The sequence below is a fragment of the Exiguobacterium profundum genome, from assembly GCF_001909285.1.
Classification (GTDB): Bacteria; Bacillota; Bacilli; order Exiguobacteriales; family Exiguobacteriaceae; genus Exiguobacterium; species Exiguobacterium profundum.
In genome coordinates this window covers 2,509,096-2,566,766 of record NZ_MRSV01000001.1, presented here as the reverse complement: position 1 = coordinate 2,566,766, position 57,671 = coordinate 2,509,096, and the positions used below count along the sequence as shown (strand labels likewise).

General features: G+C 48.7%; 53 protein-coding genes (1 of these 53 running past the window's edge). 37 read left to right on the top strand and 16 right to left on the bottom strand.

Annotated features, from left to right (window positions below; all coding sequences use genetic code 11):
• Positions 1-196, bottom strand: partial view of a truncated hemoglobin gene (locus tag BBB58_RS13195; RefSeq protein WP_015880960.1) — the 5' portion only. It extends 185 nt beyond the left edge of the window; 196 of the gene's 381 nt are visible here — the first part of the coding sequence; it begins with the start codon at positions 194-196; the stop codon falls past the left edge of the window.
• Between the two features lie 158 nt (positions 197-354).
• Here BBB58_RS13195 and addB point away from each other — a divergent pair, with 158 nt between their 5' ends.
• The 12 genes from addB (at position 355) to BBB58_RS13135 (ending at position 20,150) form a co-directional block, all read left to right on the top strand.
• Positions 355-3,792 carry a helicase-exonuclease AddAB subunit AddB gene (gene addB / locus BBB58_RS13190; protein WP_074037658.1) on the top strand — a complete coding sequence of 1,146 codons (3,438 nt, stop codon included), beginning with the start codon at positions 355-357 and terminating at the stop codon, positions 3,790-3,792.
• The gene (addA, locus tag BBB58_RS13185; RefSeq protein WP_074037657.1) at positions 3,770-7,387 is read left to right on the top strand and encodes a helicase-exonuclease AddAB subunit AddA; all 3,618 of its coding nucleotides are present in this window, start codon (positions 3,770-3,772) and stop codon (positions 7,385-7,387) included. Before addB ends, addA begins: the two co-directional genes overlap by 23 nt.
• A 169-nt stretch (positions 7,388-7,556) precedes the next feature.
• Positions 7,557-8,039: a MarR family winged helix-turn-helix transcriptional regulator gene (locus BBB58_RS13180; protein ID WP_074037656.1), complete on the top strand. Its 483-nt coding sequence runs from the start codon at positions 7,557-7,559 to the stop codon at positions 8,037-8,039.
• On the top strand, positions 8,032-9,756 hold the full coding sequence (locus tag BBB58_RS13175; protein WP_074037655.1) for an ABC transporter ATP-binding protein: 1,725 nt from the start codon (positions 8,032-8,034) through the stop codon (positions 9,754-9,756). Before BBB58_RS13180 ends, BBB58_RS13175 begins: the two co-directional genes overlap by 8 nt.
• A complete protein-coding gene (locus BBB58_RS13170; RefSeq protein ID WP_074037654.1) occupies positions 9,753-11,624 on the top strand; it encodes an ABC transporter ATP-binding protein in 1,872 nt (623 codons plus the stop codon). Before BBB58_RS13175 ends, BBB58_RS13170 begins: the two co-directional genes overlap by 4 nt.
• Before the next feature lie 133 nt (positions 11,625-11,757).
• Entirely contained in the window at positions 11,758-12,120 is a 363-nt protein-coding gene (locus BBB58_RS13165) for a response regulator (protein ID WP_015880966.1), read from the top strand.
• Entirely contained in the window at positions 12,117-14,675 is a 2,559-nt protein-coding gene (locus BBB58_RS13160) for a sensor histidine kinase (RefSeq protein ID WP_084543107.1), read from the top strand. The genes BBB58_RS13165 and BBB58_RS13160 overlap by 4 nt, the downstream gene beginning before the upstream one ends.
• A gap of 113 nt (positions 14,676-14,788) precedes the next feature.
• On the top strand, positions 14,789-15,172 hold the full coding sequence (locus BBB58_RS13155; protein WP_015880968.1) for a YisL family protein: 384 nt from the start codon (positions 14,789-14,791) through the stop codon (positions 15,170-15,172).
• A 100-nt stretch (positions 15,173-15,272) separates the two neighbouring features.
• Positions 15,273-16,304: a class I SAM-dependent methyltransferase gene (locus BBB58_RS13150; RefSeq protein WP_074037653.1), complete on the top strand. Its 1,032-nt coding sequence runs from the start codon at positions 15,273-15,275 to the stop codon at positions 16,302-16,304.
• A gap of 69 nt (positions 16,305-16,373) precedes the next feature.
• Entirely contained in the window at positions 16,374-17,867 is a 1,494-nt protein-coding gene (locus BBB58_RS13145; protein ID WP_074037652.1) for a phytoene desaturase family protein, read from the top strand.
• On the top strand, positions 17,864-19,342 hold the full coding sequence (locus BBB58_RS13140; RefSeq protein ID WP_074037651.1) for a phytoene desaturase family protein: 1,479 nt from the start codon (positions 17,864-17,866) through the stop codon (positions 19,340-19,342). The genes BBB58_RS13145 and BBB58_RS13140 overlap by 4 nt, the downstream gene beginning before the upstream one ends.
• On the top strand, positions 19,311-20,150 hold the full coding sequence (locus BBB58_RS13135) for a phytoene/squalene synthase family protein (protein ID WP_084543106.1): 840 nt from the start codon (positions 19,311-19,313) through the stop codon (positions 20,148-20,150). Before BBB58_RS13140 ends, BBB58_RS13135 begins: the two co-directional genes overlap by 32 nt.
• Positions 20,151-20,592: 442 nt before the next feature.
• Here the strand turns inward: BBB58_RS13135 and BBB58_RS13130 are convergent, their stop codons facing one another.
• The 6 genes from BBB58_RS13130 to ybaK all read right to left on the bottom strand — a co-directional run bounded on the left by BBB58_RS13130 (position 20,593) and on the right by ybaK (position 25,835).
• Positions 20,593-22,059 (bottom strand): phytoene desaturase family protein, encoded by a 1,467-nt coding sequence (locus BBB58_RS13130; protein ID WP_074037650.1) that lies wholly within the window; start codon positions 22,057-22,059, stop codon positions 20,593-20,595.
• A gap of 26 nt (positions 22,060-22,085) precedes the next feature.
• Positions 22,086-23,153 (bottom strand): glycosyltransferase family 2 protein, encoded by a 1,068-nt coding sequence (locus tag BBB58_RS13125; RefSeq protein WP_074037649.1) that lies wholly within the window; start codon positions 23,151-23,153, stop codon positions 22,086-22,088.
• A complete protein-coding gene (locus BBB58_RS13120) occupies positions 23,150-23,848 on the bottom strand; it encodes a lysophospholipid acyltransferase family protein (protein ID WP_074037648.1) in 699 nt (232 codons plus the stop codon). Before BBB58_RS13120 ends, BBB58_RS13125 begins: the two co-directional genes overlap by 4 nt.
• Entirely contained in the window at positions 23,814-24,563 is a 750-nt protein-coding gene (locus BBB58_RS13115) for a carotenoid biosynthesis protein (protein WP_074037647.1), read from the bottom strand. The genes BBB58_RS13120 and BBB58_RS13115 overlap by 35 nt, the downstream gene beginning before the upstream one ends.
• Positions 24,564-24,652: 89 nt before the next feature.
• Positions 24,653-25,351 (bottom strand): CDP-diacylglycerol--serine O-phosphatidyltransferase, encoded by a 699-nt coding sequence (pssA, locus tag BBB58_RS13110; protein WP_074037646.1) that lies wholly within the window; start codon positions 25,349-25,351, stop codon positions 24,653-24,655.
• A gap of 19 nt (positions 25,352-25,370) precedes the next feature.
• Positions 25,371-25,835 (bottom strand): Cys-tRNA(Pro) deacylase, encoded by a 465-nt coding sequence (gene ybaK / locus BBB58_RS13105; protein ID WP_084543105.1) that lies wholly within the window; start codon positions 25,833-25,835, stop codon positions 25,371-25,373.
• A gap of 150 nt (positions 25,836-25,985) precedes the next feature.
• On the opposite strand from ybaK, the gene BBB58_RS13100 reads away from it, so the two are divergent.
• Positions 25,986-26,720 (top strand): enoyl-CoA hydratase/isomerase family protein, encoded by a 735-nt coding sequence (locus tag BBB58_RS13100; RefSeq protein WP_074037644.1) that lies wholly within the window; start codon positions 25,986-25,988, stop codon positions 26,718-26,720.
• Positions 26,721-26,743: 23 nt separating this feature from the next.
• Here the strand turns inward: BBB58_RS13100 and BBB58_RS13095 are convergent, their stop codons facing one another.
• Both BBB58_RS13095 and BBB58_RS13090 read right to left on the bottom strand, forming a co-directional pair.
• A complete protein-coding gene (locus BBB58_RS13095; RefSeq protein WP_074037643.1) occupies positions 26,744-28,102 on the bottom strand; it encodes an MATE family efflux transporter in 1,359 nt (452 codons plus the stop codon).
• A gap of 159 nt (positions 28,103-28,261) precedes the next feature.
• Positions 28,262-30,046 (bottom strand): glycoside hydrolase family 13 protein, encoded by a 1,785-nt coding sequence (locus BBB58_RS13090; protein WP_074037642.1) that lies wholly within the window; start codon positions 30,044-30,046, stop codon positions 28,262-28,264.
• 370 nt (positions 30,047-30,416) lie between these two features.
• Between BBB58_RS13090 and BBB58_RS13080 the strand changes: the two genes are divergently transcribed.
• From BBB58_RS13080 to BBB58_RS13045, 8 genes are all read left to right on the top strand, one after another.
• Complete coding sequence (locus BBB58_RS13080) at positions 30,417-31,682, top strand: extracellular solute-binding protein (RefSeq protein ID WP_074037640.1); 1,266 nt, start codon at positions 30,417-30,419, stop codon at positions 31,680-31,682.
• Between the two features lie 105 nt (positions 31,683-31,787).
• Entirely contained in the window at positions 31,788-33,140 is a 1,353-nt protein-coding gene (locus BBB58_RS13075; RefSeq protein WP_015880983.1) for a sugar ABC transporter permease, read from the top strand.
• 1 nt (position 33,141) lies between these two features.
• Positions 33,142-33,975, top strand: a complete 834-nt coding sequence (locus BBB58_RS13070) for a sugar ABC transporter permease (protein ID WP_074037639.1) — start codon at positions 33,142-33,144, stop codon at positions 33,973-33,975.
• 23 nt (positions 33,976-33,998) lie between these two features.
• Positions 33,999-35,501, top strand: coding sequence for an alpha-amylase family glycosyl hydrolase (locus BBB58_RS13065; RefSeq protein ID WP_074037638.1), 1,503 nt, complete (start codon positions 33,999-34,001; stop codon positions 35,499-35,501).
• A gap of 55 nt (positions 35,502-35,556) precedes the next feature.
• Positions 35,557-36,615 (top strand): LacI family DNA-binding transcriptional regulator, encoded by a 1,059-nt coding sequence (locus BBB58_RS13060; protein WP_015880986.1) that lies wholly within the window; start codon positions 35,557-35,559, stop codon positions 36,613-36,615.
• A 115-nt stretch (positions 36,616-36,730) separates the two neighbouring features.
• Positions 36,731-37,150, top strand: coding sequence for a YflT domain-containing protein (locus tag BBB58_RS13055; RefSeq protein WP_074037637.1), 420 nt, complete (start codon positions 36,731-36,733; stop codon positions 37,148-37,150).
• Between the two features lie 208 nt (positions 37,151-37,358).
• Complete coding sequence (locus BBB58_RS13050) at positions 37,359-39,656, top strand: glycoside hydrolase family 65 protein (RefSeq protein WP_074037636.1); 2,298 nt, start codon at positions 37,359-37,361, stop codon at positions 39,654-39,656.
• Positions 39,657-39,802: 146 nt separating this feature from the next.
• Positions 39,803-40,651 carry a YitT family protein gene (locus BBB58_RS13045; protein ID WP_031421243.1) on the top strand — a complete coding sequence of 283 codons (849 nt, stop codon included), beginning with the start codon at positions 39,803-39,805 and terminating at the stop codon, positions 40,649-40,651.
• A 49-nt stretch (positions 40,652-40,700) separates the two neighbouring features.
• On the opposite strand, the gene BBB58_RS13040 is transcribed toward BBB58_RS13045, so the two are convergent.
• Complete coding sequence (locus tag BBB58_RS13040; protein ID WP_074037635.1) at positions 40,701-41,513, bottom strand: Cof-type HAD-IIB family hydrolase; 813 nt, start codon at positions 41,511-41,513, stop codon at positions 40,701-40,703.
• Positions 41,514-41,675: 162 nt separating this feature from the next.
• Between BBB58_RS13040 and BBB58_RS13035 the strand changes: the two genes are divergently transcribed.
• The 11 genes from BBB58_RS13035 to BBB58_RS12985 all read left to right on the top strand — a co-directional run bounded on the left by BBB58_RS13035 (position 41,676) and on the right by BBB58_RS12985 (position 48,422).
• Complete coding sequence (locus tag BBB58_RS13035) at positions 41,676-41,870, top strand: YjzD family protein (protein ID WP_015880991.1); 195 nt, start codon at positions 41,676-41,678, stop codon at positions 41,868-41,870.
• A gap of 74 nt (positions 41,871-41,944) precedes the next feature.
• Entirely contained in the window at positions 41,945-42,367 is a 423-nt protein-coding gene (locus BBB58_RS13030) for a thioredoxin family protein (protein WP_031421245.1), read from the top strand.
• Positions 42,364-43,143 (top strand): phosphatidylserine decarboxylase, encoded by a 780-nt coding sequence (locus BBB58_RS13025; protein ID WP_074037634.1) that lies wholly within the window; start codon positions 42,364-42,366, stop codon positions 43,141-43,143. The genes BBB58_RS13030 and BBB58_RS13025 overlap by 4 nt, the downstream gene beginning before the upstream one ends.
• A 125-nt stretch (positions 43,144-43,268) precedes the next feature.
• A complete protein-coding gene (locus BBB58_RS13020; RefSeq protein ID WP_074037633.1) occupies positions 43,269-43,895 on the top strand; it encodes a YqeG family HAD IIIA-type phosphatase in 627 nt (208 codons plus the stop codon).
• Positions 43,896-44,028: 133 nt separating this feature from the next.
• Positions 44,029-45,141: a ribosome biogenesis GTPase YqeH gene (gene yqeH, locus BBB58_RS13015; RefSeq protein ID WP_015880995.1), complete on the top strand. Its 1,113-nt coding sequence runs from the start codon at positions 44,029-44,031 to the stop codon at positions 45,139-45,141.
• The gene (gene aroE / locus BBB58_RS13010) at positions 45,138-45,923 is read left to right on the top strand and encodes a shikimate dehydrogenase (protein WP_074037632.1); all 786 of its coding nucleotides are present in this window, start codon (positions 45,138-45,140) and stop codon (positions 45,921-45,923) included. Before yqeH ends, aroE begins: the two co-directional genes overlap by 4 nt.
• A 6-nt stretch (positions 45,924-45,929) precedes the next feature.
• Positions 45,930-46,226: a ribosome assembly RNA-binding protein YhbY gene (gene yhbY, locus BBB58_RS13005; RefSeq protein WP_015880997.1), complete on the top strand. Its 297-nt coding sequence runs from the start codon at positions 45,930-45,932 to the stop codon at positions 46,224-46,226.
• Positions 46,223-46,792 (top strand): nicotinate-nucleotide adenylyltransferase, encoded by a 570-nt coding sequence (locus BBB58_RS13000; protein WP_074037631.1) that lies wholly within the window; start codon positions 46,223-46,225, stop codon positions 46,790-46,792. Before yhbY ends, BBB58_RS13000 begins: the two co-directional genes overlap by 4 nt.
• Positions 46,782-47,339 (top strand): bis(5'-nucleosyl)-tetraphosphatase (symmetrical) YqeK, encoded by a 558-nt coding sequence (yqeK, locus tag BBB58_RS12995; RefSeq protein ID WP_074037630.1) that lies wholly within the window; start codon positions 46,782-46,784, stop codon positions 47,337-47,339. Before BBB58_RS13000 ends, yqeK begins: the two co-directional genes overlap by 11 nt.
• A gap of 10 nt (positions 47,340-47,349) precedes the next feature.
• A complete protein-coding gene (gene rsfS, locus BBB58_RS12990; RefSeq protein WP_015881000.1) occupies positions 47,350-47,697 on the top strand; it encodes a ribosome silencing factor in 348 nt (115 codons plus the stop codon).
• On the top strand, positions 47,697-48,422 hold the full coding sequence (locus BBB58_RS12985) for a class I SAM-dependent DNA methyltransferase (RefSeq protein WP_074037629.1): 726 nt from the start codon (positions 47,697-47,699) through the stop codon (positions 48,420-48,422). Before rsfS ends, BBB58_RS12985 begins: the two co-directional genes overlap by 1 nt.
• A gap of 38 nt (positions 48,423-48,460) precedes the next feature.
• On the opposite strand, the gene BBB58_RS12980 is transcribed toward BBB58_RS12985, so the two are convergent.
• On the bottom strand, positions 48,461-48,874 hold the full coding sequence (locus BBB58_RS12980; protein WP_074037628.1) for a VOC family protein: 414 nt from the start codon (positions 48,872-48,874) through the stop codon (positions 48,461-48,463).
• A 155-nt stretch (positions 48,875-49,029) separates the two neighbouring features.
• On the opposite strand from BBB58_RS12980, the gene BBB58_RS12975 reads away from it, so the two are divergent.
• Together BBB58_RS12975 and BBB58_RS12970 are read left to right on the top strand one after the other, a co-directional pair.
• Positions 49,030-49,626 (top strand): DUF2238 domain-containing protein, encoded by a 597-nt coding sequence (locus tag BBB58_RS12975; protein ID WP_074037627.1) that lies wholly within the window; start codon positions 49,030-49,032, stop codon positions 49,624-49,626.
• A gap of 83 nt (positions 49,627-49,709) precedes the next feature.
• Complete coding sequence (locus tag BBB58_RS12970; protein WP_031421259.1) at positions 49,710-51,179, top strand: catalase; 1,470 nt, start codon at positions 49,710-49,712, stop codon at positions 51,177-51,179.
• An 83-nt stretch (positions 51,180-51,262) separates the two neighbouring features.
• On the opposite strand, the gene BBB58_RS12965 is transcribed toward BBB58_RS12970, so the two are convergent.
• On the bottom strand, positions 51,263-52,156 hold the full coding sequence (locus tag BBB58_RS12965; RefSeq protein ID WP_074037626.1) for a DNA/RNA non-specific endonuclease: 894 nt from the start codon (positions 52,154-52,156) through the stop codon (positions 51,263-51,265).
• A 170-nt stretch (positions 52,157-52,326) separates the two neighbouring features.
• On the opposite strand from BBB58_RS12965, the gene nfsA reads away from it, so the two are divergent.
• Positions 52,327-53,076 (top strand): oxygen-insensitive NADPH nitroreductase, encoded by a 750-nt coding sequence (nfsA, locus tag BBB58_RS12960; protein ID WP_015881006.1) that lies wholly within the window; start codon positions 52,327-52,329, stop codon positions 53,074-53,076.
• A gap of 41 nt (positions 53,077-53,117) precedes the next feature.
• On the opposite strand, the gene BBB58_RS12955 is transcribed toward nfsA, so the two are convergent.
• From BBB58_RS12955 to BBB58_RS12945, 3 genes are all read right to left on the bottom strand, one after another.
• Positions 53,118-54,239, bottom strand: coding sequence for a TlpA family protein disulfide reductase (locus tag BBB58_RS12955; protein WP_074037625.1), 1,122 nt, complete (start codon positions 54,237-54,239; stop codon positions 53,118-53,120).
• Positions 54,240-54,305: 66 nt separating this feature from the next.
• Positions 54,306-55,706 (bottom strand): MBL fold metallo-hydrolase, encoded by a 1,401-nt coding sequence (locus tag BBB58_RS12950; protein ID WP_074037624.1) that lies wholly within the window; start codon positions 55,704-55,706, stop codon positions 54,306-54,308.
• Between the two features lie 31 nt (positions 55,707-55,737).
• A complete protein-coding gene (locus BBB58_RS12945) occupies positions 55,738-56,034 on the bottom strand; it encodes a rhodanese-like domain-containing protein (protein ID WP_015881009.1) in 297 nt (98 codons plus the stop codon).
• 115 nt (positions 56,035-56,149) lie between these two features.
• On the opposite strand from BBB58_RS12945, the gene BBB58_RS12940 reads away from it, so the two are divergent.
• Both BBB58_RS12940 and BBB58_RS12935 read left to right on the top strand, forming a co-directional pair.
• Positions 56,150-56,524, top strand: a complete 375-nt coding sequence (locus tag BBB58_RS12940) for a rhodanese-like domain-containing protein (protein ID WP_074037623.1) — start codon at positions 56,150-56,152, stop codon at positions 56,522-56,524.
• Between the two features lie 33 nt (positions 56,525-56,557).
• Positions 56,558-57,337, top strand: coding sequence for a sulfite exporter TauE/SafE family protein (locus tag BBB58_RS12935; protein WP_074037622.1), 780 nt, complete (start codon positions 56,558-56,560; stop codon positions 57,335-57,337).
• A 41-nt stretch (positions 57,338-57,378) separates the two neighbouring features.
• Here the strand turns inward: BBB58_RS12935 and BBB58_RS12930 are convergent, their stop codons facing one another.
• Complete coding sequence (locus BBB58_RS12930) at positions 57,379-57,579, bottom strand: hypothetical protein (protein ID WP_074037621.1); 201 nt, start codon at positions 57,577-57,579, stop codon at positions 57,379-57,381.
• Positions 57,580-57,671: the final 92 nt, after the last annotated feature.

Here is a 57,671-nt window from a genome sequence, read left to right as displayed (position 1 = left end):
CACCGCCACGACGTTCCGAATACAACTTTGGACCGCCGAGCAACTGTGTTAAAAATTCAAATTGGTGCTGTTTGACTCGATCTTGATCTTCCGGAAATAGTGGAAGTAAAATTGGATCGGCATAGACGAGGTCATAGAACGCGTCAACGAGTTGTTGTACACCACGTTCGCCTCCAAATTGTTCATAGGCACTCACATATATTCCCCCTCATACGTTCAGTCTAATCGATTTCAATCGAAAAAGGGAATGATGTAGGCTGTTACTTTTTTGGACAAGGTGTAGAAGAGGTTTCCCTCTACAAATGCTTGGGGATGGTTCATAATGAAGAAAAAAGGGAAGGAGTGTTCGCTAAAATGACAGTGACCTTTCACGTTGGTCGATCGGGGACGGGAAAAAGTGAACAAATGATCCATGAGGTCATTCAAGAACTGAAACAAAACCCGAGCGGGCCGACGATTTATGTGATCGTACCGGACCAGATGTCGTTTGAGATGGAAAAGAAAATGGCGACAGTCGATGGTTTGCATGGTTCGACGCGCATTCAAGTCCTTTCGATGCGTCGTCTCGCTTTTTTGATGATGCGAGATGCCGGTGTAGCGACAGATCAATTCTTAGACCAGACGGGGACCCATTTGTTGTTACGAAGGGTCGTCGAGATGAGCGAAGAACGATTGACCTTGTTCCGCCGTACGATGAATCAGTTCGGATTTTATGAAGAATTGAACCAATTAATCTCGATGCTGAAGCGAGGGCTTGTTGAACCGGAGCACTTGTTGCGGTTAAGCGAACAGGCGCAGCACCGTGCTTTGAAGTTACAAGACCTTTCCATCATCTATGAAGGATTTTTAAAGATGACGGAAGGTAAGTCACTTCATGCAGAAGACTATTTCAACGTCATGTTGCAAATCCTTCCGGAAACAGATTTGACGGATGTGCGTGTCTATGTGGACGGATTCAACGAGTTTTCAGAGCAGGAGTTGGCGGTGCTCGTTGCACTTGCAGAGAAGGTCGATGTCGATGTATTGCTGACAATCGATCCTATCTCCTTGTATCGTCTAAATCCATTGTTTGGACCGACGCAGCGGACACTCATGCGTTTCAAAGAACTGTTGACAGAACGGCAGATTCCTTCTCGAGACGAGCTGTATGATACCGTCTATCGTTATACGCATCCGAGTCTCCGTTATCTAGAGGCTACATTCGACCAATTGACGGCGGAACCTTACACTGGTTCAGAGAACCGAATCGATTTACATGCCGCAGTCGACCGAACCGTCGAGGTGGAGGCGGCCGTTCGAGAAGTCATTCGTCTGACACGTGAAGAAGGATATCGTTATCGGGATATCGCACTCGTATCGCGTTCACTCGACGAATATGGTGATTTGGCATCTCAGGCGCTACAAAAGATGGGACTGCCCTATTTCCTTGATGAACGGCAACCAATGCTCGACCACCCGCTTGTCGAACTGTTGAAAGCGACGATTGACATCGCTCTACGTGGATATCGAGAAGAGTCCGTATTCCGTGCCCTTAAAACAGAACTCGTCGTCCTCGATCCGGTACATCGTCGTACGTCCGTTGACCGGCTTGAAGCGTTCGTTATCGAACGGGGGATCAAACATTATCATTGGCACGACGAATGGCAGTTGCGTCGTCGTTCCGGGGAAGAAGCACGCCTCACGAGCGAAGAACTCGATATTGAGGCTGAGCTGAATCGGTCTCGGGAACGTGTTATCGAAACTTTTGATCCATTTCTATCAGATTTAAAACAGGCAAAGACGATGCAGGCTTATACGCACGCCATGTATGCCTTTCTAGAGCGTGTCGGTGTATCAGACTGTCTGACGCACTGGCGCGATGAGGCGATTGAAGAGGCGGAACTACTCGAAGCGCGTGAGCATACTCAAGTATGGGACGCGGTTTTGCACTTGCTCGAGCAGCTAGAAGCCGCAGCTCCGGAAGAGACGTTGTCGACGGACTTATTCCTCCAGATGATGGACACCGGACTAGATAGTCTTCGCTATGCCTTGATCCCACCTTCGCTTGATCAATTGACGATAACGGATTATGTGCGTGGTCGATTGATAGATAAGAAAGTCGTCTTCTTGCTCGGAGCGAATGAAGATCAAATTCCTCTTGTCACGACACAGTCGAAACTGTTGACCGATCAAGATTTGGATTTCATGCATGAGAATGGACTTCGTGCCGGTAAGGCGACAGAGCACTTGTTCGATGATGAAACGTATTACCTATACAAAGCTGTGACGGCACCGAGCGAGCGTTTATACATTAGCTACGCACTAGTCGACAGAACGGGGAAAGCCGTTCAGCCGGCGCGGTTTATCGCTGACTTGAAGGCGCGACTTCACCAAAACGTCATCAAGACTCATTTTGCTGAAGCAGGTGAGCACCGACCACGTGATCAATTCGCCTTCTTGACGAATGTGAATCAGACGGCGGCGGTGACGGCACTTGAACTTCAGCGGTTGAGTCGTCATTATCCGATTCAAGATATGTGGTTTGCTGTCTATAATGAACTGTTGAAGCATCCGGATGGACGGGAACGTCTCCAGTTGTTGACGAGCGCGCTCTTCTATCAAAACATCCCGGAATCGTTGGATGATCGTGTCGCAAAATCCTTATATACTCCGTCGATTCGGGCGAGTGTCTCACGTCTCGAGACATTCCAAGCCTGTCCGTTCAAACATTTCGCAAGTTATGGCTTGCGTCTGAAGGAACGACGGTTGTATCGACTCGAGGCCCCGGATATCGGGAATCTGTATCACCGGACCATCGAACATATGTCGCAGACGGTGAAGATGGACGGAAAGGAATGGCGAGATGTCACTCCTGACGAGTGCTCCCATTTAGCGGAGCAGGCGGTCGAGCTCGTGACCCCAGAGATTCAGCATGCCATCTTGATGAGTTCGAATCGTTACGCCTACTTAAAGAAAAAATTGACGGACGTCGTCAGTAAGACGGCAGAAGTGTTGATTGAACAATCAAAACGAGACGGCTTTGACCCGGAAGCGTTTGAACTCGCGTTCGGCAGCGGACAATTTCCACCCGTTTCGTTCACATTATCGAACGGGGCGACATGTGAACTAGTCGGTCGAATCGACCGTGTGGACACTGCGATGGTCCACGACCAACTATACGTCCGAATCGTCGACTATAAGTCGAGTAAACGTGAAGTCGACTTTGCAGAAATTTATTACGGTCTGGCGATGCAGATGCTCATCTATTTGAAGGTATTGATTGAGCAGGCAGAGGTGTGGACAAAAGAGAACGTCGCACCTGCTGCGGCGCTCTATTTCCACGTGCACCGACCACTCGTTCCACCTGCTAGTTCTGAAGAAGAAACGCGTCAAAAAGTATTGGAGTCGTATCAGATGCAAGGGCTATTAGTAGATGACCCGGAAATTTTAGAGATGATGGACCGCTCGGCGAAAGGCTCATCCAAAAAATCAATTGTCATTCCGGTCAAATATAAAAAAGATGGTACGCCTGACGCCAACACCTTGAAGAAAATTGTGACGCCCCCTCAACTTGAGCAGTTGATGGACCATGCGTTCGACGTCGTCAAAGCGAGTGCCGAGGAGATGTACAAAGGAAAAATTGACGTAGAACCTTATGAATATAAAGAACGGCGCCCGTGTCAGACGTGTCCGTATCAGAGTGTCTGTCATTTTGACGAAGCGCTCTCGAATGTGCCTCGTAAATTGAAGAAGCTCGAGAAAGAAGAGGTATTTCAGGAGTTAGGAGGCGATGACCGTGAAATGGACGAATGATCAGTTCGCCGCGATTGAAGCAAGAGGGAGTCACGTGCTCGTCTCGGCTGCGGCAGGGTCCGGAAAGACGGCAGTTCTTGTCGAGCGGTTGTCTAGTCGATTGCTTGACGAAACGGATGAACTCACGGCAGACCGGATGCTCGTTGTCACCTTTACGAACGCGGCAGCGGCAGAGATGAAACGACGAATCGCAAAGGCACTTGAAGAGGCGTTGCGCGACGACCCGACAAATGAATATGTCCGAAAACAGCGACAAATGTTGAACCGGGCGCTCATCACGACCATCCATTCATTTTGTCTAGAGGTGATTCGTGAGAACTACTACCTGTTAGATTTGGATCCGGCGTTCAAGATTGCGGAAGAACGAGACCTCGTCCTCTTGCAGGATGACGTCTTAGAAGAAGTGCTTGAGGAAGAGTACGGGAAACAAGATACCGATTTCTTCGCTCTTGTCGATGCGTATACGTCAGACCGGGGTTACAGCGAAATCGAGGATTTGATTCTTGGCTTATATCACTATGCGCGTACTCTCCCAAACCCTGATGCTTATTTAGATCATCTCGTATCCATGTACACGTTCGGAGAAGATCCTGATGAGGAAGCAATCCTGATTGAGTTTGGACAGATGCTGTGGCATGACATCAAAAAAGCCGTACGAGATCTTCGGAAACTTGAAGCGGAGCTTCGGGTCGCTGGGTATGAGCCACAGTCTGAAAACATCCGGCAAGCAATTTTTCCGTTCGAACAACTTGAAGGGGAGACCATTGTCTGGAGTGAACTCGAGACGGCGGCTCGTGCGATGAAGTTTGGCACGATGAAGGCTGTTCCGAAGAAAGAAGAGCACCAGATTTACCACGAGATCCTCAAACCGGCTTACGACCAAGCGAAGAAAAAATTGACAGCAGCGGTCGAACAGGCTCGGGTCAGTGGGGCGGACTTATTAGAGAGCGTCTCGATGCAACAACCGCTCGTTGAAACACTCGTTCGAACCGTCCGTGCGTTCGCCCAAGCCTATGAGCAGGCGAAGCGCGACCGTGCCTTTGTCGACTTCAGTGACTTGGAACATTATGCGCTCGCCATTTTACGACAAGATGGGGGACCGTCCGATGTTGCAGCGCTCTATAAGGAACGTTTCGCTGAGGTACTCGTTGATGAATACCAAGATACGAACGAGATTCAAGAAACAATCATCAACCTGGTCGCAAATGAACGAGAGGAAATCGGGAATTTATTTATGGTGGGCGACATCAAACAATCGATTTATCGATTCCGCCATGCAGAACCGGGTCTTTTCATCGATAAGGCGACACGCTTTAGACAGGCGAACACAGGGAAACGGATCGACCTTTCTCAAAATTTCCGAAGTCGTTCCGAAGTCCTCTACGGGATCAATGATTTGTTCGTCCAGCTCATGGACGAAGAGGTCGGCGAAATCGCATATGATGAGGCGGCACAACTTGTTCCTGGACGTGAGTATGAACCGATTCCAGCGGACCCTGAGTTTATTTTAGTCGATGGCGCGAGTCGTGAGTTATCGAAGCAAGAAGTAGAAGGGCGGGCGATCGCTACTCGCATCTTAGAACTCGTATCGGGAGACGAACCGTTTAAAGTGACGGATGAATCAACTGGTCAACTCCGAAACTGTGAATATCGGGATATCGTGATTCTCGTTCGTTCGAAAAAAGAACGTGTGGAGCAATTGATGGATATTTTGACACAGTACAATATTCCGGCCTACACCGACTCGGATGGCGGGTATTTTCAAGCGACCGAGATTCGGATGATCCTGGCACTTTTGAAAGTGATTGATAATCCACTTCAAGACATCCCACTTGCCGGTGCGCTGCGCTCCCCGATGTTCCGTTTTGATGATAGTGAATTGGCACGGATTCGACTTGAATCAGAAGATTCTTTCTATGAGGCGCTCAAGGCGAAAGCGGATGACGATGATGAGCTTGGCGTAAAATGTGGCGAGATGCTTGACCGCCTCTCCCGTTGGCGTACTTATGCACGAAATCATAGCCTGTCGGAATTGATTCAACAGTTATTCAATGACACCGGGTTTTATGACTTCTCAGGGGGATTACCTGGAGGAAAAGGGCGGCAGGAAAACTTGAAGGCACTTTATGACCGGGCCCTAGCCTATGAGCGTAGTGGCTATCGAGGTCTTTATCGCTTCTTACGTGTGATGGACCGACTACAGGATACTGGTGAAGATTTGTCAGAGGCGCGGTCGCTCGGGGACGAGGAAAACGTCGTTCGTATCATGACCGTGCACAAGTCGAAAGGACTTGAGTTTCCGGTCACGATTGTTGCCCAACTCGGAAAACAATTTAATAAACGCGATCAAATGCAACGTGTCATTTTCCACAAACAGTACGGCATCTCACTCGATGCGATTGACGTTGTGACACGTACGAAATCGGAGACGTTCGTGAAGGAGATGATTCGACGAGATTTAGATGCGACGATGAAAGCGGAAGAGATGCGCGTGCTTTACGTGGCCTTGACACGTGCGAAAGAAAAATTGATTCTCGTGGGAACGGTAGGCGAACCACTCAAACACCTTCAGCAGTGGCTTCAGGTCGGTCAATCTGGAGATCTATTGGCGAGTGAGGCGAGGCGAGAGGCAAAAACGTATCTCGATTGGATTGCACCGGCGCTTTTACGCCTTCCAAGTGCCACTTCGTTTATCGAATCATTCGGCTTCACGGTTCCCTCTACTTTCCAAGAATCGACTTCATGGATTTATCGTGTCATCGGAGAAGCGGACCTTGCGGAGATTGCGACTCTACAAGAGATGATGGCACAGTTGCACCACGTCCAACGATTTGAAGCAATCGATTTTCCGATTCAAAATGAAGAAGAGACGATTTGTGCCGTACAACAAGCTTTGACCTACGAATACCCTGCACAGGATGCGGTACGTACGGCGGCGAAACAGACGGTGACCGAACTGAAGCGGGCGATGCAACTCGAACAGGCCGCTTTCGAAGATCCGGTACGTCCGGTCGATACCCCTTATCGGGAACCGAAATGGCGTCAAGTCAAACAGACCGGTGCGGAACGTGGGACGACGTTACACTTGATTTTCCAACTGGCTGACCCGAACCAACCGATTGTCGACCAAATCAATCAATGGGAAATGCAAGGGATGCTCAGTCCGATCGAGGCAGAGACGGCACGCCTCGCCATCCCGGATATCGAGATGTTTTTCCAAACAGAAGTCGGTCAAGCGCTCGCTGGTGCACTAGAGCGAGGGACGGCATGGCGAGAGCTACCTTTCACCTACACGGTGCCGGCCGAACGCGTCAATCCGGATGGACACTTTACGGATGAGCATGTCTTGATCCAAGGGATTATCGATTGTCTGTATTTCGATGGGGATTCGTATGTGCTTCTCGATTATAAATCGGATGCTGTCACGCATCTATCCGATTCCCGGGAAGAGGCACATGAGCGATTGCGAGATCGATATGCGATTCAACTACAATTATATCGAGAGGCGATTGAGACGATCTGGAATATTCGGGTCGAGCGAACTTTGATTTATTCGCTTGATCTGCAGGAAATCGTGACCGTGTCGACTAAATAAATGTGAATAAATGAAGAGCGATGTCAGCTATAGGACATCGCTCTTTTCCTATGTGCAAATTCACATTCGATTTCGTTGACAATCGAGTTGGAGAGGAGTAATTTATTTTATATAAAGAATTGTTCCGTTTAGAACAATTCGATTCGGAACGATAAAGGAGTGAATAAGAATGACCGAGACAAATACAAATCGGGCACGGGAGATGATGCAATCATTTTGGCGTGTGCAGCGTGTCCTGATTCGTCTCATGCATCAGACGGCGCAACAAAACGATCTCACATTACCTCAACTGCACGGTCTGATGATGTTGAATGAACAGGGTGCGATTACGCAAAAGGAACTGGTTCAGCGAACGAGAATGCCAAAGAGCACGTTAAGTCAATCATTAGATGGTCTCGTGGAGAAAGGATTGATTCGTCGGGATATCAACCCGGATAATCGGCGAGAAGTTGTGTTGACCATTGACCAATCAGGTAAACGCTTGATTGAGGAGATTGAGCGACAAGAAGAAGGGACGGAATATCAATTGAATCAAATTTTGTCTCGTCTCGATCAGGATACGTATCATCATATGCTTACAGCCCATCAACATATTGCGGATGGATTGAATGAAGGGCTCACAGATTGTGAAGGAGTGTGTCGACATGATTAAGTTATTGAAACGTCTCGTTACTTATAAATGGGCTGTTCTGATGGTTTTATTGTTTGTGTTCGCGCAGTCGTTAGCAGATTTATTTTTACCGACGTTGATGGCGGACATTATCGATAATGGGGTCGTGACGGGCGATACCGGCTACATTTGGCAAATGGGCGGAATCATGCTTGGTGTGACGGGACTTGGAGCACTTGCTGCTATTGTGGCCAGTTTTTATTCTTCAAAGGCGGCGATGGGATTTGGTCGTGACTTACGAAGACGTGTGTTCAATCATGTGGAACGCTTCTCGCTTGAAGAGTTCGATCGTGTCGGGACGGCTTCGCTCATCACACGGACGACAAACGACATCACGCAAGTGCAACAGGTCATCATCATGATGCTACGAATGGTTGTGAGTGCGCCAATCATGTTTGTCGGTGGATTGATCATGGCGACCTCGAAGGATGCGACGTTGTCTCTTGTCATTGTTGCCGCAATGCCGGTACTCGTCATCTCGATTTTCCTCATTTTTTGGAAGGCGATGCCGTTGTTTAAAAAGGTACAGAATCGATTGGATTGGCTCAATCTTGTTCTCCGAGAAAATCTGACGGGTATCCGTGTCATCCGAGCTTTCAACCGTGAAAAAGAAGAACAGGTTCGATTGACGAAAGCGAATGAACGGTTGACGGACGTATCAATCAAAGTGAACCAAATCATGGCGTTCCTAATGCCGGTCATGATGCTCGTGATGAACTTGACGGTTGTCGGCGTCATTTGGTTCGGAGGGATTCGGATTGATAACGGTGCGATGCAAATCGGAGATTTGATGGCGTTCATTCAATACGTCATGCAAATCATGTTCGCGCTCGTCATGGCATCAGTCATGTTCATCATGGTTCCTCGGGCTTCTGTGTCTGCCAACCGGATCAACGAAGTGCTCGAGATGAAACCTTCACTGATTGATGACGGGACAAAGACTGCGGACATTGAGCAAGGGACACTCGTATTTGATCACGTGACCTTCTATTATCCGGGTGCTGAAGAACCAGCGCTATCCGATGTGAGTTTTTCAGCGAATCCAGGTGAGGTCACAGCGGTGATTGGGGGTACGGGGTCCGGTAAATCGACACTCGTCAATCTGATTCCAAGATTTTACGATGTGACGTCGGGGACAATTCGCGTGAATGGTGTCGATGTCCAAGCGGTTCCACAAGAGGCACTTCGTTCGAAAATCGGGTTCGTTCCACAAAAGGCGTTGCTGTTCACAGGTACGATTGCTGAGAACATTCGATATGGGAAGACCGATGCAACAGTGGAAGAAGTCGTTCATGCCGCATCCATCGCGCAGGCAAGTGACTTTATCGAGAAGATGCCAGACCGATATGAGGCTGTGATCGAACAAGGTGGGTCAAACGTGTCGGGTGGTCAAAAACAGCGTCTGTCGATTGCGCGAGCTCTCGTTCGGAAACCGGATTTATATGTATTCGACGACAGTTTCTCGGCACTTGATTTTAAAACGGATGCCGCCCTTCGCAAAGCGTTAAAAGAAGAAACGAAAAATGCGACGGTACTGATTGTTGCACAACGTGTCAGCACGATCATGGACGCCGACCGAATCATCGTTCTAGAAGAAGGCGCCGTTGCCGGAGTCGGGACACATGAGGAATTATTTGCGACGAATGCGGTCTATCAAGAAATCGTGAAATCGCAATTGTCTGAGGAGGAAATCGCATGAGTGAGAAACAAGCAAATACGCGACAAACTCATGGGGGACACGGCGGTCCAGGAGGTCCGGGCGGTGGAAATATGATGATGATGGGCGAAAAGCCAAAAGCATTCAAAGTCACGTTCCGTCGTTTGCTTGCCTATTTGAAACCACGGCGAAACACGTTGATTGCTGTGTTTGTCGCGGCGATTTTAAGTACAATCTTTATGATTGCCGGTCCGAAAATCATGGGAATCGCCATCACCGAACTGTTTGAAGGGGCATATGCGAAGTTTACAGGTGTGCCAGGGGCAGAAATTGATTTCACGAGAATCGGACAAATTTTGTCGCTCCTCGCTGGCCTTTACGTCATCAGTAGTCTATTCAACTACGTGCAACAATATTTGATGTCCGGTGTTGCCCAAAAAACGGTCTATGATTTGCGCGAAGATGTGAACAAAAAGTTAGAACGACTTCCGCTCAAGTATTATGACGGACGCTCGAACGGGGAGACATTGAGCCGGGTGACGAATGACATCGACTTGATTGGGAGTACGCTACAACAGAGTGTCACGTCATTCATTACTTCCATCGTCACTATCATTGGGATTTTGATTATGATGCTGTCGATCAGTCCTCTGTTGACGGTCATCTCTCTTGTGTCCCTTCCGCTCACGATTTTTGCGATTCGTCCGATTTTGAAACGGTCGCAACAATATTTTTCCGATCAACAGCGTCACCTTGGACGACTGAACGGCCATGTGGAAGAAATGTATACAGGGCACGCGGTCGTCAAAGCGTTTGGTCGGGAAGAAACAGCTGTGCGTGAGTTTGACGATGTGAATGAGGAGCTTTACGATGCAGGACGGAAAGCGCAATTCATTTCCGGAATCATCATGCCGATGACGATGTTCATCGGGAACATCAGCTATGTATTGATTAGTGTCGTCGGCGGTATTTTGGTCACGCAGCGCAGCATCTCCATCGGGGACATTCAAGCGTTTATCACATATACACGTCAGTTCACCCAACCAATCACCCAGACAGCGAATATCGCGAACATCGTCCAGTCGACGGTTGCCGCGGCGGAACGTGTATTTGAACTGCTGGATGAAGAAGAAGAAGTGAAAGATGTGACGACCTATCAATTAGAACGTGCCGAAGGAAATGTCACGTTCCGTCATGTCGATTTCGGATACGGCGACGACCTACTCATTCAAGATATGAATCTCGATGTGTTGACGGGCCAAACGGTGGCCATCGTCGGTCCGACAGGCGCCGGCAAAACGACGTTGATTAATCTCCTCATGCGTTTTTATGAGTTGAACGGTGGAGAGATATTCATCGATGGGAAAGACTCGCGTAAAATGTCGAGACAAGATTTGCGACATACGTTCGGAATGGTCTTACAGGACACGTGGCTATTCAACGGGACGATTCGTGATAACATCGCCTATGGGAAAACGGGTGTGACTGAGACGGAAATCGTCAACGCGGCGAAAACGGCGCATGCGGATGCATTCATTCGAACATTGCCAGACGGATACGACACCGTGTTGAATGAAGAGGCCAATAACATTTCACAAGGTCAAAAACAGTTACTGACGATTGCGCGAGCAGTATTGGCGAACCCACCGATTATGATTTTAGACGAAGCAACGTCGAGTGTGGATACGCGTACTGAGATTTTGATTCAACAGGCGATGAAACGGCTGATGAACGGGCGGACGAGTTTCGTCATCGCTCACCGTTTATCGACCATCAAAGATGCGGATTTGATTTTGGTTATGGACCAAGGTCGGGTCATTGAGCAAGGAACACATGAATCGCTTCTTGAAGCTGGTGGTTTTTATGAAGAACTTTACAATAGTCAGTTCGCTGAAAAAGAAGTCGTATAACTAGAATACAGGTTTTGGGGCAATGTGATTAGGCAAAAGACGTACGAGATGAGTTTCGTACGTCTTTTTATTTTGTGTAACAATTACAAATCCGTTAAAATAAAAAAATGGGATAAAAAATGGAGGAACAATTATGGTTAAAATCTTACTTGCGGAAGACGAAGAAGTGCTACGCATGCTTGTTATGGATACATTAGAAGATGAAGGATATGACATCGACGAGGCACAAGATGGAATTGAGGCCTATCGATTGATTGAAGAAAATGAATATGATTTGGTCATTGTGGATCATATGATGCCCGGCATGACAGGGCTTGAAGTGATTGAAAAAGTACGGAAGTTACCAGGGCGGCAAGAGACGAAAGTGATGATGTTGACGGCGAAAAGCCAACAATCTGACCGTGATTGCGCGAACGAGATTGGTGTCGACTACTTCATTTCTAAACCGTTCAGCCCACTTGAACTCGTCAAAATCATAGGAGGCATCGTGAAGTGAAAAGGTGGTTTAAACAAAAACTCGGACGCGACATCATGGTCGTCCTTTATTCCTTCCTCGTCATTGCGTTGGTCGGATCGGCATTGACATATGTCTACATCGAGAACCGCTTAGAGGCGAATGAAGCGAGATTACGTCAGTTAGACGAACGCGTTAACCGTTTGACTACGCTTTGGGATGAGTGGCAGGCTGACCAATATGATACACGAGGCTATCTCTTGTTCGGTGACACCGCGTCGCTCGAACGTTCAAGTGCGAACGAGGCGAAGTTTCAACAAGAAATCAATTGGTTCAAAACACAAGTCCAGACGCGTCAAGGTGAGCTGTTCGCAGAAGATCTTCAGCAATTCCACGACTTTTACTATGATGTGATTATTCCGGTGACGTATGAATATGCCCAAGCCCAACAAGATGGGGAAGTCACAGAGACGTTTATCGATGCCCAAACGATTGCCGAGTTGCCGACGGCTCAGCGCCTGATTGATCAAGGGCTTGTCCAATTTAATCCGCAACGCGGAATCGACATCCTCGGACCGATTGATGAGGTAGAGTCTGCGCTCGGGGAATATCGTAAATTGATGGCATCTGAAAAAGAGAAAGTCTATATAGAATGGCGACAGAACAACAATATGCTTCAATTCTTGTGGATCATGAGCATCGCCTCGTTCGCCGTATTAATCTTATTGTTTGTCCAGCCGTTCCTACGCCGTCAAACACGTTTGATTTCACGACTTTCCATCGCATCGAACCGCTTGTTAAAAGGGGAAATCGTTGATTTGAGCGATCAGATGAAACGAGAAGATGAGATTGGGACGATGTCTCGATCGTTCCATAAGATGGCTGAGACACTTCGTGACAACGAACGTCATTTGATTGAGAAGAACCACGAACTACAGGCGCAACAAGAAGAATTGATTGCACAACAAGAAGAGTTGCAGGCACAGCAACAAGAACTAGAAGAAATTTTAGAACAGACGCAACAAAACGAGCAACACCTCGCGTATCGGAATGAATTGACGGAGACGTTAGCATCACGCGATTCGCTTACGGCCTATCCGGAAATCATCGAGAAACTGGTCACGATTACAGATTCAGAGGTCGGTGCACTCGTGTTTGTGGATGAGTCCGGCACGTATCGCGTGACGAGCCACGGCTTGAACGACACGTTGTCTCGTCAGTTGCTCGATAGCGAAAATTCCGTATTGACGCGCGCAATGACATTGAAGACGACGGTACACTCGTCGAAACAAGTCGCGAGCGACCATCCGCTCCCGTATCCGTACTATATGTTTGAGACGGCGGTACCGGTCCATGACCCGACAGATGATTCAATCATTGCCTTCATCTATCTGGTCCGATACAAAGATCGTTTCACCCAAACCCAGATGGGCGACATCATGTCATTCGCTCGTCAGCTCTCGCTTTCTCTCTTACGGATGCGTCTATTTGAAGAGATGAAACGGGAGAAAGGAAAGACGGAGCGAATTCTCGATTCGATTCGAGAAGCGGTCGTCTACATCGACCACTCGACGAATGACGTGTTCGTCAACCGTCCACTCTATGAGATGTTCCCTGAGTTAAGTGACGTCAGTTCACAAGACCTTGAAGAAGAAACGTGGGAAGAATGGCGGAATCGTCTTGTTGAAACGGTCGATCAAGCGGAGGACTTTACGAAGTATACGAATCGCCTGTTCACCGAAGATTTCCCACATGACAGTGTAAGCTTCTCGATTCGTAAGGGCGAAATGAACTTGCAGATGTATGCAGAGCGCATCATTGTCGGCGGACTTTCAAAAGGTACGCTTCTCGTCTTCCGAGATATCACGAGTGAGACAGAGGCGGAGCGATTGAAGAGTGAGTTTATCTCAACCATCTCGCATGAACTGCGTACGCCGCTCTCGTCCATCTATGGATTCACGGAATTGATGGTCAAAAAACAGTTGCCGAGTGAAAAACAAGCTAAATACTTGGAGACCATTCACTCCGAGACGGAGCGTCTGACACATCTCGTCAACGACTTCCTCGATGTGCAACGAATGGAATCCGGTAGTCAAATGTATGACCGGGAACAGCTTGATATCGAGCCGGTCGTCCGAGACATGTTGACGTTCTATGAGGCATCGTCGTTGAAACATGAATTCGAATTGATTGCAGATGATGCACGTCCATATGAATTATTCGTCGATTGCCAGAAGTTCAAACAGTTGATGAGTAATCTATTGTCGAACGCCGTGAAGTATTCTCCAAGAGGTGGAAAAATCACGGTCGAACTTGCGCATCACGAGCAAATCGTGTCCATTAAAGTGAAGGACGAAGGAATCGGGATTCCAAGTGACGCGCTCGATCGCTTATTTGATAAGTTTTATCGTGTCGACAACTCCGACAGTCGTGAAATCGGCGGTACGGGGCTCGGATTACCGATTTGTCAGGAAATCGTCCGTGGTCACAACGGCCAAATCCATGTAGAATCGATTCAGCATGAGGGCTCGACGTTCATCGTTGAAATCCCAAGCTATGAGTACGCTGTCCAAGAGGCAGAGACGACTCCTGTATAATGTATGGGCCATCCCTTGAGGATGGCTCATTTTTTAGAATCGTTCGCTTGACCAATCGGGAGAGAGTTCGTGTACAATGAAGACTGTACAACATCATAAAGGGGGGCATTTGAATGCCACTGATTGCATTCTTGCACACGCACGTTACGAGCTGGATTTTGTTACTTATTTTGTTTGCCGTGGCCTATATCGGTTATAAGAACGGCAACAAGAGTGGAAAGATCGCACATATGGCGTTTCGACTCATGTTACTCATCGCATTCGGAACAGGACTTTATCTCTACCTTCAGTTGAATGGTGGCGGGACATTCTATCACGTGAAAATCACGGTCGGTTTATTAACTTTGATCTTCGGTGAGATGACGCTCGTCAAAGTCAAAAAGAAAAAACCGTCAAACGGACTATTTGGCGGGTTTATCGTCTTGGCACTCATTACGATTTTCATCGGCTATGCATTGCCTTATGGACAATCTTTCTTCAACAGCTTTATTCAATAAGACGTTCCCACTTCGCACACCGAAGTGGGATTTTTTTGTTTGTACACAAATTATTAGGGGAAAATAAAAAAATCAGTAATTACGACGATGAGGTGAAACGATGGATCAACAGATGATGGAATGGACACGAGTTTTACACGCACGGAAATGGATGAAACAAACTGAATCATTTTTACCCTTATGGCACGGCTATATCGGCTACAAGTTCGGACTATTCGATGCGCTTCAAGGTGGCGCGAGCATGGCGGAGATGAATTTACGTCTAAAACGCCCATTGACACAACTTGCGCTAGAGCGTTGGTTAGAAGTCGGGGTCGCCGTCCGTCATTTGAAAAAGAGAGGCTGGCGCTACTATCCGACGCGTGGATTAAAATATCAATTATCCGGTAACGATGAACGGAGCATCGGGTTCATGCTTCAAGAAATGATGGAGCTTCATATCCCCGCGTTAATCGCTTATCCGGAATTTCTAGAGTCTGGGAAGCAAAAGACGTTTGATGGAGCTGAACACGGTCAAGTCGTCGCGAAGACATCGACACTCGTCGAAACGGTCGCATTTCCAATCGTGCAACAACTTTTACGACAGGCAAATGTCGAATCGATGCTCGATATTGGATGTGGGCACGGCGGCTACTTACGTAAACTCCAAGCGCTCGAACCGAGTTGGGAACTGACAGGCATCGATTTAGAGGAAGAGGTAATCGAAGAGGCACGCTCGCGAGACGAGAGTGGCGACATTCATTTCGAAGTAGCTGACTTCATGAACTGGGAAACAGAAGAGCAATTCGATGCGGTGATGATGAACAATATGCTGTATTACTTCTCACCAGAAGAACGTATCAAGTTGCTTGAGAGACTACGGGAGCGTTTAGAAGAAAAGGGTGTCGCCATTCTCGTGACCCCGCTCGCCGAAACAGCGCTCGGTGGACGATTCGCTTCCGCGTTCAATGCGTTCATGACACTCCACGATAATCTGTACCCGCTTCCGACCATTCCACGATTGCGCCGGCAGATGCAAGAAGTAGGTTTTGATCAAATTCGCTTCATCCCATTCATTCCGGAAGGTTCTTGGTATATCGTCATCGCTGAGCGAGGAAAGACGAACCTGCTCAATCAACCGATTCAAAATTGAACTTGTCTCCCGTCATTCCTATAATGATAGAGAAGCATAAGAGACTATTCACATAGGGAGTTGTTGAGTGTGTCGAAACAAAGAGTTGCCGTTATTGGGGCAGGACCAGGTGGGTTGGCTGCAGCGATGCTACTGGCGCATCGCGGTGTAGACGTCACCGTATTTGAGAAACAACCGTTTGTAGGCGGAAGAACGTCGCGCTTAGAAGTAGGTGAATTTGCGTTCGACCGAGGACCTACGTTTTTGAATATGCCTTATATTTTAGAAGAAATTTTTGAAGAGACAGGGCGTAATCTGCATGATTATGTCGAGATGAAGCAGTTGGAGCCGATGTATGATTTGTACTTCGACCGTGGGACGCGTCAACTCTCGATGACAACAGATCGTGATCAGATGTATCGCGCCATCGAAGAACAATTTCCAGGGAATGGCGAAGGTTACGAACGGTTCATGAGTGAACAGGCGATCAAACTGTCTAAATTGATGCCTGTGCTTCAGACCGCACATGACAAGCTTACCGACTATGTCTCGTTACGCGTGCTCAAGGCGCTACCGTTCCTCTCGATCGGTAAATCGCTTTATGACGTCTTGTCCGAGTACTTCACGAGCGAAGAGCTGAAGTATGCGTTCACGTTTCAGGCTAAATATTTGGGGATGTCCGCTTGGGAATGTCCGGGTGGATTCTCCATCTTGTCTTACATGGAACACGCCTACGGAGTGCATCACCCGATTGGCGGAGTGAACCAGCTGTGTCATGCGATGGCGAAAGTGATTGAAGAAGAGGGAGGCGTCATTCGTTTAGGCGAACCGGTAGAGCGTCTTCTCATGGATGATCAAAACGTGACCGGTCTCGTGTCCGGGAATGTCCATTATGCGTTTGATGAAGTAGTGATTGGTGCTGACTTCGCACATGCGATGACGTCGCTCGTTCCAGACGGTAAACTAACGAAGTGGAGTCCGACTCAACTCAAGAAGAAGCGTTACTCGTGCTCGACATTCATGCTTTATCTCGGGCTCGACCATGTCTACGAAGATGTGGCGCATCACTCGATTCACTTCGCGGACGATTATGAATTGAATGTCAAAGAGATGACACAAGAATTGAAATTGAGCGAGGACTTCTCGTTTTATGTACAGAATGCCTCACGCATCGACCCGACACTTGCGCCTCCTGGCAAGTCATCGCTTTACGTTCTCGTACCGGTGCCGAACAATTTATCTGGCCTCCCGTGGGAGACGTTACAAGCGACCATGACAGAGCGCGTTCTCGACGCGCTTGAAACACGTTCCCCTTACCGAAATATCCGTCAACACATCGAGGTGATGGAGGCGTTGACGCCTGAGGACTGGGAAGCGTTTGGTGTATATGAAGGTGCAACGTTCAATCTAGGGCACAACTTATCGCAGATGATGTATTTCCGCCCGCATAACCAATTCGAAGAGCTCGACAACGTCTGGCTCGTCGGGGGTGGGACCCACCCAGGAAGTGGGCTGCCGACCATCTTTGAATCAGCGCGGATCACGACGAACCTTTTGCGTGACCGGGCAGGTGTCGGCCGATGAATATTAGCTTTGTCGGAGCAGGGGTCGGTACACTATATGCCGCCCTCTTATTGACGAAACGCAATCCGTCACTTCAAATCACGATATATGAGAAAGAGGACCGGCTCGGTGGACGCTTGAACTACGTTGAATTCGATAATGGGGCGAAAGTCGATGAAGGTCCAACCATCGTCTTATTGCCGAGTAAATTGAAACAACAACTGATTGAGGCGGGTCTTCCTGAACATGAAGTGGAATTGATTGAAGTCGATCCACTTTACCGCTTACGTTATCAAGACGGGACATCATTCTATAAATATCGGGAAATCGAGAGACAGGCGGAAGAAATCGAACGAACTTTCGGCGAAGGAGATGCCTTCCGTCAGTACATGTCCCAAAAGAAAGAAGAGTATCGGATTGGCTTCGATACGTTTTTAGATCGTAGTTATGCCTCAAAAGCGGAGTTGTTCGAGCCTAAACTACTTCTCCTTCTCATGCGGTTAAAAGCATATGAGACGGCTCATGCGAATATGAAACGCTTCTTTGAAGACGAACGTTTACGTGTCGCCTATAGTTTACAAACGCTCTATATCGGCGGAAATCCTTATGCCACTCCTTCGTTATATGGACTCATTCCTTATCGTGAACAAGAAGAAGGAGTCTGGTATGTAAAAGGAGGATATTTTTCGCTGGCGACGAAAATGGAACAAGAGTTGAAGCGTCGAGGTGTTCGTTTCGAGATGAATGCTACCGTCAATCGTGTCCATGTCACGGACGGGGTGGCCAATGGAGTCACGGTAAATGACGAATATGTACCGTATGATGCAGTCGTCGTGAACGGTGATTTTCCACTCATGGAGCGCCTGATTGATGGTGTGACGCCAAAGACGTATGAACCGTCAAGCGGTACGTTACTTCTTTATTTCGCCGTCAACGGCGAACTCGACTTACCGGTTCACCAATTCGATTTACCGAATGATTTTGAAGGATCGATGCGTACGATCTTTGAGGATGGTAAACTAAGTGAGTATCCAGCGATGTACACCTTTAATCCATCGCGAATGGATGCAACCCTCGCGCCAGAAGGAACGAGTGTATTATATGTTCTTGTCCCGGTTCCTCGAAAATTGGAACGAGAAGACTTTGAGGCACAAGGGACAATCGAACACCTATTAGGAAGAATCGAGGCATTCATGCCTGATTTCCGTGAACGCGTCATCGAGATGAAAGTCCGGACACCGATGGATGCTGAGCGATTCGGATTGTTCGAAGGAGGAAGTTTTGGGATTGCACCAAAGTTATCTCAGTCAGCCGCCTTCAAACCGCAAGCGAGACCATTCCCGAAAATCGAACGTCTCTATGCGGTGGGCGCATCCGTCCATCCATGCGGTGGCGTCCCTATCGTTATGATTGGGTCGCAATTACTTGTGAAAAAAATGGAAGAAGAAATGGGGGCAATGCATCGTGACGACACAAGAAGCGTATCGTCAATGTGAGGAAATCATGAAGAAGGGCTCGTTAACCTTTTACCGGGCCTTCTCTTTGCTCTCAAAACCAGACCGTCAAGCGGTCATGGCAGTATATACTTTCTGTCGCACCCTCGATGATGCGGTCGATGAATCAGACCGTCCAGAAGAGAGTTTGACAGCATTTTTGCATGACTTCGACCGCTTTTTAGCTGGTTACGACCAAGATGAAGCACTATGGGTTGCCCTTCGTGATGTATGGAAACGTTATGACATGGACGTCGAACCATTTTTTGAATTGGCGGAAGGGATGAAATGGGACTTACATAAGTCGCGGTATGAAACGCTCGAAGAGACCGAGCAGTATAGCTATTATGCAGCGAGCACGGTCGGTCTGATGCTGCTCCCGATCCTTGTCCCAAATCAGGACGCTGCGACGACACGTCAGCTAAGGCAAGGCGCCATCGACCTTGGCATTGCGATGCAACTGACCAATATTTTACGTGATGTCGGTGAAGATTTGAATCGAGACCGCATCTATTTACCCCGTACGATGATGCGTCAGTACGGTGTGAGTGAAGCGATGTTACACCAACGAGAAGTGACCCCTGTCTTTATCGATCTATGGGAGGCGTTGGCGAATCGTGCAGAGTTCTTGTATGAACGGGCACGCGAAACCCATCATCTGTATCCACTCGCGAGTCGAAAGCCGGTACAAGCAGCGGCTCTTCTCTATGAAGGGATTCTTGATGCGGCACGTGCGAATCGACATGACGTCTTTACAAAGCGGGCATACGTATCGACCTTACAAAAAGGAAAGTTGTTGGCAAAACTATAAGCGATTCGATTCCCTGTAGACGCTCGATGGCGTCTACAGTTTTTTGTACGCAAAAAAACCACTTTTGGCGGGGGACCAAAAGTGGCGTAAGCGTTATGTGATTCATTCATCGGGGAAACGAATGAATCGGTTTGTGATGAAGCCCTAAAGATGTGCCGGGATTCATGGGGAATGAATCAGTTGGGACATCTTCGTCGAAACAGGATGCTTGATGGACTAAGGGGGAACATCATACGCAAGCTGTCTCAACTACGGGATACGAGTGGGGAAACTCGCTCATCACTTTTTCTCGGGTGTGACAAGTTCAAAACGCGATGAGGCTCGGGGAAGCCATTCGATCGCTACAGGTGTAACAAACGCTACAGAACTGCTTGAACTCGAATATGATATTATCACGTCTTTCAATTGTCGACAAGTGTCGAAACTCGCGTTCACAAAATGTTCATATTGTCAGAGGTATGTCCTCTAACATCGATCGTGCAGCGAATTGTCCTGAAAGCGTCACCATCGGACTGCCACCGCCAGGATGAGTCGAACCGCCAGCGAACCAGATGTTCGATACATCTGTCGATCGCGGTGCAGGTCTAAAAAATGCCCCTTTTTTCGAGTTGGCCGATGTGCCATAAAGTGCGCCATAATACGCATAAAAATCACGGGTCAAATCTTGTGGGGTCACCCGTTTATGGTAGAGCACCTCTTCTTCTTCCCAATCCACACCGAACATACGTAATCGTCTGCGAATCAAATGCTCATACGTATCTGCATCAATGTCGGTCAGATGTGCCGGCGCATTGACGAGGATGAACAGGTTGTCTCCTGCCTCGCCCATCGACGGATCGGTTGCGGATGAATTCGAAATATAGATTGTCGGTTCGTCCGCATAACGTTCTTCTTGGAAAAGTGCTTTAAATTCCCGTTCATAGTCGTCTGAGAAATAGACGTTATGGTGTGCCAAGTTCAATCGTTTGGACAATCCGACCATCATGACGAATGCGGAAATGGAAGGTTCGACCGTGTCGCGTGTCGGGACCGGGAAAGATGGTCGGTCTTTTGCGTCGACGAGTCGTGGGTATTGCGTCAAGAGTTCACCGTTGAGAAGAACGGCATCACACGAGATGACTTCTTGGTCATCGACGACGACCTCATGTGCTTTTCCGTTCAACACATCAATTTTCGTCACTTCATGACCGAGTCGGAACGTCACTCCGAGTTCGCTCGCCCGTTTGGCGAACCCTTTTGCGATATTCCAGTTTCCACCTTTCGCAAAATAGACACCTTCATTCAATTCCAAATGTGCGATAAGGGCGAACGTACCTGGCGTCACGTATGGACTGCTACCAATGTACGTCGCATAGCGGTCGAGCGCCTGAATAATGCGTGGGTCCTTGAAATACTTCTTGTGAAGGGCGTGCAAACTTTGAAGTGGATGCACTTTGACCATGTCCGCCCAAAGACCGGGATCCAACTTTGTGTCCATTTGTGTGAAGAAGCGCTTATTCGCAATGTCGAACAGCTTTTCAGCTTCATCTAGATAGGCGCGCATCTGATTGTGTTTCAACTGGTCACCGGTCAAACGCCGTACTTCGACCTCAAGTTTTGCCCGATCGGCACTGAACGTGAAGGATGACCCGTCTGTGTAGTGGTTGACGGTATGTTGATCGAGCTTGATTAACTCAAAATAGTCATCCGGATTGGCCCCGCTATTTCGAATGACTGAACGAAATACATCCGGCATCGTGATCGTATTTGGACCAAAGTCGAACCGGTGACCGTCGGTTATAATGGGCATGAGTTTGCCACCGACATGTTGATTCTTTTCAATGACCGTGACGTCATAACCTCGTGCTGCGAGCGTGACGGCGGCGCTTAGTCCACCGAGACCAGCCCCAATCACTACGATTTGTTTCATACAATTGTCCCCCTTTAGACGTCTGCTTAGGAATAGTGACGACCTTTCCACGTGATGGGCAACCGTCTCCATTTACGAATGACGGCGTTCCCGAGTAAGGTCAAGTAAGCGATTAAACTGAGTGGATGGTACCATGTACCGGACCCATTTGATTTCAGATCGACAGCGAGACGCGCGAGGAGCACGAAAATCGCTGCGCTAATCGTCTGCCAACTCGGTGAAAAGATCCAAGCGAGCATAGCCGTCAACTGGATGCCGTAATATGTCATGAAGTACAAGGCGAGTCCTACTGATTCATTCATTCCCTTGAATACGTTCTTTGAAAACCCGGTCCACACTTCTTCATTCGTTTCATACATGTCGCAGGAGATGAACGGGGAGACTTGAACGAGTGACGTGACTTTTTGATGACGTTTGAACGTTCGACATAAATCGATATCATCAATCAACGACGTTCGAATAGCAGCATGTCCGCCAACTTCCTCGTAGCTGTTCCGCTCGACGAGTACGTTCATGCCATTCGCCGCGGCAAATGCGGGGTGTTTCACTTTACGCCAAAACAAAGGCAGATGTTGGGCGATGAGCACGTGTTGCATCGGAATCAACAATTTCCCGAGAAATGTTGACGTCGGAAATTGAGGGAAACCTGATAAAAAGACGGCCTGCTCTCGAGCGAGCGTGGCATGCATGCGGGCGATAAAACTCGAATCGATCGTGACGTCCGCATCTAAAAAGAGAAGATACGGTTCAGTCGTGCGTGATGCTAGTTGATGACAAGCATGAACTTTTCCGGCCCAGTCATGGGGCAAAGGAACACCTTGGATGACGGTAAAACGGGTATCGCTCCCAATTGCATGATTCAATTTTTCATATGTATCATCTTCAGAGCGGTCCTCGTAGATATAGACGTGAGTCCCTTCCGGTATCGCCTGCTTTAAGTTCGAAATCAGTCGTTCAACGTGACGCGACTCATTGCGCATCGGGATGCAGACGGCTGTCGCCGGTGTGCGTCCTGGGTCGGCGAGCGGTCTCAAGAACGAAAGATTGATTAGGGTAAAGATAAACATCGAGAGGGTGAGCAGCCATAAGATCATGAACGTCCCCTCCCAAGTCGGAACATCGTTTCTGTCCATTCAGCAAGATTACGACGTGGTCGAAAGAGCGGCACATAGGCATCAGACCGAATGATGGCGTCTTGTCGCACGTCGTCATAGAGCGCCTCGAGTGCTTGCGCGATTTCCTGCTTCTGAGCTCGTCGTGTCATCGACGTCACGACTACTGTTCGAAAGCGGACATATACAAGGGGTTCCGCATGGTTCTCAAACGAATAGTACATGGCGCATAATTGGACGGGGCGGTCGTTCAGTAACAACGTTGCGCCAGACTCGATTTCGACAGGTCGAAGTTCCTGTGGCATCTCTTGTCCTTGAGGGAACATCCAGACGGATTTCCCGGACGCGAGCAATTCATTCGCATAAGCCAGTGAGGCCCGTACATCGGAGAGACTTCCTTTTTTCACCGAGAAGGCACCGAGGTGTCGAAAGAACGGGAAGCGACGTAGTCCATCCTCATCCATCAACACATGAATATCGTGTCGTAAAAAATGTTCATTGATCATATACATGATGAGACCGTCCCACCACGCGCTATGTGTACTTAAAAATAATCCGGGGGTCGGAACGTCGTCCGTTCGGATATAAATGTTATGGAAGGTGGGACGTATTTGACGTTCCCGCACGAACGTCGAGAACAGGTTATTGAACCATTTCTTTTTGTGTGACTCGATCATCACGACCCCTCCTTTCAAGTAGAATCACTCCGGATGTGAGGATGCTGAGGAGCCCGATGCCATAGAGACCTGCATTAACAGCCGTGACACCGAAGAGTGCGTGAAGCATGACGAACAAATAGACGCCGTGCCGGATGAACAAGGAATCAACAGCGCGTTCGTGACGCTGTAACAACCATGAGAAAATAAGGGATAACCCGAACCAACCGATAAAGTTTTGTGTCGGGATATCATAGTATAAGCCGTCATTCGCCCATTCCCAGTAGCCTTTCACGTTTGCCGCTACGGGATCGATTGCCATATCGAGCCATACGGCGAGAATCGGAACGAGCCATAAAATATTGTGGCGGAATGTGAAGAGACGGGCAACGGCAAAACTAGAGCCGATCACGGCAAGCCATGCCGCACCGATTGTGACAGGGACTCCAAACACTGTCGGACCGAACGCCTCAGCATAAACGTATTCGCTGAACGGGAATCCCGTCTTTACGCCGAGTGTTTCAACGGCGATTGAACCGAAGAAAATAAACGGAACAATCCAAGCTCCTTGTCGAATTCCTTGATAAAGAATCGTTCCACCAATCGCCCCGGCTAGCCATAAAAAGACGGGGTTTGCCCACTCGAGCCAAGGTGGAAGCAGGTCGAATCCAACTAAAATCAACCCAATGAAATACCAAACAATAAACCATTTCCAAATAAACGGATACACTTTCATTCCATCACCTCTACTTTTTATTCTAAAGCTCATTGAAGTCTTCGTCTAACAAATGCATGTACAAAAAAGAGCCTCGCTGAACGAGACTCTCAATTGGCCATCCGTTTTCGTCTTTTCACGAACGAGAAGGCGATGAATAAGACATAGAACGGGATGGCGATGAACCAAAATGTCGGCCATTCTTTCCAACGTGCGAACATCATATACGTCACATAGACGAGACTGATGGTAATGATGAACGAGTGACGTGGCAATGGTACATCTTTAAAACTCGGGATACGAACACGGCTGACCATCAACAAGGCGAGCCCTGTAAAGAAAATCGGTGTCAACAGTTCACTGACGCGGTCACCGAACGTTGTGATGACAGCGAGAAGTCCCCCGGCGGCCGTGATCGGGACACCAGAGAAATAACTCGCTGCAACGTTTGTCGCAGATAAATTGAAGCGAGCCAGACGATAGGCGCCGAATAGCGGGAAAAGTGCCGCAAAAAACAATCCATAATTGCCGTAATCAATAAAGAAGGTGTAATAAGCGAGCATCGCCGGTGCGACCCCGAACGTTACGATGTCAGCGAGTGAGTCCAATTCTTTCCCAAAATCGCCAGCGACCCCGAGCATACGGGCGAGGCGCCCGTCTAAACTGTCGAGCATCATCGCGATGATGATTAACAGTGTGGCGTTTGAGAAGTCACCACGTGCGGCGTAGACGATGGCGACGACACCACAAAATAAATTTCCGAACGTAAAGGAGTTTGGCACCCACGAACGGATACGTTCTTTCCACATAATTTTGCCCCCAGTAAGGTCATTGGCTGAACCAGTGCCCGTTTGTAAATTGCAGTAAATCTTCAGGTGTTAATTCGATTTGATAGCCGCGTTTTCCGGCAGAAATGGTGATCGTCTCTCTGTCTTGAGCTGCTTCGTGCAGATAGACAGGGAACGGCTTCTTCGCCCCAATCGGAGAGACTCCTCCTCGAATATAACCGGTCAATGTCTCGAGCTCTTTTATCGGGACGGTCGATGCTTTCTTCGCCCCCCAAGCTTTTGCGGCTGCTTTTAAATCGATGTCACGCTCTCCAGAGATGAGAAAGAAGGCATATTGCTTTTTCTCGTTCATGAGACAAATCGTTTTATACAGTTCGTCGAGCGGTTTATTCAATGTCATCGCCACATGTTTAGCTGAGACATCGGTGTCATCAACTTCATACGTATGATAGGTGAACGGAATCTTCTTCTGTTTCAGTTGCCGAGCGGCGTTTGTCAGTTGCATCTGACTCATCCTTTCGTGACCGACTCCTTTTAGAATAGCAAATCAACCAACTTCCCGGCAATTGAACTTCAAAAAACTTTTCAGTAAAGGAAGGAGTTTGAAGGAATGACGAAGAAATGAACAGTGATTCATTTTGAAAGGGGAATGAAAATGGAGACGATTCAATTGACGACACACAATGGAGTAGGGTGGTTGAAACTGAACCGACCTGAAAAGCTAAACGCCTTGAACGAGACGTTGCTTCGTGAAATGAAAACGGCAATCGACACATTTGAACAGGACGACGCGGTTCGTGTCATCGTTCTTGTCGGAGAGGGACGAGCATTCTCATCCGGACAAGATTTAACGATCGAGAGCGATGCGGACTATGGGGAATATTTAGAAGACGTGTATCATCCACTCGTACGTACGCTTTTCTCATGTCAGAAACCACTCATCGCAGGGATTCACGGTGTCGTGGCTGGAGCAGGACTCAGTTTGGCACTCGCGGCAGACGTTCGAATCGTCGCCAAGTCGACGAAGTTCAGCTCGGCGTTCATTAAAATCGGGTTGGTCGCGGATGCGGGCGGCCCATATCACTTACGTCGACTCATGCGCGACGACCTCGCATTAGATTGGCTCTGGAGTGGCAGTACGATTGACTCGGATGCCGCGCGTACATTCGGGCTCGTCACTGAGCTCGTGGAAGATGCGATGTATACGGAGCGATTGACTTCATATGCGGAGACACTCGCTAGGAAATCACCGGTCGCTGTTCAAGGGATGAAGGCGCTCATGCGAGCCGCTTCATTTGAGGACGGATTGAATGAAGAAATCAAATGGCAACGGAAGTGTGGGGACACGGACGTGCACCGCCAAGCGATGCAGGCATTCTTGATGAAATGAAAAAAGCGGCTGCGGCCGCTTTTTTACGTGGTTGATTTTGCTTCGAACTGGAAGCCTTTTTGTTGCCATGTCCCGTATTTCCAACGACGGAACGCGAAGAATCCGCGGAACCACTCATCGAGGGAGAAGGCGAGCCAAATCCCAAGGATGCCGAGTCCCATTTGAAGACCGAACAAGTAGCTGAACGCCACGGCGACGCCCCACATCGAGGCGATCCCGATCATGACCGGGAAGCGGACGTCCCCGACAGACTTCAATGACCCCATCAAGACGATGTTCATAGCGCGACCCGGCTCTAAAATGAGCGTCGCCCATAAGATCGGCACACCGACCGCGATGATGTCAGGGTTTGACGTGAAGAGACCGAGTAGCGATTCGCTGAACACCGCTAAACCGAGAGAGGCGACGAACGAAGCGAACATGGCAATCTTCAATGTCTTGACGGCACGATGATAGGCTTCTTTAAAACGTTTCCCTCCAATGTCCCGTGCAATCAAAAGCTGGGTCCCTTGCGCGACGGCGACTGTGAACAAGAAGGCAAGCATGGACAAGTTCATTACGTACACGCGAGCAGCGAGAGAAGCCTCGCCCATCGTCGCGATAAATCCAGTGATGATAATCTGTGAAGCTTGATACGACAAGTTCTCCCCGGCAGAAGGAACACCGATTTGAAGGAGTGACTGGATGTCGTCTTTCTTCGGACGAATCACTTCTTTTAACGGGAAGCGAATCATGAGTTTCCGTTTGACGAGCCAGAACAAGAGAACCATAGCGGCGAATCGTGCGATGACGATGGCCCAGGCGACACCGGCAACACCTGTGACCGGAAGTCCAAACCAGCCGGTCACGGCAAAGATGGCACCGACGGCGGTGATGATATCAATCAGAAGCGTCGCGAGCATGGCGTGTTTCGTCATCCCATGACTCCGGAGAATCGAACTGAGCGCCATGATGAGCGCTTCGGTGAATAACGACAAGCCGACGATTTGCAGGAACAACAACCCGTGCGTAAACAGTTCGTCTGATAGACCGAACAGGCGTAAGAACGTTTCGCCGAACAAGAAGATGACGACGACCATGATTGCACCGAGCCACATGTTCAAACTGACGGCGGAGCGGGCGAAGTCGCGACTCTTCTTCATGCGCTGTGCCCCGATGGCCTGACCGATTAAAATGGTCGCCCCGACAGACGTCACACTAAAGACAATTAAGAACACGTTTAAGATTTGGTTGGCAACCCCGACGGCCGAAGCAGCGGCGTCTGAGTAGTGAGCGAGCATCAATGTGGCGATGATCCCGGTTCCCATGTGGAGGGCAAGTTCGATGAAAATCGGCCACGACAGTTTGAACAGGGTCAGCTGTTCCGTTTGTTTCGTCTGCATGTAGTGTATTCTCCCTTTTCTCTATAATTCTTTCTATTAACTATTTGTTTTATAAAAATGTCAAAGGTCATCTTACTCCTTATGAAATGAAAAAGAAAGGGGTTTGCTAAATTATTTTCAACAAAAAAATCACCCGAAGGAATCAGGTGATTTTCGAATTTATTTCAATTTCAGAATAGCAGCACTGAATGGAGCGAGTTCGATTTCGAGTGAGTCGAGGTCACGGTCATGCAAGAGGTCCGTGGCGGCTCCTGTATAACCGAGCGGATTCAGTTTCGAGGCAGAGTCCGAGTTATTGAAGTACACCAAGTAAGTCTCATCTTTCGTACACCGCTCGATGATGACTGCATTGTTCGCATCGTCGACCAGGTTGAAGCGATATGAGCCGGCATTGGCGAGCGCAGGGTGTTCCTTACGAAGCTGGATGAGCTTTTGGATGTAGCGGAAGAGATTACGGTCTTCTTCGGCTTCATCCCACGGCATACAGCGACGGCAACCTGGATCTTGTTCGCCTTCGAGTCCGATTTCGTCCCCGTAGTAGATACATGGGCTACCCGTATAAGTCAGCATTGAAGTCATCAAGAGTTTGAACTTGCCTTTATGTCCTTTCGCTCGTGTCAACGCGCGGGGGGTGTCATGCGAATCGATCAAGTTGAACGTGACTTCGTTGACGTTCATCGTGTTCATCATCTCGACACGTGTCAGTTCGTTACGGAACTCCGAAGCGGTCGTCCGGTCGAGGGCGAAGTAGTTCAAGCTCGCGTTCGTGAACGGATAGTTCATGACGGCATCGAACTGGTCACCTTGTAGCCAAGGTTGTGAATCGTGCCAAATCTCTCCGAGAATATAAGCTTCCGGGTTCGCATTTTTGACGGCCTTACGGAAGTCACGCCAGAATGCATGGTCGACTTCGTTGGCAACGTCAAGACGCCATCCGTCGATGCCGAATTCTTCGACCCAGTAACGGGCGACATCTAATAAGTAAGCTTTTAATTCGGGATGTTCTGTATTGATTTTCGGCATGTTCTTTTCAAATGCGAACGTATCATAGTTCGGCTTCGGTTCTGTGACAACCGGGAAATCGCGAAGGTAGAACCAATCACGGTACTCAGAGGACGGACCGTTTTCGACGACGTCTTGGAACCATGGGTGATGATATCCGACATGGTTGAAGACCGCGTCGAGCATGACTTTGATGCCGTTCTCGTGCAAGAGGTCGACCATCTCTTTAAATTTTTCTTTCGTCCCGAACTGTGGATCGATTTCCATGTAGTCGAGCGTATCGTACTTATGGTTTGTCGTCGCTTTAAAGATCGGGCAGAAGTAGATGCCGGTGATCCCGAGTTCGACTAAATGATCGATATGGTCGATCACTCCTTGGAAGTCGCCACCGAAAAAGTTTGTCGTCGTAGGCTCTGTCGAGTTCCATGGGAGCGTCTCTTCAGAATCGAGCGAAGCATCGCCATTTGCGAAACGGTCCGGGAAGATTTGATACCAGACCGTATCCTTCACCCAAGAAGGCGCATGGAAGATATCGATTGGGTTGATGAATGGGACACAGAAGTAGTAACCCGTATCATCGAGCGGCTTCTCTTCGAACCATCCTTTTTCGGTATAAACGGCCGTCTCTTGTCCATCATTCAAACGGAAGCCGTAACGTAGACGTCGGAACGGCGGTTTGATGGAGATGAACCAATAGTCGTAGGCGTCGTCAAACCCGATTTTCTCCATTGGAGTCTCGTATGTACGCCAGTAGCTCGGCTTATCCGGATCGAAGTTCCACATGGCTGGGTCTTCAGCGTGCCAATCATAAGGGTCGTTCCAAATCAAATCGACAGATTCGATATCGCCTCGCTTCGTATGGAAACGAATGTGGATTGTCTCGCGATCATATTTGTAGACGAACGGGGACATGGCACGATGATAAATCGCTTCTTTCATCATAAGGAAAACATTCCTTTCTTTATAGGGGATGACATCATTTTACAACATCGGGAATCAAAGAGAACAGATGTTGCGAAAACGTTTGCTCAAGCAAAGGTTAATAAAGCGTTTACATTTTGTCAATTGCTGAAACGCATAAAAAGTGAAGAATTGAGAACAAACATTTAAAAATTACATAAATGGGTCAACAGACGTAAAAAAAGTGTAAAAAAAGACTTGTAAAACGCTTTCACAACTGTATAATAAAAATTGAGGTGAGGATGCAAACGTTTTCACTACCGTGTCAATTTCGTAGCGGAGTTTTAAAATTGACGTGGTCGTGCGATTGCGCAAATCTGACCATACTATTTCCTTGGGGAGGTTTTTCATCATGAAGATGAAAAAAATGGTAGCAGGACTTTCAACAGCAGTATTCGCATTCGGTGCACTTGCTGCATGTGGTGGCGGAACGGACAACGGATCTTCTAACGAAGGTGGTTCTTCAAGCGAGAACAAACCTGAAAAGATCGTCATCTGGGAAGACATCGAAAAGTCTGAAACAACGAAAGAAGTTGCGAAGGCGTTCGAAGAAGAGCATGGCGTAAAAGTTGAAGTTGTCGAAGTACAGATGACAGATCAAAAAGACAAGCTCGCGCTTGACGGTCCAGCTGGAAAAGGTCCAGACATCGTGCTCGTACCACATGACCAGATTGGTACAATCGCAGACCAAGGTCACTTGGCTCCAATCGCTGACGAAGGATCGCTTGACGCGTTCACAGACGCTGCGAAATCAGCTGTCATGTTCGATGGCCAAGCTTACGGATATCCAAAATCAGTTGAGACACCAGTTCTCATGTATAACAAAGATTTGATGGCTGAAGCTCCAGCATCTATGGACGACCTTTACAAGTTGTCAAACGATGTAAAAGCTGACGGCGAGTACGGATTCCTTGCACTTTGGGATAACTTCTACTTCGCACACGGTGTTGTCGCTGGATTCGGCGGATACGTGTTCAAAGAAGACGGTGGCGCACTCGACCCAGCGGATATCGGTTTGAACAACGAAGGCGCAGTTGAAGGATTCGAATACATCGGTAAATGGTACGAAGAAGGCCTCTTCCCTAAAGGGTTGATTGGAGAGTCTGGCGGCCAAGCGATGGACCAACTCTTCACTGAGAAGAAAGCTCACTCAGTCATGAACGGACCATGGGCTGTAGCTGGTTACACAGATGCAGGCGTGAACCTCGGAGCGGCTCCAATGCCAACACTTCCGAACGGTGAGCCAATCAAGACGTTCATGGGTGTGAAAACATATGCCCTTTCAGCTTACACAGAAAACCAAGAGTGGGCTGAAATGTTCCTTCAAGAGTTGACGAATGAAGAAAACGCATTGGCAATGTTTGAAGCATACAACGAGATCCCACCAGTAGCAGCACTCGAGTCGAACGAGACAATCACGTCGAACGAAGTTGCGAAAGCGGTATTCGACCAAGCAACAAACGCAATCCCAATGCCGAACATTCCTGAAATGGGACAAGTCTGGGAGCCAATGGCTCAAGCGCTTCAGCTTGTAGCAACTGGTAAACAAGATGCACAAAAATCTGCAGATGATGCAGTGAAAGTCATCGAACAACAAATCCAAGCGAACAACCAATAAGGAATTGAGATGACGGGGTACGCCACATGGCGTTCCCCATCATTTTCTAGCATTGAGCAAACGTTTGCTTGATTGATTTGCTCAAATCGAAAGGAGAAACTGAGGATGGCTGCAATTGCGAACCCTAAATCACCGGACCAACGCCCGGACAAGCCTACAAACCATGCTCGGAACGCGGGACTACTTTCCATCATTCCGGGACTCGGACAGTTATACAACAAACAATACGCGAAGGCGGTAGCGTTCTTTATCGTCGTCGTATCTTATTTTGCCGTAAACTATGATCTATTTTTCAAAGGGGCGGGCGCCGGACCAGGTGACCGTGGAGGACTTTGGGGATTGATCACGCTTGGTGAAGTGCCAGGACCTCGTAACGACCACTCCATCTTCTTGATGGTCGAGGGGATTGTCGCGTTAATTTTACTTTTCTTCGGAATCGCGTTCTATGTTTGGAACATTCGTGACGCCTATCGTGTCGGTCGCGCTCGTGATCAGCATCTAAACCTTCCATCGTTCCAAATGCAACTTCGCAACTTGCGTGACCATGGATTCCCATACTTAATGTTAATCCCATCACTCATTTTGTTAGTGTTTACAGTTATTCTTCCATTGATCTTCACGTTCTTGATCGCCTTCACGAACTATCGCTATAACAACGCACCACCAGCGAAACTCGTCGAATGGGTCGGATTCGAGAACTTCACGCGTATCTTTGAAATTGATATCTTCCGTGACACATTCGTCGGAGTACTCGGCTGGACGCTTGTCTGGACGGTCGCTTCAACGACAGGTGTCATCGCGATCGGAATCTTCCTTGCGGTGCTCTTGAACCAAGAAGGACTTCGCTTCCGTCGTTTGTTCCGTTCAATCTTGATTCTTTCATGGGCGGTCCCAGCATTCATCACGATCTTAATCTTCCGCTCGATGTTCAACGAGTCGTTCGGGGTGTTCAATACGACAATCTTACCGGCGCTCGGTCTTGACCCAGTCAACTGGATGACCGATCCGACGGCGACACGTACGGCACTCGTTCTCATTCAATGGTGGCTCGGCTTCCCGTTCATCATGACGCTCATGACGGGTGTGCTTCAGTCGATTCCTGGTGACTTGTATGAAGCGGCGACAATTGACGGAGCGACGATCTTTGATAAGTTCCGCTTGATCACATTGCCGATGCTCTTGTTCGCAACTGCACCGATCTTGATCACGCAGTTCACGTTCAACTTCAACAACTTCAACATCATCTATCTCTTTAATGGCGGTGGCCCTGCTGTACCTGGACAAACGGCCGGCGGTACCGACATCTTGATTTCTTGGATTTACAAATTGTCTCTCGGTGCCAACCCGCAATACGGACTTGCGGCTGCGATCACACTCATCTTGTCATTCTTCATCATGACGCTTGCCGTGATCCAGTTCCGTCGGACAAAATCTTTCAAAGACGAGGATATGATCTGATATGAAAAAACAAAAACGAATCAATTTGGCGATCTCGTATGTCATCTTGACGCTTGCGTCGATCATCATTCTCTATCCGATGCTTTGGGTTGTCGGCACATCGTTCAACCCAGGGCGTACGATTACGTCAACGATTATTCCAGCAAATCCTACGTTCATTCACTACAAAAACTTGTTTGACCTAACGATTTCGGATTATAGTTTATGGTATGTGAACACGTTGAAAATCGCTTTCATCACGATGGCACTCTCAGTCGTCTTGGTGACGATTACCGGATACGTCTTCTCACGTTACCGCTTCGTCGGACGGAAGAACTCGCTCGTCTTGTTCCTCGTCCTTCAAATGGTGCCACAGTTCGTTGCGATCATCGCGATTTATGTGTTGCTCAACATGCTCAACCTTCTTGACACACATACAGCGCTCATCTTGCTCTATGCGGGTGGTGCGATTCCGATGAACACGTACTTGGCGAAAGGGTACTTCGACACGATTCCGAAAGAACTTGACGAAGCAGCCCGCATGGATGGTGCTGGTCACCTCCGAATCTTTTGGCAAATCATCTTGCCGCTCGCGAAGCCGATTGTCGCAACGATTGCTCTCTTTAACTTCATGGGACCATTCAACGACTTTATCTTGGCATCGCTCGTCCTTCGTTCACCAGAGAAACAAACATTGGCAGTTGGTCTTTACAACATGATTTCGAAACAGTTCGATAATAACTTCACGTTATTTGCGGCAGGTGCAGTTCTATCAGCCCTTCCAATCGTCATCTTGTTCTTCATGTTCCAACGCTACTTCGTTTCTGGCCTCACAGCGGGTGGTACGAAAGGATAATACTCGTAAAAGGAGGAAGCGATATGAGGCGAGGCGTCGTGCTCGTGCTCCTGTCGCTTCTTTTGTTTCCGACCGTCGTCGGAGCAAAGGAAGCCGCTACTTGGGAACAAGAACGCATGTATTTTATTATGGTCGACCGATTTGTTGACGGAAATCCGGACAACAATGAACAGGTGGACAAAGATGATCCGAAAGCATTTCACGGTGGTGATATCCGTGGAATCATTGAGAAGCTCGATTATATCGAATCACTCGGCTTCACATCGATTTGGCTGACGCCCGTTTTTGAGAATATGCCGGACGGCTATCACGGGTATTGGATTAAAGATTTCTATAACATCGATCCACAGTTTGGAACGAAAGAGGATTTACAGGAACTCGTTCAGGAAGCGCACAAGCGAGATATGAAAGTCATTCTCGACTTCGTCGTCAACCATGTCGGTCCGAACCACCCGTGGGTTAAAGAAAAGCCGGAATGGTTCCATGAACAGTTACCGATTGTATTTTGGAAAGACCAGGAGCAAGTCGAGACGCACTGGTTGTTCGACTTACCTGACTTCAAAACAGAGGATCCGGAAGTCAAATCGTATTTGATTGATGCGGCGAAGTACTGGATCGAAGAGACGGACATCGACGGCTATCGCCTCGATACGGTTCGTCACGTCGATAAAGCATTCTGGAAAGACTTTGTCGAAGGTGTGCGGTCGGTCGACCCAGACTTTTACTTACTCGCCGAAGTGTTCGACCCAGATCCGCAATACGTCGCGCAATATGACGATCTCGGGTTCAACAGCATCACAAACTTTACATTTTATGACCGTGTGTCGAAAACGATGACGCAACAGCAAGCGAACGTCGACGAGATTGACGTTGCCGCAAGCTATGCCGAAACGTTCTTCAACGACCCGAATCAGATGGCGACATTCCTCGATAATCACGATGTCGAACGCTTCATGCATATGGCAGAACTCGGTGGTGTGGAATCGGCGGAACGACGCTTACGCCTCGGTTTGTTCGCGCTTTATGCGTCACCTGGTATGCCGATCGTCTTCCAAGGGACAGAAAATGCACAGACCGGTGGAGCCGACCCGGCGAACCGTGTCATGACGGAATTCCCGGGAAATGAGGAGTTGCATGAATACGTCGCGACCATGAACCGCATGCGGGAAGAGTATCCGGTCTTTGCGACAGGAGAGCAACGCATGATCGCCTCGGAAGATGGGATGGCTGTCTTCGAACGGAAAGACGGAGATGACGTTGCGCTCTATGCAATCAACATGAATCGTGACGATCGAGAGATTGAGATCGATGTCAGTGAAATCGGGGAAGATATGAGACTTCGTGGTCTTTTATTCTCACAACTGGTCACAGATCAGCGCGGAACGTTTACAATTGAACTATCTGGTGAAAGTGCGAACGCTTACATCGTTGAGGAATCTTCGGTCAATCCATGGATGATGGGCTTGCTCGTCGTTACGATTCCGATTTTCTTGACTGGTTTGGTCATGTGGAAGCGCCGCAAATAAAGACATGAAACGCCGCAAGGCACGAATCGAACTCACGGAAGCAGGGGGGAACACCATGCAAATCACAATCAAAGATGTGGCGAAGCACGCGAACGTCGCGCCGTCGACAGTCTCTCGCGTCATCGCCAACAGCCCAAGAATCAGTCAAAAGACAAAAGAACGGGTCAGAAGTTCCATGGAAGAACTCGGGTATCATCCGAACATTCATGCGAGAAGTCTCGCTAACCGCTCGACGCAGTCGATTGGTCTCGTCATGCCGAGCGCGGCAACAAAGACACTTCAAAACCCGTTCTTCCCGGAAGTGCTACGAGGAATTAGCACGAAGGCGCACCAGAATGGATACTCGCTTTATATGACGACCGGCGTGACAGAAGAAGAAGTTTTGTCCGGTGTGATCGAGATGGTTCAAGGACGCCGTGTCGACGGTGTCATCGTTCTTTATTCACGTGAAGACGACCAAGTCGTCCAATACTTACGTCAAACGAAGTTTCCGTTCGTCGTGGTCGGGAAGCCGTTCGGGGACGCTTCTTCTATCACTTACGTCGATACGGATAACTATTTGGCTGGTCGTGAAGTGACGAAGCACCTTTATAACCTAGGTCATCGTCGTATCGCCTTCATCGGGGGCTCGGATAAACTCGCAGTAACACAAGATCGTCGGAACGGGTACGCGACGGCCCTCATGGAAGCAGGCATCCCGGTATGCGAAGATTACATCGCCCGGGCCGAATTCATGACAAAGGGTGGCGCGAAGGCTGTCCGTGAGTTGTTGCAGAACGAGGAACCACCGACAGCTGTCGTCGTCAGTGATGATATGATGGCACTCGGTGTCATCAGTACGTTAAGCGAGATGGGGCTCAAAATCCCAGAGGACGTCGCGGTCGTTAGTTTCAATAACGTTTATATCGCGGAGCACTCGAACCCGCCGCTCACGTCGGTCGAAATTAACATCTTCGGTCTCGGTTTCGAGGCGACGAATTGCTTGATCGAACAAATCAGTGATAACGCTCCACCTTATGGGAAGCGTGTCATCGTGCCACATTATTTGGTCGTCCGCCAATCATGTGGGCAGAAGAAGAGTAAAGCGACGGAAACATTAGAATCGAATTCTTGATTGATCAGACGATTTCGCCATAGCGGAGTCGTCTTTTGCATATCCTTTTGATTGAAGCCTCATGAAGTAGGGAACAAGTTTCACGAAGGAATCGAAATCGAAAGGATGGATAGAGATGAGCGAAAGACGATTTGTCGGGACATTCGACACAAAAGAAAGCCTATTGTCAAAAATTAATGAGCTGAAAGAAAATGGCTACGATGAAGGGGAACTATTTGTCGTAACGGAGCGGGATGAAGCCGTTCACGTTCTTAAACGAGAGACGAACCTAAACGTAGAAGAAGGTGACACATCTTGGTTAGACAACCTCAACGGAGGGGGAAGCGAGGATCGGGATACGAAACAGGCGCTCACCGATTTAGGGATCGCGGACGACGAAATCGAACAGGCGCATTCTACAATCAAACAAGGGGGATATGCACTTGTCATCGACGAACCTGATACCGGATTCAATGATGGGCGAAGTGCGGTATTCGAGGGACACGAAGCGAATGCGGCGTTTGGTGATAATCCGGAAAATGGACAGAAAGATTGATTGAAACCGTCTCGATGAGAGGCGGTTTTTTTGATTGTAAAATGTGATGAAAAAAAGAAAGAAAAAGTTTTATGCAAACGATTGCATTCTCGTTTCAGTTGTGTAAAATGAAAGGTGAGATTAAATACAGCGCTTTCATAGACAAACGGTTGCATGAACTAGTTGTCCGTCGAAGGTAGCCTTGTAGAGAAAAAGGAGTGGCAGACAGATGAAACGATTGTTTGCAGTCGATGAATGGAAAGTAACAGAGGAAGGTCTTCACCCGAAAGAGAACCGTCTTGCAGAATCCATCACATCGCTCGGGAACGGGCATATGGGGATGCGAGGAAACTTTGAGGAAGATTACTCGAATGATACGCACCAAGGATTCTACGTGGCGGGCGTCTACTACCCGGACAAAACACGTGTCGGTTGGTGGAAGAACGGATACCCTGAATACTTTGCCAAAGTGTTGAATGCGACAAACGTCATCGGTCTCCGCGTGGTCATCAATGGTACACCGGTCGACTTGGCAAAATGGGAAGTGAAAGATTTCACTCGCGAGCTCGACATGCAGCGTGGTGTCCTCACACGGACGTTCACCTTGATGAACGGGACAGAAGAGACGAAAGTGCAAGTCGTCCGCTTCTTCTCGATCGTGGATAAAGAAGTCTTGGCAATCCGTTACAACGTCACACCAGTCAACTACGAAGCAAAAATTGAGTTCACTCCATATTTAGATGGCGATGTCGTCAACGAAGACTCGAACTACGATGAGAAGTTCTGGCTTCCGGTCGACCGTGGTGTGGAAGAGCGTTTCGCTTTCGTTACGACGAAGACGAAGAAACTCGACTGGCATGTCACGGCATCGATGATTGCGGACGTCGAAGGCGCTCGTTGTGAAGTGCTTGAAGCGACAGATTTGTTTGTTGCCAATAAATTCACGGTCAACGTAACGGCCGGTGAGACAGCGACAGCCTACAAGTATGTGTCGGTCGTCACGAACCGCGACCACGAGGTTGAAGCATTGCAGTCAGCTGGGATGACACGTGTCGAAGCGGCGTTTGAAAAAGGATTTGAGACACTTCTCGCTGAACAGACGGAAGCATGGCTCGCACGCTGGGAAGATGCGGATGTTCGCATCGATGGAGACATCGAGGCACAACAAGGAATCCGTTTCAACATCTTCAACATGTATCAAACATATACAGGTGAAGATTCACGTCTTAACATCGGTCCAAAAGGATTCACAGGTGAGAAGTACGGCGGTGCGACGTATTGGGATACTGAAGCCTACTGCCTCCACTTCTATTTGGCGACAGCCAAACCAGAAGTCTCATGGAACTTGCTCAAATACCGTCACAATCAACTGCCACAGGCAAAAGAGAATGCTGTGAAGAATGTCGGTATGGAAGGCGCGCTTTATCCGATGGTCACGATGAACGGGGAAGAGTGCCACAACGAGTGGGAAATCACGCATGAAGAGATTCACCGTAACGGTGCGATTGCCCATGCTATCTTCAACTATACGAACTTCACAGGCGACAAGTCGTACCTTGGACAATATGGATTGGAAGTATTGGTCGAGATCTCGCGTTACTGGGCTAGCCGCGTCAACTTTGTCCCGCACAAAGACGTGTATATGATCCTAGGCGTCACAGGTCCGAACGAATATGACAACAACGTCAACAACAACTGGTATACGAACTTGATCGCCGCATGGACGCTCGAATATACGCAGGAAGTGTACGACTACTTGAAAGAAGCAGAACCTGCACGTCTCGAAGAGCTCGTGTCGACACTCGGCATCACGGACGCTGAACTTGCGAAGTGGGCGGACATCCAAACGAAGATGTATTATCCAAAAGATGATCTCGTTCCAGATGTCTTCATGCAACAGGACGGATTCATGGATAAAGAGCAGATTTTGGTGGAAGACCTCGATCCGAAACATCTTCCACTCAACCAAAACTGGTCATGGGATCGCATCCTTCGTTCGAATTTTATAAAACAAGCTGACGTCCTCCAAGGACTCTATACGTTCGGTGACCGCTTCACGGTCGAACAGAAACGTGCAAACTTTGACTTCTACGAGCCACGCACGGTTCACGAATCGAGCTTGTCACCATGTGTCTACTCGATCATTGCAGCAGAAGTCGGTTATGAAGACAAAGCGGTCGAATTGTACCAACGTTCGGCGCGCCTTGACCTCGACAACTATAACAATGACACGGAAGACGGATTGCACATCACGTCGATGGTCGGTTCGTGGATGTCCATCGTTCATGGGTTCGCTGGAATGCGCATTCAAGAGGATAACCTCTCGTTCAGCCCGATGACTCCGAAAGATTGGAACGGTTACTCGTTCAATATGCTCTGGCGCGGCCATCACTTGACGGTCACATCATCACGTGAACAAGTGACAATCAAGCAAACAGGTGGTACAGACGTGACAATCCATGTGTATGGAAATCCGGTAACGGTTCCTGCGAATGAATCGATTACAATCGAGACAGTGAAAGCGTGACCAATCGTTTCATACGAACAAGCCGACCTCGGTCGGCTTGTTTTTGTGTGAAAAACTTATCGGATTTCCTGCATATTTGCTGTATGCAGCATGAATAATCTATGTTATCTTGATTCTTAGCTATTTTGAGAAAGGGGAGTTGAAGCTTGACGGAAGCCGTTAAAGAACATACACGAATCGGGGTTGTCTCGATCATCGGAGGATTGTTCGTTGCCTTATCCATGACATTATTTTTAATTCCAGCTGGCGTCTATTCGACAGGATTTACGGGTCTTGCCCAAATCTTGACGAAATTGTTAGAGGGTACACCGCTTGAATTAGGGGAAGGACTCTGGTTCTTTATTCTGAACGCACCACTGCTCGTCGTCAGTTATTTTATGCTCGGGCGGAACATGATGATCCATACGCTGGTCAGTGTCGCCTCGGTCACGTTGTTCATTCGTTTGCTTCCGCAATCGCAGCTTCTCTCGGACGATCCACTTTTGAACGCTGTATTTGGCGGTGTGCTCTTGGCAATCGGCTCGGGGATCACGATTCGGTATGGAGCCTCGACGGGTGGCTTTGACATCGTTGCGCTGATTCTCGCGAAGTTTACGAACAACTCGGTTGGGGTCTATCTCTTCTTGATGAACATGATGATTGCCCTCGCAGCAGGTGCCTTGTTCGGATGGCCGACAGCGCTTTATACGATCGTCTTCTTGTATGTGACGTCAAAAGTCATCGATGAGATTTACACGAATACACAACGTCAAACGCTCTTCATCGTGACGAATCACCCGGACGAGGTGACAAAGGAACTACATCAACACGTGTTCCGCGGGATCACGCTCATGCCGGCAATCGGGACGTACTCGAAAGTCGAGAAAGCGACGCTCATGATGGTCGCGCAACGACACGAGGTGCGTGAGATCACGCGCATCTGTAAGGATGCAGACCCATCGGTTTGGATCAATATTTTACCGACAGAGGACGTCGAAGGGACGTTCCGTCGCTAAACATGAATGAATCACAAAAAGCACCGACTTTTCTAAGTCGGTGCTTTCGTTATGCCTTGATGCCAAGTCGCTCTTCCAAGAAGAGGGCGATCCCGTCATCCATATTTGAAGCCGTCACTTCGTTGGCTACATTCTTCAATTGGTCGATGGCGTTCCCCATCGCGACACCGGTACCGACATAGTCGAGCATCTCGAGGTCGTTCTCTTCGTCACCGAACGCGATAATGTGCTTCCGGTCAATGTTTAAGTGCTTCGAGACCTCTTGAAGCCCAAGTGCCTTCGATGTGTTTTTGCTCATGACTTCAATCATATGTTCGGGCATACGCCACTGACGGTTCAATACCGCCTCCGCATGAATGTCGTCGAGTTGGGTGCGGACGTGCGCGACGTGATCTTTTGTCGCATGAATCAATAAGGACGTCGGCTCGTCCTGCAAATGCTTCAACAAGTTACCTGATGTGACGCTGAGCGCACGTTCTGCATATGGACTATAGAACTCTTGCGGGTCTTTTTGGAAGTAGACGTGGTCCGTCACTTCGACGACGATATTGTGTGCCTTCGTATCCGCTACTTCTTCAATGATGTCATGGGCGGTCTTGAGCGGAATCGGTCGGTGTGTCACCGCATAGTTCGCATCTTTCGGGTGATGTACGAGCGCACCGTTGAAGTTGACGAGTGGCGTCGTCAATCCCATTTGCTCATAATACATGATCGAATGGCGCTTTGGACGCCCTGTGGCGATCATGACTTCATGACCAGCTTCACGCGCTGCTTGAAGAGCGCGGAGGTTTCGTTCGCTGATTGTTTTATCATCTCTTAATAACGTTCCATCTAAATCGACTGCGATTAAATAACGTGACATCAGTCATCCTCTTTTCTTCACAATGATGTTTCTACGACCGTATCACATTTTTCGATTTGACGGAAAGAATATACAATCGAAGTCGCATATTCTATTCGAACAATGCTATACTAATGTCGTATGAATTTTTACGAATCATCTGTGAGATGGAGGGGACGTTCAATGCGTTATTTAGTGACATTGATCTGGGCGATTGTGCTCTCAAATACAGCGGTATTTATCATTTCTGCCGTTGATGGTGTAGAGTTCAACGCGATGCTCGCGACAGGATTTGGCGTGGCCATCACAATCTTCGTTGCAATTCTCGATGTCTTGAATCAAGACATGGGAATCAGCGACGTTGCACAAGAGAAGTAAGCCGTCTACAATCAAACTGACTCGTGCATGAGTCAGTCTTTTTTCTTTATCCAACATAGAGGAGGATCACACATATGAAAAACCCTGAAAAACGCGCGAATTTTATCACGTTCGCCATTATCGGTGCGATTATCGTCATCGGAATCGGTTTGTTGTACTTTTTAAATGGAAACAATACTGACGATGGTGTCAACGCCGTCACAGCAGATGAATTGCAACAACAATTAGACCAAGATGGTGAAGTCGTCGCTTACTTCTGGCAAACGGGCTGCGAATACTGTGAGCAAGTGAAGCCTTATGTCGAACCCCTCATCGAAGAATATGATGCGGTCTCGATCAACTTGGCTGACCATAACGTATGGACGACGTATGGGATTGAAGGTACGCCGACTATCATCCGATTTGAAGATGGAAAAGAGGTCGGTCGCATTGAAGGAGCGGTCTCTGAACAACAATATGAGACGTTCTTTAAAAATGAGGAGGCCAAAGAGGAATGAAGCGTCGTTTCTACCAAACGTTATTTGAGCTGAACGCCTCGCCTTGGATCGCCACACGCCTCAAGCGTTTCGCAGAATCAGATGTGAGTCGTCACTTGATTCCATCGTTTGCAAAAGTATATGACATTGCGGTAGAAGAGGCAGAGCAACCGTTTGCTGCCTATCCATCATTGCATGCGTTCTTTACCCGTCACTTGAAGCCTGGAGCACGTACGATTGATGAGTCGTCTGATACTCTCGTATCACCGTGTGATGGAAAGCTATCGGTCATCGAATCGATTTCAGAAGACAGTCGTTTCGAGGTGAAAGGTCAGTCGTATACGCTTGCGGAGTTACTCGGTTCTCAACAAGAAGCAAGACGTTATGCAGGGGGGACGGTCGTCGTTCTCTACCTCAGTCCGCGCGATTATCACCGCGTCCACACACCGCTCTCTGGTCGTGTGCTCAGTCACTATGAGCTCGGGGACCGTTCGGCACCGGTGAATGAAATCGGATTGACGGAGACGGTTCGACCGCTCTCACGCAACTACCGTCGCGTGACGCGCTTTGACAGCCCGGCCGGAACGTACGAACATATCATGGTCGGTGCCTTGAACGTCAACACGATTGAGTGGACGCTCGAAGGAGACCAGGCGGGCAAAGGAGAAGAGGTGGGATACTTCTCGTTCGGTTCGACCGTCGTCCTTTGTTTTGAGAAGGATACGATTCAAATGGACCGTGAAAAGATCGGTCCGGTTCGACTCGGTGAAGTCATCGGGACAATCAAATCCAACTAATTTTGTGTCAATTTTCTTCCGACCGAACGATAGACTAGTCGTTTGGTCGGTTTTCGTTTACCATAGAAGGGATATCAATACTTGTATAAGTAGTTGAATCGTTTAGCTAATTGGAGGAATTTTACGTGTTTAATCGACTTTATCCGAAACAGTTCGTCGCGTCTGTGTTTGACATCGACCTACAAGAATTGAAAGACCGTGGGGTGCGCGTTATTTTGACGGACCTTGATAATACACTCGTGGCGTGGGACGTCCCACATGCGCCAGAGCTTTTATTGATGTGGCTTGAAAAAGTGAAATCATACGGTTTCGATGTGATTGTCGTATCAAATAATAACGAGAATCGTGTACGAACATTTACGGAGCCGCTCGGCCTTCATTATGTCGCTCGTGCTAGAAAACCATTACCATCTGGATTTAAAGCGGCACTCTCGAAATATGGGTACTCGCCGAAGGAAGCCATCTTCTTAGGGGACCAGCTGTTTACAGACGTTCTCGGGGCAAACATGGCGGGCATTCATGTCGTTCATGTGCAACCGGTCGTTAAAACGGACGGACTCGTCACGAAATTTAACCGGATGCTCGAAAAAGTGGTCTTCGCCCATATGAAGCGTCGTGGGAAGTATGTATTGATCACGAAAAAGGTGGAAGAACTTGCCGTTGACGCACAACGGGCAAAAGTCGCGGTCGCTGAAAAAATCGGTGAGGCCATGCATCCACGTTCCGAAGATTCACATAAAAAAGATGAATAAGACCTCGAACGCACAGGAAGAAGGAGGCTGCCCATGTACGGCGAGCAAGGCGTCGGAATTAACGCTTCAGGAGTAGCAGCGAGGTGCTACGGTGAATGAAGAAGGGGAAACCTGAACGGCAGTAAGTATAACTATGGAAGAAACAAAACGATATTGCGCTGGGTGCGGCGTAGCCATCCAAACGGAAGACCCGAACGGGGTCGGCTATGCACCGAAATCGGCACTTGACCGTGAGATTGTCATTTGCCAACGTTGCTTCAAATTGAAGCACTATAACCAAGTTCAAGATGTGGAGTTATCAGATGATGACTTCTTGCGCATCTTGAATGGTATCAGTTCAAAAGAAGCACTCGTCATCAAAATCGTCGACATTTTCGACTTCAATGGCAGTTGGCTTCCGGGTCTTCAACGCTCAGTCGGGTCGAACCCGGTACTGTTAGTCGGAAACAAGGTCGACTTGTTACCGAAGTCGGTCAACCCGAACCGGATGGCGAACTGGATGAAGGCAGAGGCAAAAGAACTCGGCTTGAACCCAATCGACGTTCATTTGATCAGTGCGAAAAAAGGACATGGCATCGATGAACTCGCTGAAAAGATTGAGTACTACCGCAAAGGCAAAGACGTCTTTGTCGTCGGTTGTACGAATGTCGGGAAGTCGACACTCATCAACCAGGTGATCAAACGTTTCGGTGAAGAGGATGAAGCCATCATCACCGTCAGTCATTTCCCGGGAACGACGCTTGACTTGATCGACATTCCGCTCGACGATGATGCGAACTTGTACGACACACCAGGAATCATCAACCGTCATCAAATGGCACACTATGTCGATGCGAAAGATTTGAAGACGATCACACCGAAGAAAGAAATCAAGCCGCACGTGTTCCAGTTGAATCCGCAGCAAACGCTCTATTTCGGCGGATTGGCACGTTTAGATTATCTTGAAGGAAATAAGCGATCGTTCGTCATTTATATGTCGAATGAATTGAAAGCACACCGTACGAAACTCGAACGTGCCGATGAGCTCTATGACCAACATATTGGGAAGATGCTCAACCCGCCGAATGAGAAGACACTCGAAATCTTACCGCCACTCGTCCGTCATGAGTTCAGCTTACGGGACGGCGTGAAAACGGATATCGTGTTCAGTGGTCTCGGTTGGGTCGCGATTCACGGAAAAGGTGGCCGTATCGCAGCATGGGCTCCAAAAGGCGTCGCAGTCACACTTCGCGAGGCGCTCGTATGAATCTGGCCGTCATCGGTCACCCGATTGCTCATTCGCTCTCTCCCCAACTGCACGAGCAGTGGTTGAGGGCGTCTGGGCTTTTCGGGCGTTATGAGACCATCGATGCCACACCAGATCAACTCCCAGCCTTATTTGCGGCAATGCGAGAAGGGGACTGGGATGGATTCAATGTCACGATTCCCTATAAAGAGGTGGTCGTTCGGTATCTCGATGACCTTGACGAAGCGGCGAAACATGCTGGAGCCGTCAATACGGTGTATAAACGAGACGGGCGACTTATCGGGACGAATACGGACGGGACAGGTCTTGTCCAAGCGCTGATGCCATACACAGACTTTACAGGGCGTGTCCTGATTGTCGGTGCCGGAGGAGCGGCTCGGGGGATTGTCCAAGCTCTCCCGACGCGTGACGTGACGATTGTCAATCGAACTGTGAAACGGGCAAAAGCGCTCGCCGACACGTTCGGAGTCGTCTACACGACGTTTGATGAGATGGACGTCTCTCGATATGATGTCATTATTCAGACCACTTCTGTCGGGATGGACGAGAGATCGACACCACTTTCATTAGAAGGATTACGACAAAACACGGTCGTTTGTGATATCATATATCGTCCACTTGTCACCCCGATGCTTCAAGAAGCGAAACGTCGCGGAGCCAAAGTTGTGACAGGTGTAGCCATGTTCGTCGGGCAGGGCGCGCTCTCGTTCGAGAAATGGACGGGCGTGAAACCGGACGAAACCATTGGAAAAAAGTTAATCGAAGGATTATTGGAGGAATAATATACTATGTTATCAGGTAAACAAAAACGCTTTTTACGCGCAGAAGCGCACCATCTTTCACCAATCTATCAAGTTGGGAAAAATGGAGTCAGCGAAGCGATGTGTAAAGATATCGCGGACGCACTCGAGAAACGTGAATTGATTAAAGTTCAAGTACTTCAAAACTGCATGGACACGCCTAAAGATGTCGCTGGTGAGTTAGCTGAAGGCACACAGGCTGAAGTCGTTCAAGTGATTGGAAAAGTCATCGTCTTGTACAAAGAGGCGACCGAGAAAGAAAATCGCCAAATCAAACTCCCATGAGCCGGATCGGCTTGATGGGCGGAACATTCGACCCGCCGCATCTCGGACATCTGTTAATCGCGGAACAAGCGCGTGAACAGCTTGAACTTGATGAGGTGTGGTTCCTGCCGGCTGCGATTCCACCACATAAGGTCGGATTCAGCTCGGCAGACCACCGAATCGAGATGACGCGACGCGCCATACAAAATCAGTCCGACTTCAAGTTGAACTTGATTGAGTTTGAACGGAGTGAGCCGTCTTATACGGTCGAGACGATGAAACGGCTGATCGAACAGTATCCGAATGATGAATTCTACTTTTTGATTGGTGCCGATTCACTCGTTTCGCTCGAATCCTGGTATGACTATGAGACGCTCATCCGTCTTGTCACGTTCGGTGCGGTCGCACGGCCAGGGACACGTTATTTGATTCCGGAGAAGGCAGACGTCCACGCGATTGACATGCCGCAACTCGAGATTTCATCGACGGACATCCGGGAACGGGCGAAACGAGGCAAATCCATCAAATATCTTGTCCCGACGCCAGTCGAGGAGTATGTGAAGGAGCATAAGTTGTATGACGTTTGAAGAAGCGCACGAGTTGATTAAACAGACGCTGCCAGAAAAACGCTATATCCATACGCTCGGTGTCGTCGAGACGGCGGAACGCATGGCGATTCAATTCGGTGAAGAGGTCGAACAGGCTCGTCTTGCTGCCATGCTTCATGATTATGCGAAGTACTTTGACGTCGAAGAAATGCGTCGAGTCGTCGTGGAAGAAGGGTTAGACCCGAATCTACTTGAGTACGGGGACGAACTACTTCATGCGCCGGTCGGTGCGATTTTACTTTCCCGTCAATACGACCTGGATGACGCGGTGCTCTCGGCGATTCGGAATCATACGACGGGAGAGCCCGGGATGTCTCGGCTCGACCAAATTCTGTTCGTGGCTGATGCCATCGAACCGAATCGGGATTATCCCGGCGTCGACCGGTTGCGGGCAGAAGTGGAGCGTTCGCTCGAAGCGGCGGTTGTCGCGACACTGAAACAAACGATTGAATTTTTATTGAAGAAGTCGGTGCGTATTTTTCCACTGACGATTGAAACGTATAACGATTTTGTGAATATACCTTAGGAGGGTCAATATGACTGCAAGAGAAGAATTAGAATTGATTGTTAAAGCGGCTGACGATAAACGTGCCGAGGAAATCGTTGTACTCGACATGGAAGGGATTTCGCCAATCGCGGATTACTTCGTTATCTGTCACGGAAACTCGGAGAAGCAAGTCGAAGCGATCGCACGTGAAATCAAAGACGTTGCTGGCGAAAACGGCTTACCACTCCACAAGTTCGAAGGAATGGACACGGCACGTTGGGTCCTCGCTGACCTCGAGAACGTCGTCGTCCACATCTTCCATCGTGATGACCGTGATTACTACAACCTAGAGAAATTGTGGGCTGACGCGCCACACGTCGAAGTGGAAGTCGGCTAATGGCTTACGAAGGATTCGCCTATGTATACGACGAGTTGATGAAAGACGCGCCGTATGATGAGTGGGTCGCTTTCGTGCGTCGTCACGTCCAAGATGGCGCGACACTCGCGGATGTCGGGTGCGGGACCGGATCAGCGACGATTCGCCTCGCTGAATATTACGATGTCATGGGGATCGACTTATCCGAGTCGATGCTCGAAGTCGCACAAGAAAAGGCGCTCGAGGCCGAAATCGAGTTGCCGCTTTGGGAACAGGATATGCGTGAGTTGGAGTTACCGGAACCGGTCGATGCGGTGACGATTCTTTGCGACTCCCTTTGCTATTTGCGAGACGAGGCGGACGTGATTGATACGTTTGAATCTGTCTACAATCAACTCAAACCAGGCGGCTTGTTCATCTTTGATGTCCATGCTCCGAACAAGATGCAGACGCTCTTCAACCAAAAGACGTATGCGTCAAACGGAGAAGATTGCTCATATATTTGGTTTGCCGACCCGGGAGAAGCCCCGCTGTCGGTCGTTCATGACTTAACGTTCTTCGTCGCGCTTGAAGATGGGACGTATGAACGAATTGAGGAGACACATGAACAACGGACGTATGAACCAGGGCAGTACATGCAATGGTTGATTGGTGCCGGTTTCCATGTCAAATCGGTCACCTCTGATTTCACCGAACATGCACCAGGAGCGGATGCCGAGCGCATCTTCTTCGTTGCCCAAAAATAAGCAAATCCCCGATTCTGACGAATCGGGGATTTTTGTCGTTATGCTTCGTGGCTGAACTGCCACTGGACGCCGAACTGGTCTTCGAGCATGCCGTACGCCTTGCTCCAAAACGTCTCTTGAAGCGGCATCAAGACACGTCCGTTCACAGAGAGCGCCTCGAACTCACGATGGATGGCCTCGAGGTCGTCTGTGACGACAGCGAGCGTGACATTGTCCCCGAATGTGACCGGTCCGTCAGGCATCGCATCAGAAAACATGAGCGATGAGCCGTGAACCGAGAGTCGGGTATGCAGCACAAGATTGGCCATTTCACTCGGCACCGGTTGACCGTCTGGACCAGGTTGATCACCGAACGTCATAATGTCTGGAGCGGCGTGGTTGAACACATCGGCATAAAAGGTTACGGCGTCTCGACAATTCCCATTAAAGTTGAGATACGGATTGATCGGCATAGCAAGTTCCTCCTCGAATTCATAATATTAATTATAGAACGTATGTTCGTAAATAGCAAGAGAGTCCAACTAAATTCAATTGTGTGGTTGAACACGATTGAGAGTTGGGAATAGAGCATATAGAGAACAAACTAGACGAAAGAAGGCGAAGCATCATGAAGCTCACGAAAGGACGTATCCTCGAATTTGGATTCGTCTTGTTCATGGCGATCATACTTATCACATCAATCATTGAAGAATCATGGTTCGATGCGAGTGTAGCGGGGGCCGGAATCATTTCTGGGCTCATCCCGTTCTTCATTGAAAAGACGTTTAAAACAGAACTCGATGGCAAGATGAAGGTGGCGTATATCCTGTTCTTGTTTGCCTCCCAGTATTTAGGATCGATTGTCGGACTATACGGGAATGGATGGTGGGACACGTTCCTTCATCTCTTAAGCGGAATCTTTCTCGCATTCCTTGGATTCGACTTCTTCAGTAGGCTCGATGATGACATTCGGACCGAGATCCCGAAACGATTTTTGTTCGTATACATTGTCGTCTTTTCCATGGCTGGGGCGGCGCTTTGGGAGATGTATGAATTCACATCTGACGTCGTCCTGAACACGACGATGCAAGGGAACGGGAATGACGATACGATGGTCGACATCATCGCGGGGTCCCTAGGCGGTATCTTGGCAGCATTTTTCGTCGTGACGCTCCATCAACGTGAAAAATCCAAACAAAAGAGACATATGAAAAAAAGTTCGTGATTCACGAGCTTTTTATTTGTAATCATTCTAATCTTTGATTAATATCAAGATTGTAATGATTATAAATAATGGGAGGCAATCATATGGATCAACACCGTCAACTAACTACTAACCAAGGCGTACCAATCGGGGATAACGCCAACTCCATCACTGCGGGTCGTCGGGGCCCGACGCTTCTCGAAGACTACCAACTAATTGAGAAATTAGCGCATTTCGATCGTGAACGAGTACCAGAACGTGTCGTTCACGCGAGAGGCGCAGGGGCGCATGGTGTCTTCACTGTAAAAAATAGTATGAAACGCTATACGAAAGCCGCATTCTTGCAAGAAGAAGGGCAAGAGACGCCTGTGTTTGCGCGCTTCTCGACCGTCATCCACGGATTAGGTTCACCGGAGACGCTTCGTGACCCACGCGGTTTCGCCGTCAAGTTTTACACGGAAGAAGGGAACTATGATTTCGTCGGAAACAACTTACCGGTCTTCTTTATCCGTGACGCGATTAAATTCCCGGACGTGATTCACTCGCTCAAGCCGGACCCACAAACGAATCTTCAAGACCCGGACCGCTTCTTCGACTTCATGTCGCTCACACCGGAATCAACGAACATGCTCGTGCATCTCTTCAGTGACGAGGGAATCCCAGCATCGTATCGCCACATGCGAGGGTCATCCGTCCATTCCTTCAAGTGGGTGAATGAATTCGGCAACACGGTGTACATAAAGATGCGCTGGGTACCGAAGCAAGGGATTCAAAACTTGTCGATGGAAGAAGCGGCGAAAATCCAAGCAGAAGACTTCAACCATGCGACACGTGATCTGTTCAACGCCATTGAAAATGGAGACTATCCGGAATGGGATCTATATGTACAGATTCTCGACCCAGCGGACATGGACAACTTTGACTTCGACCCGCTCGATGCGACGAAAGATTGGTTCGAAGATGTCATCCCGTATCAATTGGTTGGAACGATGACCCTCAACAAAAATGTCGATAACTTCTTCGCCGAGACTGAGTCTGTCGGTTTCAACCCAGGCGTCCTCGTACCAGGGATCCAGCCGTCAGAAGACAAGATGCTCCAAGGACGACTCTTCTCGTATTCGGATACGCAACGTTACCGCATCGGACCGAACTATCTCCAACTCCCGATCAACTGCCCGTTCGCTCAAGTCGCGAACAACCAGCGTGACGGGGCGATGCCGTTCAAGCAACAGACGAGCCCGGTCAACTACGAGCCGAACCGTTACGAAGACGCACCGAAGCCGAATGCGGACTATATCGAGACGCCGCAACCGATCACAGGCGTGACGGGTCGTCAGAAGATTGAGAAGACGAACGACTTCGGTCAAGCCGGAGAGGTATATCGTCGCTACTCTCAGGAAGAGAAGGATGCACTCGTTCGTAACCTCGTGGCGCATATCAAAGAAGTTCGTCACGAGAAGACCGTTCTCCTCTTGATCTGCAACTTCTATCGTGCGGACCGTGAACTCGGAGAGCGTCTCTCGAAAGAGTTGAACGTCGATCTCGCACCATTCTTGAATCAAATGTCGAACTAAACACGTAACCGCGGTCTTACACCGCGGTTTTTTTCTATGCGAAAAGACGCCTCTCTCGTGGAGAAACGTCTCGTTCGTCATAGTTATTCCCCGACCATCCCGTCACCGTCTCGGTCGTCCATGTATTGATACAGCCAATGGTCACGCGTGATCGGCATCTCGAATCCGGCGTTCTTTGCTTCTTTGATTGTCACTTGTCCGTTTCCGTCAAGGTCGATATCGGATAATTCCCGTTCCTCGACTGGTTCCGTCGTCACTGCAGGAGGGGAATCATCCGTCAACCCGAGCGATTCGTTCACTTCCTCCGGATCCACATTATCATACGTATCGGTGACCGTATTGCCCCGTACGGTATACGTGTATTGGTAGCGGGAAGGAATCTGAGTCGTCGTGTTCGGATAGGTGATGATGGCTTCGAAGTCTTTCGCCCCGCCAGCCTTCCGGATGACATCTTCCATGAATGCCTGGTCGCCGTAACGGTTGAGTGCGCTGTTTTGTGGCGTGATGTTATAGGCGTTCGAGACACCGCCAAGTGAATCGGCGATGATATGGCCTTCGTCGAGGTTCGGGTCTTCGACACCCGGAACTTTCGCCTCGTCTGCATAATAGCGTCCTGAAGAATTGACGTCTTCGGTCTCGTCGTTTTGAAGAATGATCTCATCAGCAATCACGCGAACCAGTTGACCGTGTTCGTTCGTGAACGCCCAGTACTCTCGGTCGCCAAAGCCGATATCAACGACGACATTCGCCTCCCGTGTGCCGGACTGATCGCCGCCATCGACCTCGATCTTCGTATAGCCTTCAAATACATCGCCTTCAGATTTAGGGGGCTCGGTGGTTTGTTCCTCTTGTAAAGGTTCCTTTTCCACTGTTTCTTCGGTTGACGTCGACGTCGAGACACTCACGTCGGCATCCGTGCAGCCTGAGAGGAATAGCATCCCAAGTAGGAATGGGATGTAAAATGGTATTCTTTTCATCTATCTCGCTCCTTATTCGAAGTTACACTATCGTATTTACTATGTAGCTTATAATGATAGCATAAGAAGACGAGATTTGAGCGTCCTCCCTCAAAATGTGCTCGATGGATTCCTCTCATTTGTGGATTCAGAGAGCTTATGCCAAGATTGAAAAAAAGGGGGAAGAACGTATGAACGAAGTGATTGAGACCTTATTGAAACACCGTTCCGTCCGCGATTTTACGGACGAGAAATTGACAGACGAACAGATCCAAACCATCGTCGAGAGCGCACAACGGGCATCGACGTCGAGCTTTATCCAAGCCTACTCCATCATCGGGGTGACCGATGAAGCGAAAAAGGAACGACTTGCCGAGATTGCGGGCAACCAGTCCTATGTCGTCGAGAACGGTCACTTCTTCGTTTTTTGTGCGGATTTGCACCGCCATGAAGTGATTGGTGAACTGCAAGAAACAGAAGTGTCCTCAACACTTGAGACGGATGAGAAGTTGCTTGTCGCGGTGATCGACGCTGCACTTGCCTCTCAAAATGCAGCAGTGGCGGCAGAGTCGATGGGGCTCGGAATTTGTTATATCGGTGGCATTCGGAACGACCTCTTTGCGGTGAAAGAAGTGCTCGCATTACCGGAACGGGTCATTCCGCTCTTCGGCATGGCCGTCGGTGTACCGGCCTCAGTCGAGGATCAAAAACCACGCTTACCGTTCCAACATGTCTACCATGAAAATACGTATGAAGCGAATCCAGAACGGATCAAGCAGTCCCTTTCCGATTACGATGCGTTAATCCACGATTACTACATGGTCCGTGGATCGAACCCGCGTAAAGATACGTGGACTGGTCAAATGGGGCGCATGTTGTCAAAATCGACGCGTCTTGACGTCAAAGACTTTTTGAAAGCACAAGGTTATTTGAAGCAATAAGTTAAACCGCCGACAAATCACTGTCGGCGGTTTTGTCATGTTCAATTCAATTGGGCGTCGAGCCAATTCTTGTCGATGGCACCGAATTGTTTCGCGATGATCACACCGGATTCATCGAGCACATATGTCGTCGGCATCGCCTGAATCCGATACGCATCTCCGACTTGACCGTCACGGTCATAGACGACGGTAAACGCGTCTTCGTACGGTTCGACGAACGAGATGGCATCGTCCGGGTCACGTTCGCTCGTCGTCGTGTTGACGGCGACAATCGTCACGTCGTCTCGTTCTTTCGCGAACACCGCCATATCCGGCATCTCCGCCCGACAAGGCGGGCACCAGGACGCCCAAAAGTTAACGACGACTTGTTGACCGCGTAACGATGCTAAGTCGAACGTACTCCCGTCGGTTCGTTGTAACTTAAACGATGGGGGGATTTGCCCGATGTTCAAACCGGTCGATGCCGTCTCTGTCGTGATCGTTTGTGTCGCGCGTTCCGGTAGAGCAGCATTCACGACCGCAAGCAAGACGAGGACTCCGATACTAACTTGAATCGCTTTTTTTGAAGGACAGGCGACATAGAGCGAAAGTCTGAATAGGACGAGGGCGATGACAATCATCCACCATTGAATCTGTCCGACCGCATATGACATAACTAGCCAGATGCCGGATGCACCGCATACTGTCCAAAGAATGTGTCCACGAGTCGGTTCATGCATCCAGCGCCACGTCGTTCCAAGTAGCAGAAGAATGAGAATGGCGCTCCATAGATGAATCGGCTGGTCGGAAAGGTTCAAAATCGTCCCGTATACGGGAACCGCGAGCGTCATCCCGAGCCAGATGAGGAGCCCGCTGAGCATCCAATATCCTAAAAGGTCTCGATCGAGTCGATAGACGAACCAAATGACGATTGCGGCCGCAATCCATTGAGACCATACGCCTCCTGTGGCGTAAAGAGCGAGCGATAGGTCACGTGTCGTTAACAGACCGATGACGATGGCACTTCCTTTCCAGGCAAGAAAACCATAGAACCATGTCCCGATGACGGCTTCACGCTGTTTACTCGACAATCCGAGAAAGCGGAAGATGCCGTAAAGGACGGCAAGGCTTAGTAAAAAGATGAGTAAATCGAAACGAATGTTGAGTGGACCGATGGCGACCACGTCTTTCCCTCCTAAACAAAAGGCGCCCCTCTCGAAGCGGGCGCCATATTCATAGTCAGTATAGCATTACTTGATTTGTTGAGCGTTCAAGACAGTCTTCATCGCGCCGTAGCCACCGAGGATATTGTGGATATCTTTGTAGCCGAGCGATTGAAGGATACTTGCCGCCATGCGTGAACGGACGCCTGACGCACAATGCACCGCAATCGTTTTGTCTGTCGGAAGACCTTCGTGGTCACGTGCGAGCTTACCGAGCAAGATACGTTCTGCCTTTTCGTAATGGCTCGCGTTCCATTCTGTCGCGTTTCGAACGTCGAGGACGAACACGTCACCTTTTTCAGCAGCTTCAATCGCTTCTTCTGCCGTCACGTCCGTATACGTTTCCGTCAAAAGTGATGCATCGAGTTCTTCGACTGGGACGATGAAGCGAAGACGGTCGAGACCGATTGATTGGAGGTCCGTTTGTACTTGATCGACGTTTTCTGCACTTGCGATAATCGTGATGTCTTTGTCGAAGTTGACGAGCCAGCCTGCCCAAGAGACGAACTTGTTGTTGTAAGGGATGTTGATTGTCCCTGGTACGTGACCATTTGCGAAATCTTCACCTTTACGTGTATCGACGACCTGTGTCTCTTCGACGAGTGTATCAAGCCGGTCCGACCCGACGACTTCAGGACGAGCGATGTCCGTCGTCTCTTGAATGCCTTCTTTGTTTACTTTCTTCATCATGGCGAAGTAGTTCGGCGGTTCTGGTTGATCCGTCGTCAATTCTTTGATGAAGGCATCTTTGTCCGTCATTTGAAGCGCCCAGTTCGTCGCTTTCTCGTAACCGACCGTCGATGTGGGGATCGCACCGAGTGCTTTCCCGCAAGCACTACCTGCGCCGTGTCCTGGCCAGACTTGAACGAAGTCAGGAAGTGCCATGAATTTTTTGAGTGAATCAAACATTTGTTCCGCACCGATTGCCGTCGTTCCTTTCACACCGGCTGCTTCTTCGAGAAGGTCAGGTCGACCGATATCTCCGACGAAGACGAAGTCTCCTGTGAAGATCCCCATCGGTTGTGTCTGGTTGCGGTCATAAAGAAGGAACGAAATATGTTCCGGTGTGTGACCAGGTGTGTGCATGACTTCGAGTGTCACGTTTCCGATCTTGAACGTGTCGCCTTCTTTGACGAGTTGTGCGTCGATTTCTTTCGCGAATGCATACTTCCAAGAAGCATCACCTTCGTCTGATAGATAGGCTTTCGAACCTGTGCGCTTCGCGAGTTCGAGTGAACCGGACACAAAGTCCGCATGGATATGCGTCTCTGCCGTTGCGACGATGTTCATGCCTTCTTTTTTCGCTTCTTGAAGATAAGGCTCGATGTTACGGGCCGGATCGATGACGATCGCTTCTCCCGTCATTTGGCAACCGACCATATATGAAGCTTGTGCTAGTTTCTCATCATAAAAATAACGTAATAGCATATAAATTTCCTCCTATGAGTAAAGTAATCGTTTATTCGACTTCGCCTTGCCAGCTCATCATCCCACCGTCGACGTTCGTGACGTCGAATCCGAGTGAGTCAAGATAAGCAGATGCGTTCATGCTGCGTCCACCGGCTGCGCAAATGACGTGAATCGGTTTAGAGCGATCGAGCTCATCGACTTTTGCCCCGAATTCAGAAAGTGGTACGTTTTTCGCTTGTTTAATGTGACCTCCAGCATATTCATCCACCTCTCGTACATCGATGAGATTGAGTGAGTCGTCAGCTTGAAGTAACGCTTCTAATTCAGTAGTCGTAATCGTCTTCATGAGTCTGTGATCTCCTTTTCATGGTTAAGGTTTTTGGCAACGAGAATGTTTCGTTGGCTTTAATATACCCCCTAAGGTATAATGAGCGCAAGTGAAAAGAATTGGAGGGGAAAACATGAAGAGAATTTCCTTATTTGTCGGAGTTTTGGCTTTAATAGCGATTTTTATCTTTGTAATCACATCAGGAAAGGATGGAATTAAGAAAATTGACGTTAAAACTCTACAAAACAAATTGGAAAACGAGGAAATAACGCTCCTTGACGTACGAGAATCGTCTGAATACGAGGGGGGGCATATCGAAGGGGCGGTGAACGCACCACTTTCTTCATTAGATGCAAATCAACTGCCTTATCCGAAAGACGAACCAATCTATGTAATCTGTCGGAGCGGTAACCGAAGTGCCCAGGCGGCTAGTCAATTACAGGATGCCGGCTATACGGAAATCTATGACGTATCAGGCGGGATGATAGCTTGGCAATCGATTGAATAAGTAGAGAAGACGAAAGCAAATGGAGGAGTCTATATGGAGTTCGGGTTTATCATTACAATCTTTCTAATTGGATTTATCGGGTCGTTCATTTCTGGGATGGTCGGGATTGGTGGATCGATCATCAAGTATCCGATGTTGTTATACATTCCACCAATTCTAGGGTTCGCGGCTTTCAGCGCGCATGAAGTATCCGGAATCAGTGCAATTCAAGTATTCTTTGCGACAATCGGGGGGATTTATGCTTATCGTAAAGGTGGATACTTAAACAAGCAGTTGATTCTTTACATGGGGGTGTCGGTATTAATTGGTAGCTTCATCGGTGGATACGGATCGACGATTCTTTCGGAAGTGATGATCAATGTCGTCTATGCCGTACTCGCAACGATTGCCACAATCATGATGTTCTTGCCGAAGCCACAAGTGGACGATATGCCACTCGACCAAGTCCGGTTCAACAAAGTGATTGCAGCAAGCTCTGCCTTCATTGTAGGAATCGCCGCAGGAATCGTCGGGGCAGCGGGAGCCTTCATTCTCATGCCGATCATGCTTGTCGTCTTACGCATCCCGACGAAGATGGCGATTGCGAGTTCTCTCGCCATCACCTTCATCTCGTCGATTGGCTCGACGTTCGGTAAGATCATCACCGATCAAATTGTCTGGGGTCCGGCCATCATTATGATTATCGCGAGCCTGATTGCCGCTCCAATCGGGGCGAATGTCGGAAAGAATATGAATACAAAAGCACTCCAATGGATTTTAGCGCTACTCATCTTGGCGAGTACCATCAAAATCTGGAGTGACTTGATTGCATAAAAAAATCACGATGCCTATATGCTGGCATCGTGATTTTTGTGTTATTTCGTAATGAAATAGTAGAGGAGTCCGAGTCCGATGAACGAGACAGGGAGCAAGATGATGTAGAGCCAAGATACCATCGACCAGCTCTTCTTTTGACTGTACGTGGAGCGGTCTTTCCCGAGCCCGACCATAATAGTGAAAATCATTGCAATCAAACAGACGAGCAAGGCTAATCCGATTGTTAGGTACAAAAACATCACACCCTTTACTGATCGTTATAACTTAAGAATAGCGTGAACTACTCGCCACTTATTTGCTTCGCAAATTGAAGGGGGAGCTTCTTGGGAAG

Excerpts from the sequence above, each read along its gene's own strand:
- addB (WP_074037658.1), top strand. The coding sequence starts at position 355 with ATGACAGTGACCTTTCACGTTGGTCGATCGGGGACGGGAAAAAGTGAA.
- addA (WP_074037657.1), top strand. The coding sequence starts at position 3,770 with ATGACCGTGAAATGGACGAATGATCAGTTCGCCGCGATTGAAGCAAGA.
- BBB58_RS13180 (WP_074037656.1), top strand. The coding sequence starts at position 7,557 with ATGACCGAGACAAATACAAATCGGGCACGGGAGATGATGCAATCATTT.
- BBB58_RS13175 (WP_074037655.1), top strand. The coding sequence starts at position 8,032 with ATGATTAAGTTATTGAAACGTCTCGTTACTTATAAATGGGCTGTTCTG.
- BBB58_RS13170 (WP_074037654.1), top strand. The coding sequence starts at position 9,753 with ATGAGTGAGAAACAAGCAAATACGCGACAAACTCATGGGGGACACGGC.
- BBB58_RS13165 (WP_015880966.1), top strand. The coding sequence starts at position 11,758 with ATGGTTAAAATCTTACTTGCGGAAGACGAAGAAGTGCTACGCATGCTT.
- BBB58_RS13155 (WP_015880968.1), top strand. The coding sequence starts at position 14,789 with ATGCCACTGATTGCATTCTTGCACACGCACGTTACGAGCTGGATTTTG.
- BBB58_RS13150 (WP_074037653.1), top strand. The coding sequence starts at position 15,273 with ATGGATCAACAGATGATGGAATGGACACGAGTTTTACACGCACGGAAA.
- BBB58_RS13140 (WP_074037651.1), top strand. The coding sequence starts at position 17,864 with ATGAATATTAGCTTTGTCGGAGCAGGGGTCGGTACACTATATGCCGCC.
- BBB58_RS13130 (WP_074037650.1), bottom strand. The coding sequence starts at position 22,059 with ATGAAACAAATCGTAGTGATTGGGGCTGGTCTCGGTGGACTAAGCGCC.
- BBB58_RS13125 (WP_074037649.1), bottom strand. The coding sequence starts at position 23,153 with ATGATCTTATGGCTGCTCACCCTCTCGATGTTTATCTTTACCCTAATC.
- BBB58_RS13120 (WP_074037648.1), bottom strand. The coding sequence starts at position 23,848 with ATGATCGAGTCACACAAAAAGAAATGGTTCAATAACCTGTTCTCGACG.
- BBB58_RS13115 (WP_074037647.1), bottom strand. The coding sequence starts at position 24,563 with ATGAAAGTGTATCCGTTTATTTGGAAATGGTTTATTGTTTGGTATTTC.
- pssA (WP_074037646.1), bottom strand. The coding sequence starts at position 25,351 with ATGTGGAAAGAACGTATCCGTTCGTGGGTGCCAAACTCCTTTACGTTC.
- ybaK (WP_084543105.1), bottom strand. The coding sequence starts at position 25,835 with ATGCAACTGACAAACGCCGCTCGGCAACTGAAACAGAAGAAGATTCCG.
- BBB58_RS13100 (WP_074037644.1), top strand. The coding sequence starts at position 25,986 with ATGGAGACGATTCAATTGACGACACACAATGGAGTAGGGTGGTTGAAA.
- BBB58_RS13095 (WP_074037643.1), bottom strand. The coding sequence starts at position 28,102 with ATGCAGACGAAACAAACGGAACAGCTGACCCTGTTCAAACTGTCGTGG.
- BBB58_RS13090 (WP_074037642.1), bottom strand. The coding sequence starts at position 30,046 with ATGATGAAAGAAGCGATTTATCATCGTGCCATGTCCCCGTTCGTCTAC.
- BBB58_RS13080 (WP_074037640.1), top strand. The coding sequence starts at position 30,417 with ATGAAGATGAAAAAAATGGTAGCAGGACTTTCAACAGCAGTATTCGCA.
- BBB58_RS13075 (WP_015880983.1), top strand. The coding sequence starts at position 31,788 with ATGGCTGCAATTGCGAACCCTAAATCACCGGACCAACGCCCGGACAAG.
- BBB58_RS13070 (WP_074037639.1), top strand. The coding sequence starts at position 33,142 with ATGAAAAAACAAAAACGAATCAATTTGGCGATCTCGTATGTCATCTTG.
- BBB58_RS13065 (WP_074037638.1), top strand. The coding sequence starts at position 33,999 with ATGAGGCGAGGCGTCGTGCTCGTGCTCCTGTCGCTTCTTTTGTTTCCG.
- BBB58_RS13060 (WP_015880986.1), top strand. The coding sequence starts at position 35,557 with ATGCAAATCACAATCAAAGATGTGGCGAAGCACGCGAACGTCGCGCCG.
- BBB58_RS13055 (WP_074037637.1), top strand. The coding sequence starts at position 36,731 with ATGAGCGAAAGACGATTTGTCGGGACATTCGACACAAAAGAAAGCCTA.
- BBB58_RS13050 (WP_074037636.1), top strand. The coding sequence starts at position 37,359 with ATGAAACGATTGTTTGCAGTCGATGAATGGAAAGTAACAGAGGAAGGT.
- BBB58_RS13040 (WP_074037635.1), bottom strand. The coding sequence starts at position 41,513 with ATGTCACGTTATTTAATCGCAGTCGATTTAGATGGAACGTTATTAAGA.
- BBB58_RS13035 (WP_015880991.1), top strand. The coding sequence starts at position 41,676 with ATGCGTTATTTAGTGACATTGATCTGGGCGATTGTGCTCTCAAATACA.
- BBB58_RS13030 (WP_031421245.1), top strand. The coding sequence starts at position 41,945 with ATGAAAAACCCTGAAAAACGCGCGAATTTTATCACGTTCGCCATTATC.
- BBB58_RS13025 (WP_074037634.1), top strand. The coding sequence starts at position 42,364 with ATGAAGCGTCGTTTCTACCAAACGTTATTTGAGCTGAACGCCTCGCCT.
- yqeH (WP_015880995.1), top strand. The coding sequence starts at position 44,029 with ATGGAAGAAACAAAACGATATTGCGCTGGGTGCGGCGTAGCCATCCAA.
- aroE (WP_074037632.1), top strand. The coding sequence starts at position 45,138 with ATGAATCTGGCCGTCATCGGTCACCCGATTGCTCATTCGCTCTCTCCC.
- yhbY (WP_015880997.1), top strand. The coding sequence starts at position 45,930 with ATGTTATCAGGTAAACAAAAACGCTTTTTACGCGCAGAAGCGCACCAT.
- BBB58_RS13000 (WP_074037631.1), top strand. The coding sequence starts at position 46,223 with ATGAGCCGGATCGGCTTGATGGGCGGAACATTCGACCCGCCGCATCTC.
- yqeK (WP_074037630.1), top strand. The coding sequence starts at position 46,782 with ATGACGTTTGAAGAAGCGCACGAGTTGATTAAACAGACGCTGCCAGAA.
- rsfS (WP_015881000.1), top strand. The coding sequence starts at position 47,350 with ATGACTGCAAGAGAAGAATTAGAATTGATTGTTAAAGCGGCTGACGAT.
- BBB58_RS12985 (WP_074037629.1), top strand. The coding sequence starts at position 47,697 with ATGGCTTACGAAGGATTCGCCTATGTATACGACGAGTTGATGAAAGAC.
- BBB58_RS12980 (WP_074037628.1), bottom strand. The coding sequence starts at position 48,874 with ATGCCGATCAATCCGTATCTCAACTTTAATGGGAATTGTCGAGACGCC.
- BBB58_RS12975 (WP_074037627.1), top strand. The coding sequence starts at position 49,030 with ATGAAGCTCACGAAAGGACGTATCCTCGAATTTGGATTCGTCTTGTTC.
- BBB58_RS12970 (WP_031421259.1), top strand. The coding sequence starts at position 49,710 with ATGGATCAACACCGTCAACTAACTACTAACCAAGGCGTACCAATCGGG.
- BBB58_RS12965 (WP_074037626.1), bottom strand. The coding sequence starts at position 52,156 with ATGAAAAGAATACCATTTTACATCCCATTCCTACTTGGGATGCTATTC.
- nfsA (WP_015881006.1), top strand. The coding sequence starts at position 52,327 with ATGAACGAAGTGATTGAGACCTTATTGAAACACCGTTCCGTCCGCGAT.
- BBB58_RS12950 (WP_074037624.1), bottom strand. The coding sequence starts at position 55,706 with ATGCTATTACGTTATTTTTATGATGAGAAACTAGCACAAGCTTCATAT.
- BBB58_RS12945 (WP_015881009.1), bottom strand. The coding sequence starts at position 56,034 with ATGAAGACGATTACGACTACTGAATTAGAAGCGTTACTTCAAGCTGAC.
- BBB58_RS12940 (WP_074037623.1), top strand. The coding sequence starts at position 56,150 with ATGAAGAGAATTTCCTTATTTGTCGGAGTTTTGGCTTTAATAGCGATT.
- BBB58_RS12935 (WP_074037622.1), top strand. The coding sequence starts at position 56,558 with ATGGAGTTCGGGTTTATCATTACAATCTTTCTAATTGGATTTATCGGG.
- BBB58_RS12930 (WP_074037621.1), bottom strand. The coding sequence starts at position 57,579 with ATGTTTTTGTACCTAACAATCGGATTAGCCTTGCTCGTCTGTTTGATT.